Here is a 41,107-nt window from a genome sequence, read left to right on the forward strand (position 1 = left end):
ATTCGCGTTGAGATGTGAATAGAAAACCGATAGATTTGGGCGCGAATGCGAGAGCCCCTACGAATACCCCATCTCCCCTATCTCCCCCAGTACCTCTGGAACCAATCCCCAAGAACGCCAGTCATCCCTTAATTGGGGAAATTTACCCCAAGGAAGACAGAATTCTATTGGTGTCAATGTATTTCTCTGGAAAGCTATCCTTAATTCTATTAACCCTAACCTTCTCTTTTATCCTACCCCCGACATCAAAATCTCTGTTCTGTCCCTTAGTGGCGTGGAGTAGTCATCCAGAACGGGAATTTGGAGATAATGGTCGAGATGGTACCGATGGACCTGTGGGGAGACGGGGACGAGATGGGGAAAATCGCACGATTTTTACTGATGGTTCTCCGATTAATCTGGATTTGTCGGGAGGAGATGGCGGGGATGGGGATGATGGGAAACGCGGAGAGGATGGAGATTGTTCCCGACAACCCCGAAACGTGGAGTATGACCTGCAAGCGGCGGATGGGGGCGATGGCGGAGATGGTGGGAATGGCGGAGATGGTGGGAATGGTGGGTCATTGACGGTTTATTATACAAATCGAGACGATTTAAAACAAATCTATATCCGTTCCGTTGGCGGACGAGGTGGACGTTCTGGACGCGGCGCTTATGGGGGAGATGGGTGTGAGTGTGATGATCAACGTTGGGAGGTGGAAACCTGTACCAAAAAATCAGACAATGGTGAAGTTGATTGTAAAACACAGAGATTTGAGTGTGAAGACGGAGACGATGGTCGAGAGGGTCGAGAGGGTCAAGGGGGAAAAGAGGGAAGCCTGGGTACACTGACATTGATTAATCGTACTGAAGCGCTACCACAAGATAAACCCACCGTTACAGTTACTCTACCCCAACTGCAAAACGGCGCGATCGCACTCTCTGTGAATCAATGGCAAACTCGTAGTGGTGCAACCACTTTACTCGCACCCAATTCGATTATCGCCAACCAGTATCGGGAGTTTGTCGGACGTTTAGAAGGTTCCTTCGAGTTGGTTTGGAATGCACAACGGGCGATTACCGATTTCTATAATCAACCCCTATCCCTCAGTCTCAAATCCGATCAACGCATTGATGTATCCTTGCCCAAAGAGGTTTGGTTTGATGGCACAATGTCTCAACAGGGGGGTGTGACGCAGTTTGTCGTCACCAATGCGCTACTGGAAAAGGAAGCCACTCAACTGACGCGGGCAGATTTTGCCGGAAATCGTTCAGACTTAACCTTTAGTGTCGTGGATTTAGCTGGAAAGTCCGACTTGCTGGACACCCAATTCTCGTTAAAATATCGCACCGCCAATTCCGGCGATCGCTTCCGTCGATTCTATGATTATAGAACCCGGTATGACGGGATTATTCCGGCGGAACTCGTCACCCGCCATAACAACCGCTATACCCTAGAAATAGGCAAACTCCCGATAGAAGCTGAATACCTGCGTCCTGGAGTCGCGATTGAGATTGAATTAGTCGCCACTCGTTCCTTTGCGGGAAACTCAGCGCACCAGGAAATGAATTGGCGCGGAGAAATTCGATAAAATAAGGCAGTTTATAACGCCGAATTTCTAAACAGTTCCCCAGAGATAAACCCAAAAACAGCAAAGAAACACCTATGACCACCGCAGCACCTGCAAAAACCAAGTACGAAGCCATAATTGGTCTAGAAACCCATTGCCAACTCAACACCGCCACCAAAATATTCTCCTACTCCTCCACAGAATTTGGCAATCCCCCCAACACCAACATCGACCCGATATGCATGGGACTTCCTGGAGTGCTACCTGTCCTCAATAAAAAAGTCCTGGAATCCGCCGTCAAAGCCGGATTAGCCCTCAACTGCCAAATCGCCCCCTATAGTAAATTTGACCGCAAACAATACTTTTATCCCGACCTACCCAAAAACTATCAAATCTCTCAATATGACCTCCCCATCGCCGAACATGGTTGGTTAGAAATCGAACTCATCGATGACGACGGAAACCCCATTGACAAAAAAATCGGCATCACTCGCCTGCACATGGAAGAAGACGCAGGCAAACTCGTCCATGCGGGAAGTGACAGACTCTCCGGTTCCACCTACTCCCTCGTTGATTTCAACCGTGCGGGTATCCCCCTCCTGGAAATTGTCTCAGAACCCGACTTACGTTCTGGCAAAGAAGCCGCAGAATATGCCCAAGAATTGCGCCGGATTATGCGCTATCTGGGTATCAGCGATGGCAACATGCAGGAAGGTTCCCTGCGCTGTGACGTGAATATTTCCGTGCGCCCCGTCGGTCAAAAAGAGTTTGGCGTGAAAGTCGAGATCAAAAATATGAACTCCTTTAACGCCATTCAAAAAGCCATTGACTACGAAATAGAACGGCAAATTGAGGCAATTGAAACCGGGGAACCCATTATCCAAGAAACCCGCCTCTGGGAAGAAGGAAGTCAACGCACAATTAGTATGCGAGTCAAAGAAGGCTCTAGCGATTACCGCTACTTCCCCGAACCCGACTTACCCCCAATTGAAGTCTCCAAAGAACAATTAGAACAATGGCGCAGTGAACTCCCCGAACTTCCCGCCCAGAAACGGCATCATTATGAAAGCGAATATGGGCTTTCGGCGTATGATGCTCGTGTATTAACCGAGGATAAACTGGTTGCCGAATATTTTGAAGCCGTTGTAACCGCAAATGCCAATCCCAAACAAACGGCAAACTGGGTGATGGGAGATATTGCGGCTTATCTGAATACCGAGAAACTAGCGATTACAGAAATTGCTCTCAAACCGTTAATTTTGGCAGAACTGATTCAGCTCATTGAAGATGATACAATCAGTGGTAAAATTGCCAAAGAACTTCTCCCGGAACTGCTGTCGAAAGGTGGTTCAGCCAAGGAAATAGCTGAAAGTCGGGGACTGATTCAAATCTCTGATGTCACCCAACTCGAAGCCATCATTGATGAAGTGATTGCCGCTAATCCCAAGGAATTGGAACAGTATCGGAATGGTAAAACCAAGCTGCAAGGTTTCTTTGTCGGACAGGTGATGAAGAATACCAGTGGACGAGCAAATCCTAAATTAACCAACCAACTTTTAGGGAAAAAATTGAAGGGATAAATTGTCGGGTGTATTAGAGAAGCGTAACCCACCATGGCTCAATCGCCAAGATGGTGCGATCGCGAATCAACATTAAGGAAGTTCGCGATCGCGTGATTGATTTGTTCGCGATCGCCCTTGTCTCGTCCAAACGCCGCAGCATGACCGTAGACTGAGTTTAGCACCATAAGTTGGGCATGAGGAATAAGTGCGGCTTCTGCGGCGACATCGGTGACAGCAAAATAGGCGTCGGTGCGAATGGGTAGAAAGAGAACCTCTGCTTTTATACTCCTCAAAGCCTTTTCTAATGATCCATTCATACCAGGGGTAAAACTAACATCATGAGCCGCCCAAGTCTGAAAGTGACATAATAGATCATTCGCATCTTTTTCATAATAGCGGGTACGCCATTTAGCCAAAAATTCATCCAGAGAATTCGCCTGAGTATCAGGATACTTTTGATACGCCTCTGAAGCATAAAACTCTGGCGAAAAAGCCCAAGGCGCCCAAGCTTCAGACATACGCGAAAGTCCTAACAACGGAGGTTCTGAATAATTGCCCTCCTGGAACGCCGGATCAGAACGAATACAGGATATTAAACTATTGAGAAATAAACGAACATGCCAGGTAGCCCGACAACTTCCGGCAATTATAACAGATTTTTGTACCATTTCTGGGTAACTCACCGCCCATTCAATTGCCTGTTGTCCCCCCATACTCGCACCAACAACAGCACGAATCCTTGGAACACCAAGATGCTTTAGAAATGCCAATTGTAAATTCACATTATCCCGAATCGTTACCGCCGGAAAATTAGCACCGTTAAACGGTGGCGGAGTATTACTCGGAGAACTACTGCGCCCATTCCCCAACAACTCCGTATGAATAATCCAGTCTTTTTTTGGATCTAAAGCCAAATCAGGACCCCGCACATAAGCCAGATCATAATAACTTTGAGCAAAAGCCGTACAGGTAACAATTGGTGGTTGTGATGACGGTGTACCACTAATTCGATAGGCTAAATTAACCTGAGGTAATACAACACCAGATTCCAGTTGAAAGCGCTCAAGTGTAAACGTATTAAATTTAGGAGCTGGAAAAATACCCATTATTCGTCATTCGTCATTTCTTAGAAAACAGGGAACAGGCAACAGGAAATACGCAATTTAACTCTACATCAGCTTACTTTCATATATATTTTTTTACGATAAACTTTTCCATCAAATACACCCAATTCCTCTGCGTACCTCTGCGTTAACCTCTGCGTCCTCTGCGTTTAAAAAATAGGTATCAATCATACATTTGTAGGGGCGGGTTTTACGGTTATCTGTTGCGAGAGATAAAGATGTAAATAAACCCGCCCTACCCCAAGTTCACCCAATCTTATAACTTAAAGTAACCTGGGTATCCAAATAACCAATGACAAATTCATCTCCAAAATAGAGCCGAAAAAACACAAGCCATAATTAACCCCGTCGCATCTGCCAATAACGCTGCCACAAGTGCATAACGGATACGAGTAATGCCAACGGCGCCAAAATAAACAGCCAAAACATAAAACGTTGTTTCTGTACTACCCATCATTGTCGAAGCCAAAAACGCGCTATAGGAATCCGGCGCTCGTTCCACTACTTCACTCAAGATACCAAATGCTCCGCCTCCAGAAAGGGGACGGATTAACGCCATCGGTAATACGTCAGCAGGCATACCAATTAAGCTGGTTATCGGATTTAATAGAGTTGAGAGTGCTTCCATCGCCCCCGACGCCCGAAACATACCAATTGCCACTAAAATAGCGACCAAAAACGGGATAATCCGAATCGCAATCTCAAACCCTTGTATCGCTCCCTCTGTCACCGCTTCATAAACTTTCACCCCTCGTCCGACACCATAGGTGATAATCAATAAGATTAATGTGGGAATTAGCCAATAGGAAAGAAAATCTTGGTCGAAGAAACCACCTAAACTTTGGCTGGTAATCACCCCATAAACCATAGAAAAGAGAAATCCAGCCATAAAACCCCAAGCGATAATTTTAGAAACGAGACCGGCTGGATACAACAAATGGGAAAAATCAGGTTCTTCAACGGGCTTAACTTCATCCTCTATTTGCAATACCGTTTCTTGTCCTGACTCATCGGCTATACTCGGCTCAGATACTTGACTCCTTTTGCGTAAAAACAACGCCACTAAAACCCCGACAAGGGTAGAACAGGTTGTAGACAACAACGTAGGTAGCCAAATTGCGGCGGGATCACTACTATTGGCTGCGGCTCGTACACCAATTACACCCAAGGGAAATAGGGCAACACTTGATGTATTAATTGCCAGAAACAGACACATCGCATCAGTTGCCGTTCCTGGAAACGGATTCAATTTATTTAACTCCACCATTGCCTTGATGCCAAATGGAGTCGCCGCATTCCCCAAACCCAGCATATTGGCAGAAATATTCAGAATCATCGCCCCCATTGCTGGATGGGTGGGGGGTACATCGGGAAAAAGTCTCACCATCAAGGGTTTGAGCACAGTTGCCAGATTGTACATCAGTCCACCCGCTTCCAGAACCCGCACTAATCCTAACCAAAGTGCCATGACACCAATCAAGCCAATGGCTAACTCGACGGCGGTTTTGGCGGATTCAAAACTGGCGTCAGTAATGGCTTGCATCCTGTCGGTATACCCGGCAAATAGGATAGCGACAGCAATAAAGCCGACAAAGACAACGTTGATAGCGCTGGGTTTCCTCGATAGTTGGGAGGACATACTGAATAACTCTAAACAGACAAACTCTTAGGATAACGGGAAAGGACTGAAGGCAAAAGCCCTCAGTCCTATAATCGTTCTGTACACGAATAATCAGTTCTAGATGTCTTGGCTACCAACGATTGAGTCGAGCCGTAGGGATACGAAGCGTCTTCTAGGAAGGAGTCAGGTATCGCTGCATTACATTAAACCGATTTGTTGCAGAATGCCTTGCCCTGTGAGGTATTCGGTTGCGATACCGATGACGAAACCCAGCATCGCCAAGCGACCATTCCAGGTTTCAGCAAATGAGGTGAAGCCAAACTTTGTTTGTTGTTCTTGCATAACTATTCCCTCTAAATACCCTTTGGTGTACGTTTTCGCCTTGTCCAATTACCCGTCTTTTGCCATTACATTAAGCCGATTTGTTGCAGAATGCCTTGACCTGTGAGTAATTCGGTCGCGATACCGATGACGAAACCCAGCATCGCCAAGCGACCATTCCAGGTTTCAGCAATTGAGGTAAAGCCAAACTTCGTTTGTTGTTCTTGCATGAGTGGTGTCTCCTGTATCTGTCTCTGTAATAAAATTTAACGTACTTTTTCTAAAACCGCAACATTTCTTTAGATTCATTAGCCACACAATCTGGTAAGAGGATGATTAATTTTGCTTATGTAGAGACGTGCCATGGCACGTCTAGGATCAGGGGAAGACAAGTGAAGGGTTAAGCGTAAGCCCCGACACCCGCCCGGAGTTCAAACTCCGGGCTAAAAGCTTAAGTCCATTAAAATGGACTAACACTAGATATGCATTCGTCTTTAGAGTACTGCAAGCTTTTGGTTTCTTGGGTTTCACCCCAAGGCGGTTGGTGAGACTGGTGCAAGATGTAAGTTCAAACAGGTTCAAAAAACGAGCGATCGCGCACAACTGTGATCATGAAAATCCCTTTCATTCTCCCATTCAACACTGAAAACGTCGGTCGAGGCAGGTTGAGTCACATCGAGGTAGGAAAAAACACGATAAAAGTCAAACCCGCCCCTACATGCTTGAAAACGCTTGTCTTGGGGATTTCCCTGGTCATCACTCAAGGGTTCACCAACACCACCCATGCGGCTAACCCCCAACACTTGGAACAGCTAAAGACAACCAATGCTTGTCCTCAGTGTGACTTAACCGATGCTGATTTAACCAATGCCAATCTTCAACAGGCAGATTTAAGCAGTGCTAACTTAAAGGGGGCAATTCTAGAGGGGGCTAACTTAAAGGAAGCCAATCTCCGCAATGCTGAATTGAATGGTGCTAAATTGGCTGGGGCAAATTTAGCGAGGACGAATTTGAGGGAGGCGAAACTGGCGTTAAGAGAACGGGATGCTAATAACCCCTTACCCTCTCAGGTCGAACCCGATAATCTCTACAATACTCTATCCTGGCTGGGCTATTTTCCCGCGTTTATTGCCAATTGGTATGAAGCCGTGGTCACTGATTTGCGCGATGCTAACCTGCAAGGGGCTGACTTGTATCGGGCTAACCTGAATGGGGCGCTACTCACTCGTGTTAATCTCCAAGAGGCTCAACTCGACTACGCTAGCTTAGTCAGCACGCACTTACAGGAAGCTACACTCACCAACGCGAACTTAGTCAGTGCAGATCTACGCAATGCTAATTTAACCGACGCCCAACTAGAGGTAGCCGATATTCGCTCAGCAGATTTGAGGGGCGCTAACCTGAATCATGCCAATCTGGATACAGTTAATGGGGATAGCGCTAACTTAAGCGGTGCTAATTTAAGTCAAGCTTATATCAGTAACGCTGATTTTAATGGCGCGGTTTTAGTGAGGACAACACTGCAAAGGGCGGTTCTGAATGGGAGCAATTTTCAGAAGGCTGATTTGAGTCAGGCGAACTTGCAAGAGGCGCTATTGAAAGGGACGGGACTCAATCGTGCTAATTTGACAGGGGTGAATCTGGAGGGGGCAGACTTGAGCAATGCTAAACTCGCGATCGCAGACCTAACCAATGCCCAACTGACGGGGGCGATTCTCCATTCAGCTTACCTGCACAGTGCGACGCTGACAAATGCCAATTTAAGTGGTGTGGATTTGCAGCAGGCGCAACTGCGAGAGGCGAATTTAAGTAATGTTACATTGGTTGGCGCCACCTTAGAAGATGCCAGCCTGATTCGTTCCACGTTAACTGGGGCTAATTTAACCTATACAAATTTAACCCGATGTGATTTACGCGGGGCTAACTTAACTGGGGCAGATTTGAGTTACGCTAACCTGACGCAAGCCGATTTTGCCCAAGCCGCGTTGATGGGCGCAACCTTACAGGGAGCGAACCTCAGCGACGCCAACTTCAAAGGCGCGATCGGGTTTAATCGGTATGCTGTGCCTGGGCAGTAATGGCATCTGTCTGATTTGTTACTTTTTAAATCAGGCAATTGAATCGTTCATGTATTAGGACGATCAATCAATTTGTGGTATATGTTTTAGAAATAGGGAAGCCTCTGGGTTTAATGAAACATCTCCTAAAACCCTTTGCACCATGGGAAAACTCCTTTGCAAGAGTGGCGATAGAGGACGCCCAAAATGGCTGTCCGATTAAAACTACTGATTTTTTAGCTCTAAGGTTAAGTTCAGATAAATTAATTGGGCTACAAGTTGTAAAGTTAGGATAAGAAAACCGTGAAAAAGAATTGGGTTATTTTCCTGTTTTTTGTAATCATAGTTTTCATTGTTAGATTACCATCTTTATTTCAATCAAGGATTATTCATGACGAAGCATTATATCTTTTAGTGGGTCGAAGTATTCTAGAAGGAAATCCTCCTTATGTTGAAGTTTGGGACAATAAACCACCTGGATTATTTGTCATATATGCTATTGCTTTAAAGGTATTTGGAAATTCAGTTGTATCGATTTGGATAATTGCTTGTATTGCAGTTATCGTTACTTGTTTTTTGTTATATCTTACAGGTAAAGTTCTTTTTAAAACCCAGGGCGACCAGATTGGACTCATAGCAGGTATATTTTATGCAATTTTTACTCTGATAAATGGTGGAATTGGGGCACAAGCCGAAATATTTTTTATTCCACCTGTTGTTCTAGCTTTTTATTTATTATTTTCTGGGAAGAAAATTTATTCTGAAAAACTCATGAGTTTTAATAATTTTGGATTTTTAGGCATGGGATTATCAATAGGTGTTGCTGCCCAGATAAAATATTTAGTCGTATTTGACTTTATTGCTTTACTAATAATTATTGCCAAAGATATCTATTCTAAATATTCACGGGAAAGAATACAGTTTTTGTTATCTAAAATAATACGGCATTTTACTCTAGTAGGCAGTGGGGTTATTTTAGTATTCTCTGGAACATTTTTTTACTTTTTATATAATGGTTACTTTCATGAATATTTCTATGCTACATTACTTTTCCATAGGCAATATGTTGGTACAGCGGAATTCTCTCTAATTCATTTCATTGGCTCGCTAGGAGGTCAAGTAGTTCGCCATTTTATTTTATACTTTTCTTTATTTATAACTCCAATATTTTTATATGCTAATAACTTAAATTATTCAAAAGCTAAAAAAAATATAGTATACCTAATAATATGGTTTTTAATAACGTTTATGGCGACTTTAATATCCAAAAGGTACTATGGTCACTACTTTTTACAATTGCTCCCGCCTTTATGTTTAGTTTCCTCTTATGTAGTGACTCGAACTTTTTACTCTTCAAGGGAATTTACTAAAGTAAAGCAACGTTTAATTTTAATTCCTGTAACTTTAGGACTACTGGTAAGTTCACATCAATTAAGTATCCAATCTATGTAGTATGTAGGGGCGAGTCGCTGCACTAAAAGGGAGTAGACTATTCATTTTGTTGACTCGCCCTTTATTGATTTGCTCTTGTGTTGACTAACCTGGCGAAGGAATCATTTTTTGTCTGGATGTCCCTTAAAAAGAAGATATTGTTGAAATTCGCTGTGTTGATTTCGCGTCTTTCCCAAAATTTTTGGGTTCGGGTCTCATGTTTGCTAGGTGCTTGTATTGTGCTGGTTGTTGTTGCCATCATCGGATTCAACCAACACTTTGACACGAAATACCTGTATGTAGCTGGATTGTCTTGGTGGGAAGGATCAAATGCTTATGATCCAGATGTAGCTAGCCGACTGGGGGCAAATCAGAGTTTGGGCAGTTTTTTCTATCCACCTCAGATTGCCCCTCTGTGTCTTCTCCTAGGCACATTTCCTTGGACGCAGGCAAAAGTGGTAATGATCCTTTTAAATGGGATTAGCGCTGGGGTATTGGCTTATTTCTGTGTGTTATTGGTTAAACAGCCCCAGGTGAAACAGTTAAGGGTTCCGGGTTCTGGTTCGGTGTGGTTTATTCCAGCCATTGTTCTGGCTAATCCCTTTACTCTCAATATCATTCTCCTGGGACAAACAACCTTGATTGTCGCCGCAGCGCTAGTTAGTGGCTGGTATTATGCTTATCGCGATAAGTGGGTTTTAAGTGGTATTCTGATTGCCATTGCTACCATTAAGCCACAGTTGAGTCTGCTGGTTATCCTGTGGCTGCTTTTAGAACGGCGCTGGCGAGTTTTGGCAGTAGCAGCCGTCACGACTTTGATTTTCTGTCTAGTTCCCATAGCGATTACCGGTCCTATTGACGTGTTTGTCGAATGGTTTGCCTCCATAGGAAAACATAAAAACGTATTTGCTAATGCTTTAGGTTCTCCAGCCGTTTTTAGTATCCAAAATTTACTTTATACTGCTGGTATTCAGATGCCACAGTTATTGCCTTTGGGAATTGTGATTACGGGTCTACTTTGGTGGTATCGTTTTCGACTGATTATTGACGATGTGATTGGACTATTGATGGCAATTTCGCTGCTATTTGGTTTCGCTCATCATTATGATTTAATTGCGTTAGCACCGCTGATTGCGGCATTCTGGCGACATTTGGATCATCATTCAAAAGCAACCTTAGTCGCCCTAGTGCTGATGTTAGTTATGATTTTCCCGCGAAATGTTTTAATGACTTTTATTGACAACGAGTTACTGCTACAATATCGTGTATTGTTGGTGCTGGCTGCGACAATCTGGTTGGGGGTTATGAGCATTCAGCGTAAAGCAGAAATCCAGCGAGTTCAGTAGTTATAAAGCCATAAGAAATAAACACCTGTGGATGTATTTTGGGAGGTTCCCTGAGAGCCTATCGGCGATAGACATAATAAGCGTGAGTTGCCTCTGTCTTAATCCCATTGGCAACAATCCCTAAAACAGATGCTCTACCAATCTTTAACTCATCGAAGGCTTTCATTACCAAGGAACGGTCTGTTTTTTCAATCCCCACTACCAGTATTGTGCCATCTGCCTGAGCCGCAATCAAGTTGCCATCTCCCAGCCCCAATAGCGGTGGGGTATCGTAGATGACCAGGTCAAACTGGGCTGAAACTTGATCCATAAGATATTGCATCTTATCAGAAGAGAGCAGTCTGATTGGGTCAGATAAGCTTTGACCCGCCGTTAAGACAAAGAAGTTCTCTTCTAAGGGAAATTTCTGAATAGCATCCTGGAGATTAACCTCAGCTACAATAATATCACTGAGTCCCTGGGTATTGGGCAATTCTAGGCGAGTATGAAGTTGAGGACGTCGTAAATCGGTATCGATGAGTAAGACGCGCTGACCGATTGCGGCGGCAGTTTTTGCCAAGTATACTGCAACCGTGGTTTTGCCATCACCAGGTATGGCTGAACTAATCGCTAAGGAATGAATCGTCCGCTTAGAACTGAGTAAGCGAATATTGGTATAGAGAGAGCGGAAGGCTTCGATAAAGGGAGACGTACTGTAGGGGTAAGCACCATCTCCCTTATTAGACCAACGGTGAGGCTTTCGGGTTGGCGTCAACTCAGAAACCTGCGCCACAATTGCTCGTTGCTGGGATTTCTGGGGGAGTTTTTTCAATTTCTTGGTAAAAGGAATCACGCCCAAGATGGGAAGTCGAGTTGCCCCTTTTATTTCATCAGGGGTATGGAAGACGGTATGGAGAACCTCGACCAGAAAACCGACCCCTATGCCCAACAGTACGCTTAAAACCACGGCTACGGCGAACGGGCGCTTGATTGATGCAGATTCCACAGGGATCAGAATACCGCTTTCTGTGCTGGACAACTGAGGTGGATTAATCAGTTGCCAAGGTATCTCTTGCTGAGCTGCATCCAACCTCAAAGCCTCTCGTTTCTTCAGAAATTCTTTTAGGTTATCTGTGGCAACTTCTAGTTGCCGTTCTAAGTCGGTGGTTTGACGGGCAACAATAGGTAACTGTTCGAGTTTTTGATTAATCTGATTTTCGCTTTTAACAATGGTGTTGTAGCGATCTTCTAGTCCCTCAATTTTACCGTTGAGATTTTCCAGAATATTTTGAGATTCTTGATTCAACAAAATCCGCAAATTTTGCTGTCTTTCACGCAAGATCTCCATGGGGGGGCTATCAGCGCGAAATAGAGAGGATTGTGAGGCAATCTCAGCCTCTACTTTCTGGAGTTCATCTATTAATGAACCATAGGCTATTGCTTCCTGAGATAAAATAGCTGTTGCATCAGCTTCAGTCAACTGTTTTTGCAGCGTCTGGTAGAGAGCGCGAGTTTCAGCAAGTTGAATTTCTGTCTCTAATCGCTCTGTCCGAATATCCATGAGATGTCCAGTCAGAAATTGATCCGCTATATTAGGATTGACCAAATTGTACTGTTGGCGGAGGTTTTGCAATTGTCCCTGGAGCGTATCAACTTGCTGCTGAAGATTGGGCAGTTGAGAGCTAATAAATTCAAGACCTTGCTGAATGCTTTTTTGACGTTCTTGCAAGCTATAATTTAAATATGATTGAGCAAGTTTATCTAATACAAAATCAATTTTTTTAGTATCTTTATCACGGTAAGTAATCTCTAAAATTTTTGTTCCTTCTTCCTTATCATCTTTTTCATAAGTGATGCGAGAAATCCCCAGGCTATTCTTGAGAGAATTATAATCAATATCTGGATACTGAACTTGCAGTTGCTGGATCACAGGCATCAGGATTTGCGGACTTTGCAAAACCCGAATCTGTGTCTCGTAGTCCAACAAGCTTTTTTCTATCTGAACTCTCTGGATGTCTAAGTTTTGATTTTGAGATAATAAAAATTGATCTCTTAATTGACCTTCAGCCGTAACGGGTTCGACTAAAAGTTTAAATGAACCTTGATACTCTAGAACAGTCTGACGTTTGTTCCAGACGAGCCAGAGTCCAGAGAGTACGAGCAAGGCAAAAGCTACACTCCCCATCACTAAGGCTCTACGACGGACAACAGCAAACACCCAAGCTAGATCTATAGTCTGTCCACTATTCTCATCAGGTTCGGTAGAATCGGCTTGAGACCACGACTGATGGGATTTCCCATTCGCTTGACCTGGAAACTGTGGTAGATTGTGTTCAGTATCCATTGAAAGCACCTCTAGCGTCTTGGTGTACTTCTAGAAAAAGTTATAATACCCGTTTAAGCCAATTTTGGGGGAGCCACAGGCGAAAACTTATCTATAGATCTATTCTACGAAAGAGGGATGAACATCACCGAGTAATGGCTGAATGACTGAACCAGCTACTTGCGTTCATCCTTTAAGAAGTACGTGCCTTCTGTATATTTACTGAGGATTTCAGAATCTAAAGAAATCAAAAAGCCTGAATAATCCGAAAATCCGATCTACGGGCGATAACGCTGTTCCGATTGTATCTCCCACCTTAGCGATTCCAGAGCGACCAACCACGATAATGTCATTATCGCGGAGTACGGGATTGCTTGACTCATTGATACCTTGAGCAAAATCAATCGGTACAGTACGTTTAGCAACAGTGCCATCAGGGTTGAGCCGAATCAGCTCCACAGAACTTTTCCGGGCTCGGCTTTGGTTGAATCCACCAGCCGCTAAGATAGCTTGATTTAAAGGGGTATTGGGAGGCACGTTCACAATTCCCGGTTCGGTCACTTCTCCAACCACACTCACCTGAATGGTGTCGGGGGCAAAGTTAGCCGTCGCTAATTCCGTTGCCTCTGCCGGACTGACATCGGTAGCCGTGGGTACTATAATTGTATCTCCTTCTTGGATAACGGCGTCTTGATTAAAATCACCTGCCTGTAGAAGTTGCCATAAATCAACTGGAATGATTTGTTCCGTACCCGTTTTAGTCACGCGACGTATCTGAATCTGGCGAATATCTGCCAAGGGTTTAATACCCCCCGCTTGTTGGATTGCCAAGGTTACGGTAGGGAAACCAAGGGTTTGTTCAGACCGATTGGGGTTTTCTCCAGAAACAGTATAGGTACCGGGACGGTTGACTTCACCAACTACTGCAACAGTACGAGGCGTATCAGGCGTAGGTGCGAAGGCAGTTGCTGCGATTTGTCGTGCTTCTTGGAGATTGATTTGAGTTGAGGTAGGGACAAAAATAGCATCTCCATCGCGTAACACCAGATTTTGACGTAGATTGCCAGTTTGCACGAGTTGCCAGAGATTAACCGTGAACACTTGTTCAGAACTTCTGCTTTGAGGACGACGGAGCTGAACGCGACGAATATCAGAGGACAAGGTAACTCCCCCGGCTTCTGCCAGTGCCTGGGTTAAGGTTGCCTGTCGCGGTCCGGTGGACAATCCGCCACCTCCTGTTTGCACTAAGGCGTAGTAGCCCGGACGATTAACTTCCCCGGAAACAGAAACCGTGATGGGACGAGGTGCTAAGAGAATGACGGTGACGAGGGGACGCTTCAGGAAGCGAGCGTACTGATTGGATATGGTCTGGGTCGCTTGTTCTAAGGTCAGCCCTTCCACAAACACGCTACCCACGAGAGGTAGGGAGAGGGAACCCCCTGGTGGAATCTGATATTCTCCACTATACTGGGGAACTTCTAGAATATCGAGGCGAATGCGATCGCCACCGCCTAAGGTGTAAGCTGACTCAGAGGGTACTGAGTTGACTGGCGATTGGGGAAGTGCCTGCTCTTCAAAATTCGGTAACTGCGCGATACTAGGAGGTAAGGAAGTCATGATCAGTGGTACTGAAAAGAGCAGACCTGCCAAAACTGACTGCGTTAGTTGTCGAGGTACACCAAGCATAGGTAATTCTCGCTCCTGAGACTGTGACTATTATTAATTTTATCTCGCCAACAGTTATCATTGTCCAAGTCTTACGTTTAAACTAAAATCTAAATGAATCTTAGTCGATGAAACAGTTGATTTTACACCCTTTAGTTTTTACACTAATTATTTTAGTATCAATTGTTTATTTTGTGATAAGCTATCAGCTCATTAGTCATAATCTTAAATGGGCGAAAACCATCGAGAAAATCTTTATTGTTTCATCAATGCTAATTATCGGTGGTATGACGATAAGTTTTACAGGCAGGTTTCATCCGCAAGCGTTTTATATGCCTGGAGAACAACTTTCTTATATCATTATGGCATTGAGTTTCTATACCCCTTTTTTTGTGTTACTTTTGCCCAGATTTCGCTATACGTTAAGCTCCTATATTGCCGTATTAATTGCGATTTTAAAAGCAAACCCGTTCTTTTGCATTTTTCTTTTGTTTAGATTAATTTCGTCTATTTTGTCAAAAACACCAGAGCATACATTTAAAGCTACTATCATTTTACTTATTGTCACGGCTTGCTTTATCTATGTAGGAAAACAATATAGGATGAAAGGGTTGTTTGATTTATTGCTTTGGTATCATGTAGTTGCACTATTGCTAAGCTTATTTTTTGGTAGAGAGGCTAATTGGAAGGGAATTTATATCCACAAAAATGTTTTTGGTTTTACCATGGATTTAGCAGCCGTTTTATTGTACTTGCAATCCGTTCGTGTTCCCCGGTATAAAGGTTTGTTTTGGGCTTTGTCGGCTTTAGCCATTTTTTGTACTCTACAATCCAACAGTGGAATGGCTAAAGTTTTATTAATTATATTAATGTTTTTGTTGGTTTTTATTCGGTTCCTCAGGCAGTTACCCCCCCGTTTAGCGTTTGCTTCTATGGGAATATTTCTCGCAATAGGAATTAGCCTCGTTATTTTAATCAGTGAAAATGCAGAATATCTGATCGTTGAAAAACTGGGCAAAGACATGACATTAACAGGACGAACTTATCTGTGGCGAGAGATTATCAAAGCAGTAAATAAGCATCCTTTGTTTGGCTATGGATACGAAGGTTTTTGGCAATTTTGGCGAGGAATTGATAACCCAGCACTTATGCTAAGACTTCCTGAATTCCATGGGTTTATGCCCGAGGAAAGCCACAATGGTTATTTAGACATTGCTCTAGAGGTGGGGTGGATAGGATTGGCAATATTTATTATTTCCTTACTAATAAATATTTATTATGGAGTTCTGCATCTAACTCGGAGTCAAGGGCCAGAATCAGTATTGCCCTTGCTAATTTTAACCTATATCATTATGACTAATTTGACCGAATCTGGTATAAATTATATTTCTATGCCTTGGATTCTTTATGTTTTTATGACAAGCCGATTGAGCCTAAATACCCTCGGTAAAGCCAGTAACAATTCTCACATTAAGAAACCTTATTATTCGTGAGTCAACATCGCCCTTCACTAGAACGAGTATCCGAGAGTAAAGATAATAGCTGGTCCATTGTTTTTTACCCAACTTTTCAACTTTGATCATTTTTTAGCGGATGTACACCTTTAATGTTCGATAGGCTAGCAGCATTAATTCAAAAACTTAGTCCAGGCTTGCGTCAGGTTCTTGCCAACACCTCTTGGTTGCTGGTTGATAAGATATTTCAAATGGGGCTGGGTTTAGTGGTAGGCATTTGGGTGGCACGTTACCTACAACCCCAAAGCTATGGACTTCTTACCTATGCCTTTACTTTTGTCTCCCTGTTTAGTGCGATTGCCGAATTAGGGCTAGGTACCCTTGTCATTCGTGATATTGCTCGCGATCCTTCTTGTAAAGAGGAAACCCTGGGAACTGCTTTTGTCATTCGGTTAATAGGGGGTATTGCAACTCTCCTATTAACTGTCGGAATAATTTCTTTGCTCAAACCAAATGACCACCTAACTCGTTGGTTAGTTGGTATTATTGCCACCAGCACAATCCTTCAAGCCTTTAAAACCATTGACTATTGGTTCCAGTCACAACTCAAAGCCAAATATATTGTTGTTTCTAACAATGTAGTGTCGGCTGTCTATGCCGTTTTAAGAATCGTCTTGATTCGGCTACAAATGACTGTTATTGCCTTTGCCTGGGCAAGTTTAGCTGAGTCGGCTTTGAGGGGACTGGCAATGGTTATAGCTTATTATATCAATGGTAATCATCTAAAAAGATGGCGATGGAGTTTTTACCGAGCAAAAATCTTACTTCAGGAGAGTTGGCCTCTGGTTTTGTCCGGATTAGCTGTTTATGTCTATTCCGAAATTGATCAAGTAATGCTAGGCTCATTATTGCCGGATACTACTCAATGGCATGGCTATGGATATTAGTAGCTCTGCCAATTTCTCTATACTTCCATTTTACGAATCTTCTAGAACCAATGTCTTTTCCTTGGTCGATTACACTCTGAATTGCTCTAACTCAATGGTGGCTAAATCTCTTTGGTGGACAAAGCGAGATGAGATCCCAGGTGCAGCGAAGTATTTTTCCATTAGTTGTTCTGGATCTTTCTTACCTCCCCTCTCTGCCTCAATCAATTGGGCAACATAGGTACATAGATCTAGCCTGACGGCGTTGAGCTGCTTCAGTGTCTGTTCGCGGATGACCTGTGGATCTGGGGGTGATTCCCGCCAACGCTTGACCGCTTGCGCCACGGCGTCTGTTTGGGGGGGAACAATGATTGAATTCTTATCGTTGAAGAATTCGTCCCGTCCGCCTTTACTGGGTGTACTCACCACGGGAATTCCACACAGGAGATATTCAACGGAAGCTAGCATTGCTCCTTCTTCTGCCGATAGGCATAAACCCGCGTAAGCCTGATTGATTTTTTTAGCTAATTCAGGACGCGGTATGAATTTTCTATTATACTCAGCATGTGCCAATTCTGGACAGAAGGTGGGCAAGTCACCGCCGTAGGAAACAACCATCAAGCGTTCGATGTCTTGGGCAAGCCAATGCCGCTTAAAGGCTTGAAGCTGGGCGATGTAAATAGCGTCATAGTGCTTTGGTTGCTCAAAAGGTTTGTAGATATACTCGTTGACATAGAGACTGTTACTAAACTGGGCTCCACGTATAAACCAACGTCGCCGCCAAACCTCTTCGTCGGCAGCATTGACCATGAAGTGATGTTTCCTGCCTTTGATTGAATGCAGAATTTGATTCTTCTTGTGTCTCACGATCCGTTTCCATCGCCCAGTATAACCAGCACAACTTTGTAAAGCATGTTTCGGTCGGAATCCTTTGGGTAATGGAGGAAAGTCACCAACATAGGAAACGATAAGGGGTTCAGTACTGAAGATGTAAAAACCATCGAATAACATAGTAATATACCTGTAAGTTGTACAGAATAATAAATTTTACCGATTTACCTTTTTTGATATGATAAAATATTATGGAGAGATTTTAAAATAAAATTGTGCGGCAGTAAATACTCAAATGCCTCTCGTGATTTCCGACAGGATGACCTTAACTCTTCCTCTGATCTCTTGTCGTGAAACTCACCAATTATCTCTCCAATTCGGTGTACTTGCGAGTAGGGAACTAAAATACTGAAGTCCTCCCATTGCAAATTTCCCAAATCCGGGAATGTGGCATCTGGAATGGGCAAATAACGGGCAATTGAGTTAAGTTTGCTTGGATATTCCGTATTCCCCACAAAACCGACTGTAGGCATCGAGGGTTTTGCTATTGGTGAAACTTTAGTGCCAATATCATAAAGCCAATTCGGTGTAGCCACTGATTTTTCAGTTTTACATTGATAAGTGGATACGGAAAAAACAATTTCTTGAGGTTGAGGATTATATTCTGATCCGCCTGTGAAAGTTATTACCGTTTTGCCTGAAATTAGAGCTTTACGATTAAAGTGATAAACTGAAGACCACTTATCGGTTGAGAGAATATAATCTTTATAAGTATTTGGGGTAACAATTAGAGAACCCGCCTCTTGCAAATTTTTAAATCGGTGGATATGTATAAACTGATTTAACTTTTCCCTCAGCAGGTTCCAAAAAAGCAACTCGGGGTCAGTATCAGGGGGAGTCATATGCAGCAGTAAGGGAACTGGGCGAAATCCCGGTAGGATGAAATCTTCCTTGACCCATATTTCCAAAGGGTGTTGCTCAGACCAGATTGGTTTACATTGATTCATCGTTTTGTGTTCTCGCTGTTGAATTATAGAAGTGGTAAAATTTGTCGGATAGATATTCAAAACAGTTGTTCCAGAATTTGGAATATTCCGAAACCCCTAGTTACTGGATTTAATATAGTACCGATAGTATCTCCAACTCTAGTGAAACCAGAGCGACCGACAACAATAATATCGTTATTCTGGAGAATAGGGTTGCTGTTTTCGTTGATACCCTGGGCAAAATCAATCGACACCGTGCGCTTGGTAACGGTGCCATCAGGGTTAAGGCGAATCAGTTCGACCGAACTCTTCCGAGCTCGCTGCTGGTCGAATCCACCAGCCGCTAGAATCCCTTGATTTAAAGGGGTATTGGGGGGGACTTGCACCACTCCGGGTGCTGTAACTTCTCCCACCACACTCACTTGAATGGTATTCGGTGCAAAATTAGCGGTCGCCAATTCAGTGGCTTGTTCCGGACTCACTTCAGTAGCAGTAGGAACTATAATCGTATCTCCTTCTTGGAGAACAGCGTCTTGAGTGAAATTTCCGGCTTGCAAAAGTTGCCACAAATCTACAGAAATGGTTTGTTCAATACCCGTTTTAGTCACCCGGCGGAGCTGAATCTGGCGAATATTTGCCATGGGTTTAGTACCCCCCGCTTTTTGGATTGCCAGGGTCACTGTAGGTAAAGCCAGGGTTGCTTCAGATCGGTTTGGGTTTTCACCACTGACGGTATAGGTGCCAGGACGATAAACTTCACCCACCACGGCAACAGTTCGCGGAACATCGGGCGCAGGCGCAAAGCTAGTCGCTGCGATTTGTCGCGCTTCTTGGAGATTGACTTGAGTTGAGGTGGGAACAAAAATAATATCTCCATCCCGCAGTACCAGATTTTGACTGAGATTACCTGTCTGCACCAAGGCGTAGTAACCTGGACGATTGACTTCTCCAGAAACTGAAACACTAATGGGACGCGGCGCTACGAGAACCACGGTGACGAGGGGACGTTTGAGAAAGCGAGCGTACCGATTAGATATGATCTGGCTAGCCTGGTCTAGGGTCAGTCCTTCGACAAAGACGCTACCAATGAGAGGTAGGGAGAGGGAACCCCCTGGTGGAATTTGGTATTCTTCACTATACTGGGGAACTTCTAGAATATCGAGGCGAATGCGATCGCCGCCTCCTAAGGTGTAAGCGGACTCAGAAGCTCCTGAGTTGGCAGGCAGTTGGGGGAGTGCCGGATCTTCAAAATTGGGTAACTGAGCGAGACTAGGAGAGGGTTCCGTTAGGCTCAGTGCTGCGGAAAGAGTTAGACTTGCTGCAACTGACGGGGTTATTAGCTTTTGCAGTACACTGGGCATACGCCACTTAATTTTCTATAACTCGATAGTATTCATTGTATCTCGCGAGCCGTTATCCTGATTGAAATGGAGTTTAGTTAACTCAAGGTATTCTATGAAACAGCTCCTTTTACATCCTTTAGTGTTTACCCTACTTCTAGGGGTCGCCTTCCTTTATATTGTTATTGGTTTTCAGTTGATCAGCCGCCAGCCGCGATGGGGTGAAATCGTTGAAAGAGTTTTTATTATTTTATCTATGCTGATTATTGGGGGTATGAATATCGCCTTTAGTGGTCGGTTTCAACCTAGAAACCTCTATGAGCCTGAGGTGTCGCTTGCCTATAGGATTATGGCACTGGGACTCTATGCTCTCTTTTTCATTTTACTCCTTCCTAGGTTGTACTATACCATTCAGGAATTGCGTTATACCTGGTATTTTATTCTTAATAAAACACCAGCTTTTTGTGCTTATATTATGATAATAAATCTGTCTTTTATGGTTTCAGAAACTCCTGAACATACCCTCAAAGCTAGTCTAGTTTTTTTTATAGTAACAGTATGCTTTATATATGTCGGACAACAATATAATGTAAAGGAGATTTTTGATGTGTTGCTTTGGTATCACATAGTTGTTCTATTTTTGAGTCTAATTTTCGGCAATAAAGTAGGTTCTTGGCATGGAATTTATCTTCACAAAAACGTTTTTGGGGCAACGATGGCTATGGCTTTCACTTTAATGTATTTACAATCTATTCGTCAACCAAAATACAAGTTTCTATTTTTAAGTCTAGCGGCTTTAGCGCTTTTTTGCGTTTTTCAATCCCAAGGGGGTCTGGCTAGGGTTTTATTGGTAGTCCTAATCTCCCTCTTGGGATTTCTAAGTTTTATCAGACGCTTGCCACCTAGGTTGGCTTTTGCGTCCATGGCTGTCTTTCTGGCAATTGGAATTTCTATCGCGATTTTAATCACAGAAAATGCGGAATATATTATTGTAGAAAAACTGGGTAAGGATATGACGTTAACGGGGCGGACGTATGTATGGTATAGAGTGGTGAATGCCATTAACAGGCATCCTTGGTTAGGCTACGGATACGAAGGCTTTTGGCAATTTTGGCAGGGTTCCGATAATCCAGGACTTGCCATTACGGTCACAGAAGCTGGTGGAGATGGTTTTATCCCACATCATAGTCACGATGGTTACTTGGATGTTGGTTTAAACTCAGGTTGGCTAGGGTTGGCTTTATTGATAGTTTCCTTATTGACAGCGATTTATTATGGAAGTTTACACTTGACTCGTCATAAAAACTCTGAAGCGTTATTCCCTTTGATCACTTTAACCTGGATAGTGATGATCAATACTACAGATGGCGGTATAGAACAAATAAGTATACCTTGGATTTTATCTGTTGTTATGACCACAAGATTGACTATGGAAACTGTAGAAAATTTTCAACCCCCTAAATCTATTGCGTTTAAGTCAAAGTTTCCGTTAAAATAAAAAGTACTATCCATATAAAGAATAAATAATCCACATTTTGTTGCTATTTTTACCTAGATTATTAATAATCAGTTACTATATTTCCCCAGCGTATAAATTTTTAGAATGGTGCATAAGATAGCTACGGTAATTGGAAAACTTAGCCCTGGTTTACGCCAAGTTATTGACAATATATCTTGGTTGCTAGTGGAGCGGCTCTTCCAGATGGGCTTGGCATTGGTGGTTGGTATCTGGGTGGCTCGTTACCTACAACCCAAAGACTATGGTCTACTCACCTATGCTATGACCTTTGTCTCGCTGTTTAGTGCGATCGCGCAATTAGGGTTAGGGACAATTGTCATTCGGGATATTGCTCGTGATCCTTCTAGCAAAGATGAAACGTTAGGGACTGCTTTTGTTCTCCAGTTCATTGGCGGTATTGTTACGTTAGTTGTAACCGTGGGTACGATTTCTCTGCTCAAACCGGATGAAATCTTGACGCGCTGGTTGGTTTGCATTGTGGCAACTGGAACAATAGTCAATGCTTTTAATACCATTGACTATTGGTTCCAGTCGCAACTCAAAGTCAAATATCTCGTTGTTGCCAACAATCTAGTATCTGCCGTCTATGCCGTTTTGAGAATTGTCTTGATTCGACTACAAATGACGGTAATTGCCTTTGCATGGGCAGGGTTAGCTGAGACAGCGTTGAGGGGGCTGGCAAGGAGCATTGCTTATTCTATCAACGGTAATCATTTGAGCCGATGGCGATTTAGTTGGCATCGAGCCAAAACCTTACTTCAGGAATGTTGGATACTGGTTCTGTCCGGATTAGCAGTTTATGTCTATTCCAAAATTGATCAGGTGATGCTGGGGTCTTTGTTGTCAGATACGACTCAATTGGGGTATTATTCTGTGGCAGTCAAGTTATCGGAAATATTTGACTTTCTACCGATGATCATCTATCAATCGGTTTTTCCTAAGCTTTCAAGCTTGAAAGAAAAGAATCCAGAAGACTATCTGAATAAATTTCAAGTTTATTTTGATACAATGACCTTACTCTGGATAGGCATAGCAGTTCCGATTTCTTTTCTGTCCCCTTATATCGTCAATATACTCTATGGAAAATCCTATGCTGCGACTGCTCCCATTTTATCCCTCTATGTATGGGCGCAATTTGGCACTAACTTTGGTGTTGCTAGAAGTGCTTATCTCGCGGTGGAAAAGAAATTGCATTACTCTCTTTATTCGAGTGTTTTTGGCGCATTGACTAATATAGCCATCAATGCTATTCTTATTCCACGTTTCGGTGCTATTGGTGCGACTATTGCTACTATAATGACTTATTTTATGGTTATAATAGCTCTGAATTTTTATTTGAGAGAACTCAGACCCGTTGGTAAGATGATTCTCCGGTCTTTAAACTTATACAAAGCGATGACTAGGTTGTTGGGATTGGTAAGATGATTGAAATTAAACCTAATATTCGGTATCAATCCAACTGTACGGATTGCCAAGCAGCACTCAAACCTTTGGCTGTGCAATGGCTGGGGATGCATGTTGTTGTTAAATGTCAATGTGTTAATTGTCAGACTGAATTTTTAGAAAGTCTTAAAATTCATCATTTTATTGAAAATAATTTTATAATTAATCTTGATAAAAAAATAGTTTTTTGTCAAGAAAGTGTTCACAACCAATGGTTAGCTCAAAACCTTATTGATTCTCTGCAATATCCTGAATTAGAAAAACTAGAAATTTCTAAGGAAGTTTTCCAGGAGTGTCATCAAGTTATTATTTTAAACTGTATTGATTATCTGTATGGACACTGCCTGTTAAAGTTACTGAACGCGCAAAGACATCTAGATTTAAATCCAGATTATGGTTTAATTGTTATAGTACCTAAGTTTCTGAGATGGATGGTTCCTGAAGGTGCTGCCGAAGTCTGGACTGTACCGATATCCTTGAAACAAGGTCAATGTTACTATCCTAGTTTTGCTGAGTTTGTCAGTGAAGAATTGAAACGCTTTGATGAAATTTATATCAGCAAGGCATATTCCCATCCCTGTCAGTTCGACATTACTCGCTTTACGGGAGTCCAAAAGCATTGCTTTGAACAAGAAGACATTAAAATAACCTTTATATGGCGTGAGGATCGCCCGTGGTGTAGTATGTCTTTTTTCAGACTTATCAGAAAACTCAAAATATTTTACCTGGGATTATTGCTCCAAAATTGGCGGGTGAAACGATTATTTAAGGAAATTAGATTACATGTACCTGAAGCCAAGTTTGTGGTTGCAGGTCTAGGTACACAGACTAAATTCCCTCGGTGGATAGAAGACGTAAGGATTGATAAGTTTGACCAAAAAATAGAGAAGCAAATGTGTCAACTATACTCAGAAAGTCGTTTAGTTATCGGTATTCATGGCTCCAATATGCTGTTACCCTCTGCTCATGCTGGTATGACCCTAGATTTGATGCCACCGCGCTGGGGTAACTTTGCTCAAGATATCCTCTATCAAGAAAATGATTCTAGGCTGGCTTCCTTTCGCTATCGATATCTGCCCATTGAAACCAGCATTAGCCAGTTAGCAGACATAGCTTCATCTATGATTAGAGAATACGGGAATTTTGTCTTGAATATGACTGCTGATAAGCATAAATGAAACACCCTCATTTTCGTCGTATTTAAACTGAAGTTCGTTGACATTAAGGTTTAAATGCCGATATGGCGGTTGCTATATTTATCTTTATGAATTCAAAATTTTAAGTTTCGTAATTTTCTTAACTTGCTACGAATACCAAATAAGGAACGTCCTGCTCTCATATAAACTTCGGCAACAGCCAACCCAAACTCATGATCACCGAGATGCTCTTTGAGTAGCTCATGATTTGCTATTAATACTTTGTACTGGTCTTGAAAATGCTTTAGTAAACTAATTTTAGATAGCCCTGAATTAGTTTGGCGATAATTGCTACCTACGATGCCAGAATGCACCCATTGATTTGCATCTGCAGCTAGCCGTATTTTAAACTCCCAATCTTCATAGGGAGCGAAACCATCCTTTATTCCTCCAACATCTAAATAGACTTTTTTGGGCAGTAGCATATCTCTAGGCGTCTTTACTACATTGTTGACCATCCAACGTAATCTTTGCCTTCTATCCAAACTTGCAAACTCTGACATATCTAAAATATGACTCTGTTGGGGTTCTGTGTGTGCGATGTAAACATCAGAACAAGCGATGGCTCCAGAAGTCTCTTCTATCGCTAAAAACTCCCGTTCAATTTTTTGGGGAGAGTACCAATCATCTCCATCTAGTGTTGTAATTAATTCACTTTGAGCTGATCTAATCGCTAAGTCTCTGTTGGCTGCTACTCCAAGATTTTTTTCCCTATAAATTGGCTGAATTTGAGGATATTTATGAGCAAACGACGCAATTAATTCTCTCGAATTATCTGTCGAGCCATCATCTGCAATAACAATTTCTGTCACAGGCAGAGTCTGATTTACTACGCTAGTGATAGCATCCTTTAAAAAAATCTCATTGTTATAACTTACAATAATACAGCTAATACTAGGCATTTTAGAGGCTTCCCTAATAGAATTTATATTTTACCGCTTATGGAGCTAGTAAAATATAAAGAAATATTCAAAAATTGAACTCAATTGAATAACTAGCTTGATTTAATGTAACCTTAAGAAATTGTACACCAGTTTGTTATTCCCTTGTCATGGATAAGAACGTCACCTCCCACTCTATTTAAAGGGAGCATCCCATTTGGGAAACACCATTCCCTAAAGCAACAATATTTAAAGGGCTTCAGCCCTATAAAAAGAGCTAACGCGCCAAATTGGGATGCTCCCCTATTTAAATCATTACGGCTTTTCAATCACGAATACAACATCACCCCGATTCGTAGCAATTCTCCCCAACGATAGCAATCCAATCCCGTGAAAAATAATGTTACCTATGGGAGCAAACTTGCCAAACATAACTCCGGGGTTCCTTTCAGCGTAACTGTACTCAATTTTTATCGGAAGGCCCTGTTTGCGACAATAGGCTTGCATACCTCGCCGTGAGACAACAGCATCGTAAAAAACCGGAAAAGGCGCATATCCTGGCTCCCCAGCATGGGGATATCCTTGAATATATTTTTTATACCATACATGCACCCAAAAAGGTAAATACTTAGACGCAAAACCATAGACCGTATCTGCATCAGGAATTCGCAGCATCAGAACACCTTTTGGTTTTAACCATTGAAAAATTTTGTCGAGTACCTGCTCTGCACCATCAACATGCTCAAGCACATAAGACGAATAAATCACATCGTAATGATTCTCGTCCAGTTCAACGGTTCGCAAGTCACCAACAATCGTTTTATCTAAATCTTTCTTCTGGTTTTTTCTGATATCTAGAGCCTCTTCACTTAAATCAACACCTGTCAGTTCATAGTCTACCCCCTGCAAATTCAATCCCCATTCTTGCCCACACCCTGCCTCCAGAATTTGGATTTTTCCCGAAAAGTTCTCTCTTATATAATTCGCTAAGATTTGAGAATTCTCGTCAGACCAGGGTGTTATATCTAGAATTTGCACGTCTGCCATTGCCCTCATTGCAGTTCTCCTCAAAAAAACTTTTTTATTGGCACAATTGAATAACTTCCTTTATGCCTAGGCAAACAGAACTTTTAACATAAAGTGAAGTATCTTGAATTAATTCCTGGATTTTGTGTAAGATTAGTAAATTCTACAGCAGCTTGTTATTCTTTTGTCAAGGGTGAGAACCTCCCGCTCACTCAAAGCCCAAAGCCCAAACTCACGTCAGGTTCCGAGTCATTAGCTTTCACTGAAATATGAACCGCGATCGCACTGCCATCCTGATCACTTGCCATAACCGTAAACCCAAAACCTTAGCTTGTCTAGACGCCTTGTTTAACCAGGTACTCCCGGCTGAAGTCACCCTGGATGTATATTTAGTCGATGATGGTAGCACCGACGGTACAACCGAGGCAGTGCGACAAACTTATCCTCAAGTTAAGATTCTCCCAGGGGATGGGAACCTCTATTGGAACCGAGGCATGCACAAAGCCTTCGCTGAGGCACTTAAATACGACTACGACTACTACCTCTGGCTCAATGACGATACCATACTTTACCCAGACGCGATCGCATCCCTACTCACCACCTCTCATCATCTAGCCGCACAAGGGGAGGAAAAGGCGATTATCGTTGGTTCTATGGCACATCCCGAAACGGGGAAACTCACCTATGGAGGTTTAGCGCGAAATAGTTGGTGGCATCCTTTTAAATATAAGCTTGTAGAACCCGATAAAGACCCTCAACCCGTTGACACAATGAATGGTAACTGTGTCTTAATCCCCCGTTCCGTTGTCCAAGCCGTTGGGAATCTAGATCCTGCCTTTACCCATAGTATTGGCGACATTGATTACGGCTTGCGGGCGCAACAACAAGGGTGTACTGTTTTGGTAGCTCCAGGATATACCGGAAAATGTCAAACGAACCCTCCCCAAGCCCATGCCTGGTTAGCCCCCGAATTAACCCTGAGGCAGCGATGGCAAAAAGCCAATCAAATCAAAGGCTTTCCACCCGCTGAGTCAAAGGTATTTTGCCAGCGTCATGCGAGTCGGTTGTGGCTTTTCTTTTGGGCACTCCCTTATGTAAGATTGGTTTCAATTTCAATCTTGGGTGCTGCCGAAGATAATAAGACCTGACAACGCACAGACGCTTGAGCAAAAACTAATATTTTCCCACTAACTTTTTCAACCATGGAGTCCCAGAATGAGAACGCGAGAGATTTTGAAAAAAATTGCTTACAACACCTTCAAACCCCTTGGCTTTGACATCCCGCGCCGCCGAGTGAGAACGTCCCTAGCGGGAGTTCTTGATCACATCAAATCTCTTAACTTCCAACCCCAAACTGTCATCGATGTCGGTGTCGCTTATGGCACATTTGAACTGTACGAAAAATTTCCCCAAGCCAAGCATCTTCTCGTCGAACCCGTAGCCGAGTGTGAAGGATTCCTCCAAGATATCTGCCAGAAATACAAAGCCCAATACGTCATCGCTGCTGCTGGCAAAAGTCCCGGAACTATAACCATCAACGTCCACCCAGGTATACAGGGATCATCGATCCTCAAAGAAATGGAAGGCAGTGATGCTGATGGAGTTCCCCGTGAAGTTCCAATGGTAACTCTTGATGATTTATGTTCCGAAAGGAATTTAAAAGGTTCTTATTTAATTAAACTAGATGTTCAGGGAGCAGAACTCGACGTGCTAGAAGGGGCAAAAAACGTACTGCAAGAGACGGAAATGATTATCCTGGAAGTATCTCTTTTTGAATTCATGGTCAATAGTCCCCAATTTTACGAAATTGTAACTTACATGAAAAACCAGGGATTTGTGGTATATGATATTTTTGGCAATTGCGTTCGTCCCCTTGATGGCGCACTGGCTCAAGTCGATATGGCATTTGTTAAGGAAAATGGACAATTTAGGCAATCTCATTTCTACGCCACGAAAGAACAACGTAATAAAATGAAGATATGAAGTAGAGATGTAGCCTGCTACGTCTCTACACAATGTTTTTAGCGTTTTTTCTATTTAACGTGGTTTAGGTGACTGAATATTTGGAGTAATTAACAAGTGAATACTAAAGAAAATATTCATGTCGCTTGGCTGCTTCCCTCGATGGAAAGACAAAATTACTGGCAGCCACTGTTTAAAGAATTCACAAAAACCTTTCCAAAAACTACCATTTATACGGGATATTGGGAAGGATTTGTTCCGGGATTTGAAGGAACATTTACCGTTGAAGTGGTGGGGAAAACGAAATTTGTCCCCACGACTCAAGGCGTTGGTTACAGTCCCGGCTTAATTGTTGTATCTCCTAGAATTATCAGTTATCTGCTCAAGTTTCGACCTCATGTCATCTTTGTTAGTGGTTTCTCCCTCTGGACGCTCCTCACTCTACTATTTAAACCCTTAGGAATGTGGAAGGTTGTTATTGTTTACGATGGTAGCTCTCCCACCATAGACTATATCAATTCCAGACGGCGTTTAATATTGCGAAGTACGATGGTTCGCTTTGCGGATGCCTATATCACAAATACGAATGGAGGCAAAAATTATCTGACCAAAGTCTTAGGTGCTGAAGAACAACGGGTTTTTGCTCGACCTTACCAAGTACCGGATGTCAAAACCTTACTGGGACGTCAAGAAGAGGACTCAGAACCTCAACCCGAGTTACAGCATCCCATTTTTCTGTTTGTGGGCAAAGTCATCCCCCGCAAAGGACTTCAGTTGCTCTTACAAGCTTGTACAATGCTCAAACAGCAGGGCTATCAAAAATATACGTTGCTCATCGTAGGTGATGGAGAACAACGGGAAGAACTAGAAACCTATAGTCAAACTCAGGGGTTAACCGATTCTGTACACTGGGCAGGTTGGGGAAATTATGACCGCTTGGGTGCTTATTTCCGCCAAGCTGATGTTTTTGTTTTTCCCACTTTAGAGGATATCTGGGGGGTAGTTTTGCTGGAAGCCATGGCTTTTGGTAAAGCTATCTTGTGTTCTAAATGGGCGGGTTCATCTGAACTTGTCGTGGAAGGAGAAAATGGTTATATTTTTGATCCCTATCATCCGGCAGAATTAGCTGAACAGATGAGACGTTTTATTGATAATTCAGATTTAATTGTTTCAATGGGTCAAAAGTCTCAGCAGTTTATCACCCAGCATAATCCAGAAGCGGCGGCTAAGTTCCTAGTAGAGGTGACATCTTTTGCCTTGAAGAATTGAATTGATAATCCAGAAACGAACGAGAGAGTAGTTTACTCTAACACTTTGCGAAAAAGCTGCGGATAAAACTGTGCTGGCGTTAGCCGCTCAAAAAGTGACCGTAACTCTCGCTGCAAGTCGCGAAATTCAGACGGAGAAAGCCGAGAATGCCATTCCATCAACCGCTCAGGCAACTCAGGTAAATGGGTAGAGGGGACTCGAACAATCAACTGAGCCCAAGGAATCTCTTCTTCCAAAGGCAACATAGAGTCTGTATCAATAAGTATCGGGATCTTACCTAAAGAAAGCGCCTCATAGAATCGCCAACTATAATTATCCGTACCGCGAACGCAGAGTGCATAGGCATTACCCATCAAATTGTCCAGGAATTGCTGACGCAAGTTTCCTTGTACGTTAGGACTCATTCCCTCATGCTTTCGCCCGATAAAATCCGCTTTAATGCGAGAATCTTTTTCTATAACCTGCATCGTATCGGTTCGTAGTGGGTGACAACAGGTCATCCGAATACCGCGAGTTGTGCTACAGAAAAAATTGGTTGCCATACGCCGGGTCAAACTCTTGGGCATCATCCTCCAGATGGCAAGTCCTAATGTTCCTCCCTCGCGACCACAAAAACTCACCGTTGGCAGAGGTTCCTTTTCCATAGGTTGCCAGTCGCAGATACCCAATTCCGCCATCAGATCAAACCCGTCCCCCCCCAGAAATGCTGGACTAATAATCACCCCTGGTTCTTGAAGTGAACGATACCAAGAAAAGCGGATGATATAGTCAAGCCACTTAGGTTTTCGCCGCTCATGGCTGATGTCAAAGCCAATTGAAGGTAATCCACTCTTGGATACCATTGCGCCAATCTCGCTGAGTCGCTTGGGGTGATAAAACGAAACATTAGAGGGTAACAAAAACCCATCAGAATCTTTATCCTCAACGATTTCAAATCTTTCTTTCACCACCTGATTAAACGCTGGAGAATAAGCACCACGCCATGCCTTGAGAATAGGGCATCCATCGGGCCATCTATCCGCTTGTGCCAATTCCACACCGAGAGTGGTCAGTTTCAGCTTTCGTTCCATAACTACTTCTCACACCCTTACCAATGACCCACTTGTGTTTTAATCTTGCAAAACTTCCTGATAAACCTGATGCCAAACTTCTGCCTTAACCTGCCAATCATAAACCTCCTTGACGCGCTTTTGACCTGCCTTTCCTAGACGAACTCTTAACTCTGGGTCACCCGCTAAACGTATCATTGCTTTCGCTAAACCCTGCACCGCCTGCTCCGGATCAGATGCTGACACCTTAATCCCTGTCTCCGCCGTAACCTGAGTGGCGGGTCCGCCTAAATCTAAGCAAATCACTGGACGTCCTGCTGCCATGCCCTCCAAACAAGTCAATCCACCGGAGTCATGTAAGCTGGGATGAACCAAGACATGGCATTCCTCTAACCTATCCATGGATTGCTCACGGGGCAGATTTCCCCAGAACTTAACTTGGGACGCAACCCCTAACTCCTCAGCCAAAGCTTGTAGCCGCTGCCGTTCTGCTCCATCCCCTAGCAACCAATACTCAGCATCTGATAAATCTGCTCTAGCAAAGGCACGTACTGCTAGATGATAACCTTTCCAGTGCAACAATCTACCCATACTAATAAATCTTAGTGGGGAATTCTCCGCCATGGCACATTGTTCTAAACTGGCTATCTCTGACTGAGATAACCCAATCTGAGATAACACTCCCACATTTTTAGCCCCCAACTTAAATAAGCGCTGGGCAGTTTCCTCAGTTGTCCCTTGAGCTAAGACACTGCGCTGAGCCGTGATCCGAGTAAATGGGTCTTGTTCTCCCAACCGTTGAGCTAGGTCTCGCAGGGTTTCGTAAACCTTTCCCCGTAGACTAAAATCACTCCAAAACGGCTTGGGTGCCTGCTCACCCCCACCGACTGGTCCCCAAATAAAGGGAATGGGCAACAATGACAAAAAGCTGGGAGACCAAAACTTGACGTAAGTCACATGATGTACTAAATCAAAACCAATCTGGCGATGCAACGGACGAGCAACAAAATAGGCTTGAATCTGCCAAAGGTAGTAGTGCAGTTGCACAGCGCCTTGCTTGTTTCTCCAATCTTCCGTCCAATTCAGGGGATCAAAATAGATAAAGTGCAGATTGGGGACAGGATGGCGAACCAGTTCTGCCTCAATTGGATCGCGAAAAATCGTTCGGGTTAATACCCAAGTTTCGTGATACTTGGCAACTGCCAGTGCCATATTCCAACCGACTCCCTCCTCAGAACCACAACCCGGTTCACAGGTATAGGCAGATACAAGGATTTTCATCAGCGGATTACCTCTTCGCAAAGACTTAAGAGACTTCCAAATGTAATTTACAGACTATTATTCGAGAGATTTAGTTGTAAGTCTTTCTGCTAAAGTCCCTATAGTTTTTAAACAAAATTCACCTGAACCACTAAATCATTATAGTCGCGATCGCCTCCATTCCATTCATCCTCAAACCCAATGGTATTATCCCCCAGCAGGCGGACGTGGTCTACCCCATCCGGGTTAGCTCCCATAAAGGCAAAATAAGCCATCACGTCTTCACCACTCTGATTATGGGGATTTTCTGCCAAAAATTCCTCGGCTGTACCATCAGCGATGATAAAGGGAGCAAGTAAAGTCCCAGCCGGGAGTCCAGCATTTGTGTCTAATCGTTGGCGAACAGCCGCCTCGGCATAACCGGGATCACCGGGGCGCAGATCCCCAATGCGACCATCCGGGTCATCAATGAGATAAAATCCAAAATTATTGTCATAGTCCGCTTCACTATTGACGCCAAACTGAGCCGGAATCATACCCGTTACCTGATCCCGTAAGTCAATAATTTCCCCTTCTTGCCCTCCTTGTAACTGAGTGCCTAGTCCTGAATCAGTTTCCGTGAGTTGAACATTGAACACTAAGTCATTAAAGTCCCAATCTTCCCCATCTTCCCACGCCAGGTTATACCGATTATTACCCAGTTCGGATACCTGTACACGGTCGAACTGATCCCCATTCCCGGAGGTCAAGCCCAAAAATACATTATCAGGCGTCCCTCCAGCCGTCAACTCAGACCGTACTGTATCCGTGGTACTATTTCTGACTAGGTAAAACCCAAATTCCTGGCCCCCATCTACCCCAAATTTACGGGTGAAACTTAAATCCGGAAACTGATTGTCGGGAAGCACGGAGAAAATAACTTGAGATTGGTTGAGGGCGGCTTCCAGATACCCAGCTTTCCCAGGAGCGATACCGTTAATATAACCCGACTCATCATCCACCAAAAAAATGCCAACTTCATTAACTGTATCCGTGTCACTTCCCGTTAAATCAAATTGAAGTTGCACCGCATCTGAGTCTCCTTCAACCCGGAAAACATCTTCAGATGTGCGACTCAATGCTGGTTCTTGGATAGGTACAGGTTTGGGTACAGGTTTGGGTACAGGTTTGGGTACAGGGTTGGTTATGCTATCCGTGGTTCCCTGGGTGGAGATAGCAGAGGAATCACCAATTTCGTTAATTGCCCTCAGGCGATAGTAATATTGCGTGTTCGCCGTTAAGTCGGTATCCCGGTAACGGGTAACATCAGCCGCTGTAGTGGTTAATACTGTCCAATTCTCTTGGTCGCGCGATCGCTCTATTTTGAACCCTGTTTCATTATTACTCCGATCCGCCCACGTTAGTTCAATGTCCGTATCTGAAATTGCTGTAACGATTAAGTCACTTGGATCGGCGGGAAATGTGCCTCTAGGACGGCTAATTACAGCCCCGGCTGTTACATCTGGATTACTGGGTAAGGGTGGTGTTTGCACCATACCGCCGTTATCTATAAATTTCCCCAGTTTAGGGTCAATGAACGTAACATTTGGAGTTATTTTCGTGTCACTATGAGCAGGTTCTATAGATTGGAAATTTTCGCCCCTATCTTTGAACGTAATATTCGTGTGATGATTAACCTTTAAATCCTTACCGTCATTGTCGGCAAAATTATTGGCAAGCAGGGTATTTGCCAACGTGACATTTGCTGACTCTTCTGCCCAAAATCCTGCGCCTTGAAACCCAGCGTAATTGTTGGCAATGGTGGTGTTGGTGATGGATGTGGGATAAGGATCATTGGATAAACGAATTGCTCCACCAATACCCCCTTTACCATTGGTTGCTTCTGCTCGGTTCCCGTAAAAGGTACTATTGTCAATCGTAACCCGTTCAGTCTCTCCTACCCACAAACCCCCACCTTGACCCAGTGAAGGGTACTCCGCCAACGCAATTACTCGATTGTTGGCAAAGGTGGTATTACGGACGATAAACTCACCCAAGTCTTGCCGGACGCCACCACCAGCAGCGAATCCTTCGGCATTTGCCGTAACCTGGTTATTAATGATCGTGCTATCTTCCAGGATAACTTTGTCGGCTTCGTAAACAAAGAGAAAAAGTCCACCACCGTTACCCACAGCGGTATTACTATCAAACCGACTATGGCGAATCTCAATAGTACCAGAGGTTTTACCTTCATCTCTGAGAGAAGCCCCATCCGTGAAGATTGCCCCACCGCTACCTGTTGTAGCGTTTTTAAAGAAAGTAGAGTTTTCGACAGTGAGATCCCCTAAGAGGTTGTAAATTGCCCCACCTGAAGTTGCTTGGTTATCGGTAAAAGTAGAGTATTCTACCGTTAAAGTACCTAGAGGAGCATTAATCGCTCCACCTCTAATTGACTTGTTATCAATAAATTCGCTACCGATAACCGTGAGAGAGCTTTCGGTATCAATCGTAATCGCACCGCCACCCCTATCTTCGTTACCTAATGCACTATTTTTCTCAAATGTACTGTTAATTACAACAGTTGTACTGCGCCACCCGCTAAAGATAGCACCTCCTCCATAGTCCTGAACGTGGTTGTTTTTAAAGGTGCTATTCTCTACCGTAAGTTTTGTGCCACTTGCCGTCCAAATGCCAGCGCCTGCAAGCTCTTTATCGACTCCACTTGTTTTGCCATTGGCAATGGTCAAATTCCGTAATGTGACATCAAGAAAATCACTAAATGAATTACCCTGTATCAAAAAAACGCGGGATGTTTTGTTTCCACTGATGGTTAAACCTGGGGCATTACCGCCATCAATAATCAGATCTTTATTAATTTCTAATTGACCCCTGGTGAGGGTAATAGTCTGGTTCGCCAGACCAGAGTCAAATTGTATCGTATCCCCTGCCTTAGCTTGCGCGATCGCATCTCTCAGAGAACCCGCTCCACTGTCAGCAGTGCTTGTTACCGTAATGGTAGTCATAATTTCTATAAATGCACCCGTTTTTTGCCAGATTGAATCTCTCCCTTGCCTAGAACCTGAAACTTAACGTGAAGTCTAGGTCAGGGGATTCTACACAGGGTGTCACTGTATTAATTCATCATGAATTTTGGATTACTCCTCATCACCCATGCACAATGATGTGAATTAAGCAGCTTCACCGAGTTGGCTTATATCATGTTTCAAGTCTCTCGACTTGTTCAAATTTTGCTCGTTAAACTGAACCCTGTAATTATATTTTCTCTGTCTGTAGTAAAAATACTTGGTTTAATCAGCAACTGTCTACCCAAAAATCGATTCTTCATAGAATCTTTATGAAATGCTTTCTTTATCTTCACGAAAACTTTATGGTAATTTGACCAACTCTCTTTACTTACACAAGGGAAACTGAGAGATTTACAAAAGTTTGTAAAGATTATTGAAGTAATCTTTGGCAATTGGTGGATTTAAGTTTCGATCTATGTACAACTATTGACAGAACTGAGCATTTATAAGTAAATTGCTTCCCATAAAGGATTTTATTGTCCAACCCAAAATAGGTTAACACCGAACTCAAAAGACTTAGCCAGACCATAAGGATAAACTCAAAAGCCGTTTACCGTGCGTCTTGCTCACTCTAGGTCTAAAGAAAAAAGGTTTTGGGAATTCGGGCGATAAAAAGGCGCATCCCCCCTTGGGTAGATACGAGGAAATAGAAGAGGAAAGAGGAATGAATACTCAAACGTTACCAGCCCCCAGTCAAACCAGTATCATCGGGATTGGCGTTCATCGGACAAGCTATGATGAATGTACCGACCTGATTATTCAAAACGCTAAATGGCATCTATCCTGTATAGTAGCGGCGACAGATGTGCATAGCATGATGCGCGGTTATCTTGACCCTCAAGGTCATGGCTATCGTCTCAATCATTTTTCAATAGTTACCCCCGATGGTCAGCCTGTACGCTGGGCAATGAATCTGTTTCGCAAATCCGGAGAAAAATATCTGCGCGATCGCGTCCGGGGACCTGAACTTATGTTAAGGGTGTGCGAACGAGCGGCGGCTGAAGGCGTGAGTATTTTTCTCTATGGCTCCACCGATCCGACGTTAGAACAATTACAAGTCAAGCTGACTCAAAAATTCCCCAACTTGAAAATCGCTGGAGCAATCTCTCCACCGTTTCGAGCTTTAACTCCAGAGGAAGATGCTGAGTACGTCCAAACCATTCGCCAATCAGGAGCGGGTATCCTTTTTGTCGGACTAGGATGTCCAAAGCAAGAAGAGTGGGCGTTTACCCATCGTCATCGCTTGGATTGTCCTATACTTTGTGTCGGTGCTGCTTTTGATATGCATGCCGGTCAAGTTGACGAAGCCCCAATCTTAATGCAACAGTTCGGCTTAGAATGGCTCTATCGATTCCTGCAAGAACCCGTTCGTCTGTGGAAGCGCTATTTATTGATTAATCCGCTTTATCTGGTGCTGGTAACTTTGCAGTTCTTCAAAGTCTTGCCCCGACAAAAAAAGAATAATCGAATTGACTACCAAACTTCTCATATTATATGACTATATGAAAAGAAAGAGGATCAGATTGGTAGTACCGGAGAGCCTGCCGCTTGAGAAAATACTAAGTTCTAGGTAGGACAAGGGCAGAGAATTTGAGAATTTATTGTAATAATGCGTGCGTCAACGCCTGATCAGATAGTAGAGTAAAACGACTTCATAAAGTGGGAGATTATCAATAATTAAGTGATTCAACGCTAGAGCAAAAATGTAGGGGCGTAAGGTTTGCGGCTCCCACATACTTGAGCGGCAGAAAATCAATAAGTAATAAGTAATATAGGGAAAAGGCAGTCACAGATAAAGGAGTAAAGTTGGTGAAACCAGCATTGATAAATGGATTGTCCGCCGTTCGTATTCTCAGTCGCCTACGGGTGATTGGGGTTGTCTTGTTGGTCTCATTACTCCTGTCTGGCTGTGTCAACTATGATGTTTTAGTTAACGTCAGGGATGAAAACCACGGCACGATTGTGCAGCAAATCCGCCTGGGGGAACAACTGAGAAGTTTTAGTAATGCTCAAGCGACTGAATGGCTTAAAAGTATTGAGCGACGTGCCAAGGAACTCCAAGGAAAAACGACACGCCGTTCTCAGCATTCGCTTGTGGTGACAATTCCATTTAGTAATGGAGAGGAATTGACCACCAAGTTTAATCAATTTTTTAACCCAGTGAACCCAACTCATGGGAGTGCGAAGGATAGGGGAAGCGTTGATTTACCCAGTCTGGACTCGACGTTAAGTATAAAGCAACGTAGCTTTTTTGTGGTGCAACGGAATCAGTTGAACTATGAACTGGACTTGCGATCGCTAGCGGTGCTTTCGGCAAATGGTAATATTATTGTTAGTCCGGGTTCGCTATTGAATTTGCAGTTTAGTTTGCAGACTCCTTGGGGGGCAAACATTATTGAGCTAGGTGATAATACCATCACGCCCCAGATTTACGAAAATGGACGACAGCTTGTGTGGACTCTGATTCCCGGTCAACTTAACCGCCTAGCTGTGGTGTATTGGGTTCCTAGCCCTCTGGGAATCGGCACAATTGCGATTGTGCTGTTGGTATTGGCTGGTTTTTTGATTAAATATAGGTCATTTCCGGGGACGGCAACGGCTTGAGATACCAGTGCCTCAGATACCCAAGGCTCAGAGAACTATTGTCAGTAAACAGAGCAATAGGGATTCCGTCCATTCCACCACCGCCCCATAGGTATCCCCGGTATGTCCCCCCAACTGACGGTAAAACCAGAACCCGGTCAAAAGCGCGATCGCACAACCTCCTCCAGCTAGAATTACCCCTAGCTTAAGACTACCTCCGCTCCAGATTAGGGGCAATCCACACACCCCCAGGAGTAACAATCCCCCCCACAGACTATCGTTAGGTATCTGAATCCCTTGTTGATGAAACGCGCCTTTCCCGGTGGGTTTGAGGTAAGGATAAATCGAAATCGCCACCACTTGTCCCCAGCGCCCCCATCCAGCTACACTGATTAATGCCAACCAGCGATAGGCTTCAATATCGGTAAGCGCCGCCGTTTTTAGTAATAGTAGCGCGATCGCGGCCATCGCCCCAAACGCCCCAGTAACGCTATCTGCCATAACCTCCAGCCGTCGCTTAGGATCTTGTACACCTAAGCCATCTGCCGTATCCATTACGCCATCAAGATGCAGTCCTCCCGTGAGTGCTACCCAACTCACCACGATAACCCCACTCCGGGTCAGGTTAGGCATCCCCCAGTATTGCAATACGGCGTCTAGCACCGCTAAGATAACACCAATAAATAGTCCCACCCCAGGTGCCCAACGGGCAATGCGCTCAAAGTCCAACCCCCAACTCATGGGAATGGGGATACAGGTATAAAAGGTGATCGCACCCAGCCAAGACTGCCAGAACTTTTGTCCCATCTGCCACATTGATTGAACGTTAAACCACTTCATAGAGAATAATTTAATCCAGGGGGACACCGGTGCAGGGAAGCCCGGAAGCACAGGGATACAGGCGTTAGAAAGCTATTGAGCGGGTCAGGATTTGGGTTCATCGTTTACTACACAGAAATTTACGTATATTGTCCGATGAATAGCTGGCGAATATTGGGATAGTATGGTCTAGTAACCCTACTGTAATACCCGTAACACTCAAGTATTTCAGAACACAGTCCACCGGCACGAGCCTGTGGATGAATTTCTGATTCTTGATAACTACAGCTTCCGACTGAACCTTTAGCTGGGCAGTCGTTAAGAAAAGAAGTATTGGGTTTTGCAGTCGCGTCTAATCACAATGCCAATCCTCCTGGCAAGGCAATATTAGCCCCTTATGCATCATAGGCTTTACCCATGAGTTATCATCAACCTCCACGCCGACTTCCTGCCCCTTGTATTATTGATACGGGCATTATTATCAATAAACAAGACATGGGACGCCTACTCACTGATTTGGGTCGCGTCCGCTATAGTCACACCATCGATAGTAACGTGCAAAGTGAAGGGGAAGGATATGTGCTGGAAGTCTTTGCTGATTCCCGCCGTTCTACCCTAATTGCCAATCAAGCTATCTACATCAATGTCCAGAGTTTTGATTACTTGCAACTGCATCAGACGCCGGAAAAGCAGGCTTATTTTGATTTAGTCCAGGAGAACCGTCGGCTGAGGCTGATTCCTCTATCCAACCCGTTACAGGAGCAATCCGTCGAAACCCTCAACGCCGAAGCTCTGGAAGCCATGGTTACCCAAGTCCTCAATGCCCGGTGGGACGTACAAATTGATGATGAGGGCGAATGTCCTTTCTAATCGGTTTGGCTGTCCGAACAGAGCAAGTACAACAAGGCTCCCAGGCTACAGTTGTTTATGGCAGGGTTTCTGCTTTTTCCTCTGTTGTTAACAGCTGGGTATTTGCCGCCCTACTATACTCGGTCATTGCGGAGTGAATCTGAGGGAAGCGAAAACCAGAACAAGATTTTCCGCTGTTATTGGTGTATGCCTTTTATCCTTGACGACTGATTCGCTGGCATTGTCAAAAAACCCTGACAGTACACAAAACAGATGATGAGCCACAATAATCAAAGCACGATCACGAACCCTTAACCGCGTTGGCTCAAACATACAATTCATTTTCCTTCCAATGTCAGGCATGGTGCAGCCAAACCAAGGCACGCGCCGGTTTACTGCACAGTCCCCATGGTCTGATAGAAACGCCCCGGTTTATGCCCGTGGGTACTTTGGCAACGGTCAAAACTCTAACGCCTGCTCAGTTAGAAGCGGCACAAGCACAAATTATTCTCGCTAATACCTATCATTTGCACCTGCAACCTGGAGAAGGGATTATCCAGCAAGCGGGAGGATTGCATCACTTCATGGGTTGGCATCGCCCTATTTTGACGGATTCGGGCGGCTTTCAGGTTTTTAGTTTAAGTAAGTTGCGCCAAATTAGTGAAGAGGGTGTGGTTTTTCGTTCGCCTCGGGATGGACGATTGATTAATCTCACCCCAGAACGGTCAATTGCCATCCAAAATGCCCTAGGGGCGGATATTATTATGGCATTTGATGAATGTCCCCCTTATCCGGCGAGTCGTTCGCAGATTGAGGCGTCACTGGAACGAACGGATCGCTGGCTTAAGCGCTGTATCAATGCTCACACTCGTGCGGATCAGCAAGCGCTGTTTGGTATTGTTCAGGGTGGTGTTTATCTGGATTTGCGTCGTCAAGCGGCTGAGTCTTTGGTGTCTTTGGATTTACCGGGCTACGCCATTGGTGGGGTGAGTGTGGGGGAACCGGTGGAATTTATCCATGAAATCGTAGCAGCGACGGCACCGTATTTACCCGCCCATAAGCCACGGTATTTGATGGGGGTGGGGACGTATCGAGAAATGGTACGCGCGATCGCATCAGGTGTGGATTTATTTGATTGTGTGATTCCCACGCGCTTAGGGCGTCATGGGGCGGCGTTGGTTCAGGGGGAACGGTGGAATTTGAAAAATGCTCGGTTTCGTGAGGATTTTACGGCGTTGGATTCGACTTGTCCCTGTTATTGCTGTCAGAACTTTAGCCGCGCCTATCTGAGTCATCTGGTGCGATCGCGGGAAGCTTTGGGCTTTATGTTAATCTCTCTGCATAATGTGACGGAGTTGATTCGCTTTACCCAACAGATTCGAGAGGCGATTTTTCGGGATACCTTTACCACAGATTTTGCCCGGTGGCTAGGGGATGAGGTTGATGTGAATTAAACGGTTATCGGTGAAACCTGACCTGATCCGAGGAAATCATCAACAATGATAAAATCTCCCAATTCAAAGGGACGATCAAAGAGGATAGAGAACTTGATTGTCTAAAAACGTAACCTTTGACACTCCTGACGCCTAAAGGCGTGAGGATTCTTTCTTCTCAGGGACACCGATGTGTTTACCCTCACAAAGCATCTTGACCGTGTGTCCCACGGCTGC

At 43.8% G+C, this 41,107-nt stretch carries 32 protein-coding genes; 17 read left to right on the top strand and 15 right to left on the bottom strand.

The window, feature by feature from the left end:
- The first annotated feature begins 14 nt into the window (after positions 1-14).
- Both ACLGGO_RS24225 and gatB read left to right on the top strand, forming a co-directional pair.
- Complete coding sequence (locus ACLGGO_RS24225; protein ID WP_446421207.1) at positions 15-1,571, top strand: collagen-like protein; 1,557 nt, start codon at positions 15-17, stop codon at positions 1,569-1,571.
- Positions 1,572-1,645: 74 nt separating this feature from the next.
- A complete protein-coding gene (gene gatB, locus ACLGGO_RS24230; protein ID WP_446335354.1) occupies positions 1,646-3,130 on the top strand; it encodes an Asp-tRNA(Asn)/Glu-tRNA(Gln) amidotransferase subunit GatB in 1,485 nt (494 codons plus the stop codon).
- A 38-nt stretch (positions 3,131-3,168) separates the two neighbouring features.
- Here the strand turns inward: gatB and ACLGGO_RS24235 are convergent, their stop codons facing one another.
- From ACLGGO_RS24235 to ACLGGO_RS24250, 4 genes are all read right to left on the bottom strand, one after another.
- Complete coding sequence (locus ACLGGO_RS24235) at positions 3,169-4,218, bottom strand: alpha/beta fold hydrolase (RefSeq protein ID WP_446421208.1); 1,050 nt, start codon at positions 4,216-4,218, stop codon at positions 3,169-3,171.
- 319 nt (positions 4,219-4,537) lie between these two features.
- The gene (locus tag ACLGGO_RS24240; RefSeq protein WP_446421209.1) at positions 4,538-5,875 is read right to left on the bottom strand and encodes a nucleoside recognition domain-containing protein; all 1,338 of its coding nucleotides are present in this window, start codon (positions 5,873-5,875) and stop codon (positions 4,538-4,540) included.
- Positions 5,876-6,055: 180 nt separating this feature from the next.
- Entirely contained in the window at positions 6,056-6,199 is a 144-nt protein-coding gene (locus ACLGGO_RS24245) for a chlorophyll a/b-binding protein (protein ID WP_446335357.1), read from the bottom strand.
- 65 nt (positions 6,200-6,264) lie between these two features.
- Entirely contained in the window at positions 6,265-6,408 is a 144-nt protein-coding gene (locus ACLGGO_RS24250) for a chlorophyll a/b-binding protein (RefSeq protein WP_446335358.1), read from the bottom strand.
- A gap of 381 nt (positions 6,409-6,789) precedes the next feature.
- On the opposite strand from ACLGGO_RS24250, the gene ACLGGO_RS24255 reads away from it, so the two are divergent.
- The 3 genes from ACLGGO_RS24255 (at position 6,790) to ACLGGO_RS24265 (ending at position 11,012) form a co-directional block, all read left to right on the top strand.
- Positions 6,790-8,256 carry a pentapeptide repeat-containing protein gene (locus ACLGGO_RS24255; protein WP_446421210.1) on the top strand — a complete coding sequence of 489 codons (1,467 nt, stop codon included), beginning with the start codon at positions 6,790-6,792 and terminating at the stop codon, positions 8,254-8,256.
- A gap of 282 nt (positions 8,257-8,538) precedes the next feature.
- A complete protein-coding gene (locus ACLGGO_RS24260) occupies positions 8,539-9,687 on the top strand; it encodes an ArnT family glycosyltransferase (protein WP_446421211.1) in 1,149 nt (382 codons plus the stop codon).
- Between the two features lie 218 nt (positions 9,688-9,905).
- The gene (locus ACLGGO_RS24265) at positions 9,906-11,012 is read left to right on the top strand and encodes a glycosyltransferase family 87 protein (protein ID WP_446421212.1); all 1,107 of its coding nucleotides are present in this window, start codon (positions 9,906-9,908) and stop codon (positions 11,010-11,012) included.
- 58 nt (positions 11,013-11,070) lie between these two features.
- On the opposite strand, the gene ACLGGO_RS24270 is transcribed toward ACLGGO_RS24265, so the two are convergent.
- Both ACLGGO_RS24270 and ACLGGO_RS24275 read right to left on the bottom strand, forming a co-directional pair.
- Positions 11,071-13,335: a GumC family protein gene (locus ACLGGO_RS24270; RefSeq protein ID WP_446421213.1), complete on the bottom strand. Its 2,265-nt coding sequence runs from the start codon at positions 13,333-13,335 to the stop codon at positions 11,071-11,073.
- Between the two features lie 210 nt (positions 13,336-13,545).
- On the bottom strand, positions 13,546-14,931 hold the full coding sequence (locus ACLGGO_RS24275) for an SLBB domain-containing protein (RefSeq protein WP_446421214.1): 1,386 nt from the start codon (positions 14,929-14,931) through the stop codon (positions 13,546-13,548).
- A gap of 176 nt (positions 14,932-15,107) precedes the next feature.
- On the opposite strand from ACLGGO_RS24275, the gene ACLGGO_RS24280 reads away from it, so the two are divergent.
- Entirely contained in the window at positions 15,108-16,472 is a 1,365-nt protein-coding gene (locus ACLGGO_RS24280) for an O-antigen ligase family protein (RefSeq protein WP_446421215.1), read from the top strand.
- A gap of 113 nt (positions 16,473-16,585) precedes the next feature.
- Positions 16,586-17,380 carry a flippase gene (locus ACLGGO_RS24285; protein ID WP_446421216.1) on the top strand — a complete coding sequence of 265 codons (795 nt, stop codon included), beginning with the start codon at positions 16,586-16,588 and terminating at the stop codon, positions 17,378-17,380.
- A 69-nt stretch (positions 17,381-17,449) separates the two neighbouring features.
- On the opposite strand, the gene ACLGGO_RS24290 is transcribed toward ACLGGO_RS24285, so the two are convergent.
- The 3 genes from ACLGGO_RS24290 to ACLGGO_RS24300 are packed head-to-tail and all read right to left on the bottom strand — an operon-like array spanning position 17,450 to position 20,537.
- On the bottom strand, positions 17,450-18,370 hold the full coding sequence (locus tag ACLGGO_RS24290; protein WP_446421217.1) for a glycosyltransferase: 921 nt from the start codon (positions 18,368-18,370) through the stop codon (positions 17,450-17,452).
- A 44-nt stretch (positions 18,371-18,414) separates the two neighbouring features.
- Positions 18,415-19,197, bottom strand: a complete 783-nt coding sequence (locus tag ACLGGO_RS24295; protein ID WP_446421218.1) for a hypothetical protein — start codon at positions 19,195-19,197, stop codon at positions 18,415-18,417.
- A 56-nt stretch (positions 19,198-19,253) separates the two neighbouring features.
- A complete protein-coding gene (locus ACLGGO_RS24300; protein ID WP_446421219.1) occupies positions 19,254-20,537 on the bottom strand; it encodes a polysaccharide biosynthesis/export family protein in 1,284 nt (427 codons plus the stop codon).
- Positions 20,538-20,631: 94 nt separating this feature from the next.
- Here ACLGGO_RS24300 and ACLGGO_RS24305 point away from each other — a divergent pair, with 94 nt between their 5' ends.
- The 3 genes from ACLGGO_RS24305 to ACLGGO_RS24315 all read left to right on the top strand — a co-directional run bounded on the left by ACLGGO_RS24305 (position 20,632) and on the right by ACLGGO_RS24315 (position 24,656).
- Complete coding sequence (locus ACLGGO_RS24305; protein ID WP_446421220.1) at positions 20,632-22,014, top strand: O-antigen ligase family protein; 1,383 nt, start codon at positions 20,632-20,634, stop codon at positions 22,012-22,014.
- 105 nt (positions 22,015-22,119) lie between these two features.
- Positions 22,120-23,460, top strand: coding sequence for a flippase (locus ACLGGO_RS24310; protein WP_446421221.1), 1,341 nt, complete (start codon positions 22,120-22,122; stop codon positions 23,458-23,460).
- Positions 23,457-24,656: a hypothetical protein gene (locus ACLGGO_RS24315; RefSeq protein WP_446421222.1), complete on the top strand. Its 1,200-nt coding sequence runs from the start codon at positions 23,457-23,459 to the stop codon at positions 24,654-24,656. Before ACLGGO_RS24310 ends, ACLGGO_RS24315 begins: the two co-directional genes overlap by 4 nt.
- A gap of 92 nt (positions 24,657-24,748) precedes the next feature.
- On the opposite strand, the gene ACLGGO_RS24320 is transcribed toward ACLGGO_RS24315, so the two are convergent.
- Positions 24,749-25,576, bottom strand: coding sequence for a glycosyltransferase family 2 protein (locus ACLGGO_RS24320; RefSeq protein WP_446421223.1), 828 nt, complete (start codon positions 25,574-25,576; stop codon positions 24,749-24,751).
- Positions 25,577-25,870: 294 nt separating this feature from the next.
- A complete protein-coding gene (locus ACLGGO_RS24325) occupies positions 25,871-26,611 on the bottom strand; it encodes a class I SAM-dependent methyltransferase (RefSeq protein WP_446421224.1) in 741 nt (246 codons plus the stop codon).
- 239 nt (positions 26,612-26,850) lie between these two features.
- On the opposite strand from ACLGGO_RS24325, the gene ACLGGO_RS24330 reads away from it, so the two are divergent.
- The 3 genes from ACLGGO_RS24330 to ACLGGO_RS24340 all read left to right on the top strand — a co-directional run bounded on the left by ACLGGO_RS24330 (position 26,851) and on the right by ACLGGO_RS24340 (position 29,812).
- Positions 26,851-27,729, top strand: coding sequence for a glycosyltransferase family 2 protein (locus ACLGGO_RS24330; RefSeq protein ID WP_446421225.1), 879 nt, complete (start codon positions 26,851-26,853; stop codon positions 27,727-27,729).
- A gap of 67 nt (positions 27,730-27,796) precedes the next feature.
- A complete protein-coding gene (locus tag ACLGGO_RS24335) occupies positions 27,797-28,564 on the top strand; it encodes an FkbM family methyltransferase (protein WP_446421226.1) in 768 nt (255 codons plus the stop codon).
- Positions 28,565-28,660: 96 nt separating this feature from the next.
- On the top strand, positions 28,661-29,812 hold the full coding sequence (locus tag ACLGGO_RS24340) for a glycosyltransferase family 4 protein (RefSeq protein WP_446421227.1): 1,152 nt from the start codon (positions 28,661-28,663) through the stop codon (positions 29,810-29,812).
- A gap of 32 nt (positions 29,813-29,844) precedes the next feature.
- On the opposite strand, the gene ACLGGO_RS24345 is transcribed toward ACLGGO_RS24340, so the two are convergent.
- From ACLGGO_RS24345 to ACLGGO_RS24355, 3 genes are all read right to left on the bottom strand, one after another.
- Positions 29,845-30,882 carry a hypothetical protein gene (locus ACLGGO_RS24345; RefSeq protein WP_446421228.1) on the bottom strand — a complete coding sequence of 346 codons (1,038 nt, stop codon included), beginning with the start codon at positions 30,880-30,882 and terminating at the stop codon, positions 29,845-29,847.
- Between the two features lie 39 nt (positions 30,883-30,921).
- On the bottom strand, positions 30,922-32,142 hold the full coding sequence (locus ACLGGO_RS24350; RefSeq protein ID WP_446421229.1) for a glycosyltransferase family 4 protein: 1,221 nt from the start codon (positions 32,140-32,142) through the stop codon (positions 30,922-30,924).
- 107 nt (positions 32,143-32,249) lie between these two features.
- Entirely contained in the window at positions 32,250-35,123 is a 2,874-nt protein-coding gene (locus ACLGGO_RS24355) for a DUF4114 domain-containing protein (protein ID WP_446421230.1), read from the bottom strand.
- Positions 35,124-35,850: 727 nt separating this feature from the next.
- Between ACLGGO_RS24355 and ACLGGO_RS24360 the strand changes: the two genes are divergently transcribed.
- The gene (locus ACLGGO_RS24360; RefSeq protein ID WP_446421231.1) at positions 35,851-36,684 is read left to right on the top strand and encodes a WecB/TagA/CpsF family glycosyltransferase; all 834 of its coding nucleotides are present in this window, start codon (positions 35,851-35,853) and stop codon (positions 36,682-36,684) included.
- Positions 36,685-36,995: 311 nt separating this feature from the next.
- Complete coding sequence (locus tag ACLGGO_RS24365) at positions 36,996-37,790, top strand: DUF3153 domain-containing protein (protein WP_446421232.1); 795 nt, start codon at positions 36,996-36,998, stop codon at positions 37,788-37,790.
- Between the two features lie 27 nt (positions 37,791-37,817).
- On the opposite strand, the gene cobS is transcribed toward ACLGGO_RS24365, so the two are convergent.
- The gene (cobS, locus tag ACLGGO_RS24370; RefSeq protein WP_446421233.1) at positions 37,818-38,609 is read right to left on the bottom strand and encodes an adenosylcobinamide-GDP ribazoletransferase; all 792 of its coding nucleotides are present in this window, start codon (positions 38,607-38,609) and stop codon (positions 37,818-37,820) included.
- 396 nt (positions 38,610-39,005) lie between these two features.
- Between cobS and ACLGGO_RS24375 the strand changes: the two genes are divergently transcribed.
- Positions 39,006-39,458 (top strand): hypothetical protein, encoded by a 453-nt coding sequence (locus tag ACLGGO_RS24375; RefSeq protein WP_446335385.1) that lies wholly within the window; start codon positions 39,006-39,008, stop codon positions 39,456-39,458.
- Between the two features lie 299 nt (positions 39,459-39,757).
- Positions 39,758-40,891 carry a tRNA guanosine(34) transglycosylase Tgt gene (gene tgt / locus ACLGGO_RS24380; RefSeq protein ID WP_446421234.1) on the top strand — a complete coding sequence of 378 codons (1,134 nt, stop codon included), beginning with the start codon at positions 39,758-39,760 and terminating at the stop codon, positions 40,889-40,891.
- Positions 40,892-41,107 lie beyond the last annotated feature (216 nt).

Origin of the sequence: Coleofasciculus sp. (assembly GCF_046565525.1) — a bacterium.
Classification (GTDB): domain Bacteria; phylum Cyanobacteriota; class Cyanobacteriia; order Cyanobacteriales; family Coleofasciculaceae; genus Coleofasciculus.

Excerpts from the sequence above, each read along its gene's own strand:
- ACLGGO_RS24345 (WP_446421228.1), bottom strand. The coding sequence starts at position 30,882 with ATGGAACGAAAGCTGAAACTGACCACTCTCGGTGTGGAATTGGCACAA.
- ACLGGO_RS24240 (WP_446421209.1), bottom strand. The coding sequence starts at position 5,875 with ATGTCCTCCCAACTATCGAGGAAACCCAGCGCTATCAACGTTGTCTTT.
- ACLGGO_RS24375 (WP_446335385.1), top strand. The coding sequence starts at position 39,006 with ATGAGTTATCATCAACCTCCACGCCGACTTCCTGCCCCTTGTATTATT.
- ACLGGO_RS24245 (WP_446335357.1), bottom strand. The coding sequence starts at position 6,199 with ATGCAAGAACAACAAACAAAGTTTGGCTTCACCTCATTTGCTGAAACC.
- gatB (WP_446335354.1), top strand. The coding sequence starts at position 1,646 with ATGACCACCGCAGCACCTGCAAAAACCAAGTACGAAGCCATAATTGGT.
- ACLGGO_RS24235 (WP_446421208.1), bottom strand. The coding sequence starts at position 4,218 with ATGGGTATTTTTCCAGCTCCTAAATTTAATACGTTTACACTTGAGCGC.
- ACLGGO_RS24290 (WP_446421217.1), bottom strand. The coding sequence starts at position 18,370 with ATGTTATTCGATGGTTTTTACATCTTCAGTACTGAACCCCTTATCGTT.
- ACLGGO_RS24360 (WP_446421231.1), top strand. The coding sequence starts at position 35,851 with ATGAATACTCAAACGTTACCAGCCCCCAGTCAAACCAGTATCATCGGG.
- ACLGGO_RS24285 (WP_446421216.1), top strand. The coding sequence starts at position 16,586 with ATGTTCGATAGGCTAGCAGCATTAATTCAAAAACTTAGTCCAGGCTTG.
- ACLGGO_RS24355 (WP_446421230.1), bottom strand. The coding sequence starts at position 35,123 with ATGACTACCATTACGGTAACAAGCACTGCTGACAGTGGAGCGGGTTCT.
- ACLGGO_RS24350 (WP_446421229.1), bottom strand. The coding sequence starts at position 32,142 with ATGAAAATCCTTGTATCTGCCTATACCTGTGAACCGGGTTGTGGTTCT.
- ACLGGO_RS24315 (WP_446421222.1), top strand. The coding sequence starts at position 23,457 with ATGATTGAAATTAAACCTAATATTCGGTATCAATCCAACTGTACGGAT.
- ACLGGO_RS24270 (WP_446421213.1), bottom strand. The coding sequence starts at position 13,335 with ATGGATACTGAACACAATCTACCACAGTTTCCAGGTCAAGCGAATGGG.
- ACLGGO_RS24325 (WP_446421224.1), bottom strand. The coding sequence starts at position 26,611 with ATGAGGGCAATGGCAGACGTGCAAATTCTAGATATAACACCCTGGTCT.
- ACLGGO_RS24255 (WP_446421210.1), top strand. The coding sequence starts at position 6,790 with ATGAAAATCCCTTTCATTCTCCCATTCAACACTGAAAACGTCGGTCGA.
- ACLGGO_RS24250 (WP_446335358.1), bottom strand. The coding sequence starts at position 6,408 with ATGCAAGAACAACAAACGAAGTTTGGCTTTACCTCAATTGCTGAAACC.
- ACLGGO_RS24310 (WP_446421221.1), top strand. The coding sequence starts at position 22,120 with ATGGTGCATAAGATAGCTACGGTAATTGGAAAACTTAGCCCTGGTTTA.
- ACLGGO_RS24295 (WP_446421218.1), bottom strand. The coding sequence starts at position 19,197 with ATGAATCAATGTAAACCAATCTGGTCTGAGCAACACCCTTTGGAAATA.
- ACLGGO_RS24330 (WP_446421225.1), top strand. The coding sequence starts at position 26,851 with ATGAACCGCGATCGCACTGCCATCCTGATCACTTGCCATAACCGTAAA.
- ACLGGO_RS24305 (WP_446421220.1), top strand. The coding sequence starts at position 20,632 with ATGAAACAGCTCCTTTTACATCCTTTAGTGTTTACCCTACTTCTAGGG.
- ACLGGO_RS24275 (WP_446421214.1), bottom strand. The coding sequence starts at position 14,931 with ATGACTTCCTTACCTCCTAGTATCGCGCAGTTACCGAATTTTGAAGAG.
- cobS (WP_446421233.1), bottom strand. The coding sequence starts at position 38,609 with ATGAAGTGGTTTAACGTTCAATCAATGTGGCAGATGGGACAAAAGTTC.
- ACLGGO_RS24300 (WP_446421219.1), bottom strand. The coding sequence starts at position 20,537 with ATGCCCAGTGTACTGCAAAAGCTAATAACCCCGTCAGTTGCAGCAAGT.
- ACLGGO_RS24335 (WP_446421226.1), top strand. The coding sequence starts at position 27,797 with ATGAGAACGCGAGAGATTTTGAAAAAAATTGCTTACAACACCTTCAAA.
- ACLGGO_RS24320 (WP_446421223.1), bottom strand. The coding sequence starts at position 25,576 with ATGCCTAGTATTAGCTGTATTATTGTAAGTTATAACAATGAGATTTTT.
- ACLGGO_RS24280 (WP_446421215.1), top strand. The coding sequence starts at position 15,108 with ATGAAACAGTTGATTTTACACCCTTTAGTTTTTACACTAATTATTTTA.